We start from the raw sequence: 54,624 nt of genomic DNA on the forward strand, positions 1-54,624 counted from the left end.
GAACGCATTGTCACCACCTCAGAGGACAAGACTGCCCGGGTGTGGGACCGCCGTGGCCAGCTAATAGCCGAACTCACCGGCCATCAGGGTGGGGTGTACGACGCCAGTTTCAGCCCAGACGGGGAACGCATCCTAACGAGTTCAGAGGACAACATCCCTCGGATGTGGGACCGCCGTGGCCAGTTAATAGCCAAACTCACCGGCCATCAGGGTTGGAGCTACGCCAGTTTCAGCCCAGACGGGGAACGCATTGTCACCACCTCAGAGGACAAGACTGCCCGGGTGTGGGACCGCCGTGGCCAGCTAATAGCCGAACTCACAGGCCATCAGGGTGGGATCTACAGCGCCAGTTTCAGCCCGGACGGGGAACGCATCCTCACCACCTCAGAGGACAAGACTGCCCGGGTGTGGGACCGCCGTGGTCAGCTAATAGCCGAACTCACCGGCCATCAGGGTCCAGTCAACGACGCCAGTTTCAGCGCGGACGGGGAACGCATCCTCACCACCTCAGAGGACAAGACTGCCCGGGTGTGGGACCGCCGTGGTCAGCTAATAGCCGAACTCACAGGCCATCAGGGTAGGGTCATCAGCGCCAGTTTTAGCTCGGATGGGGAACACATCCTCACTGAATCAGAGGACAACACCCTCCGGGTCTGGGACCGCCGTGGCCAGCTAATTGCCGAACTCACAGGCCATCAAGGTAGGGTCATCAGCGCTAGTTTCAGCAAGGACGGGGAACGCATCCTCACAGCCGCTTTGGATAACACAGTCCAGGTGTGGCGTATAGGAAGTTTGGATGAGTTACTGGAGTGGGGGTGTGACTGGCTTGGGGATTATCTTGTTACCCATCCCAAGAAATTAGAACAGTTAAAGACTTGTCAAACGCCATCCAATTTGGCAGAAGCGGCAATCTATTTAGTCCGGGAAGGAAAGGAAGAAGCTAGAGCGGGTCAGGTCAATGCGGCAGTAACGACATTCCGCAAGGCATTGGGGTGGAATAATACAGCGTTAGATTTCGAGCCTGAAGCCAAAGCTCAACAATTAGCAAAAGCTTCAGAACGGGTGAAGAAGGGTGAGGAATTTGCAGAACAAGGGCAGGGTCAAGCCGCAGTCAGGGAATTTCAGGAAGCCTTGAACATTGATCCGAGTCTCAATTTTCAACCCCAAAACGAAGCCGCCTCCTTGTTGGTTTTTAGAGGCAACACGCTAGTTAGAGAAGGAAAAGTCAAGGAAGCCATCTCAGCTTATGCAGATGCCCAAACCCTTGATCCAAACTTCACAATTTCTGGGTATTTTTGGAATACCCTGTGTTGGCAAGGGAGCTTGCATGGCTCTCCCGAAGCGGTGATGTTTGCCTGTGAAAAAGCCGTGGAAATATCTCCTCACAATGGCAGGTATCGCGAGAGTCGGGGTCTAGCGCGGGCGCTAACGGGCAATTCCCAGGGAGCAATTGAAGATTTTCAGGCAGATATTGATGGGATTGATGATCCGGAGGAAAAGTCCCAGCGGCAAGGTTGGATTGACGCTTTAAAAGCGGGTAAAAATCCATTTACGGAGGAGGAAATTCAGCGGTTGCGACAGTTACCAAGATAGTAGTGGGGAGGTTGCGCTAGGCATTAAATATGAATGGGGTGGGTTTGGTTACTTTAGGGGGAGAATGAGTGAACGGGGGGCGCGGAACTTTCGCTGCTGTCGTAAAATAGGCACAACTCTCCAGACTCTAGAGAACGTAAAATTTCCATGACTCATTCCACTGATATTCTGACTTTGGCGCGTTGGATGGCGTCAGATTTTAGCAATTTTGACCAGGCGATCGAGAATCCGCCGTTTTTTGCCCATATTCGGGTCTGTATGCGGCCCCTGCCTTATGAGTTCCTGGATGGGGTCAGTCTCTATTTAGAGCAGGCTTATGATTATATGCTGGATCAGCCCTATCGGGTGCGGGTGTTGAAGTTGGTCCCGAAGGGCGATCGCATTGAAATCGAAAACTACAAGGTCCAGGATGAAGCCTCTTTCTACGGATCCGCCCGCGATCGCCAGCTTCTGCAATCCCTCACCCCAGACAAGCTAGAAAAAATTCCCGGGTCCAGTTTCATCACGGAATGGACTGGATCCAGTTTCAAGGGGGAGGTAGAACCGGGCAAAAATTGCATTGTGGTTCGCAAGGGTCGCACCACTTATCTGGATAGCACCTTTGAAATTGATGAAAATGTCTTTATCAGTCACGATCGCGGACTGGACCCCGAGACTGATGAGATGGTTTGGGGTTCGGTTGCGGGTCCTTTTGTGTTTAACAAGCGGCGGGCGAGTTTTGCGGATGAGGTGGTTGTGAATTGAGATTGGGGAGGGGAACCTCTTACAAGAGTAGCTTTTGTACGTTCAAAGGGAGTTAGCTCAAATTTAAGTACACCTCCGGTCCCCTCCCCTTGGCAAGGGGAGGGTTAGGGTGGGGTCCTCTTGAGGTGGCGATCGCGTTTCAAGATGAATGAGTAGGTGGTGAGTTCAAGCGCGATCGCCCGTAGTTAAAGACCTTTTCCCAGACTCCATACAGGCGCTTAAACCTTTAAGAGTGTGTGAGGTGGCGATCGCCCTAGAAGAACCCCACCCTAACCCTCCCCTTGCCAAGGGGAGGGGACCGGATGCGATGGGATTTTGTGGGGTGGCGATCGCCCACGAAGAACCCCACCCTAACCCTCCCCTTGCTAAGGGGAGGGGACCGGATGCGATGGGATTTTGTGGTGTGGCGATCGCCCTAGAAGAACCCCACCCTAACCCTCCCCTTGGTAAGGGGAGGGGACCGGATGCGATGGGATTTTGTGGTGTGGTATTCCTTAATGCAGATTTTTTGCGGAATTCTGTCAAGTCGCTGGGGTGAAATATCCCACAGGTGGCACAAACCTGGTAGAGTTACCGAGTATTGGCAAGCAAGATTCATCTACCTATGAGAGTCCTGGTTATTGGCGGTGACGGCTATTGCGGTTGGGCAACTGCGCTTTACCTATCCAATCACGGTTACGATGTCGCAATTTTAGATAGTTTGGTGCGTCGGCATTGGGATGCACAACTCTGCGTGGAAACCCTAACACCGATCGCCCCGATTCAGCAACGGTTGCAGCGTTGGCGCGATCTAACTGGCAAGTCTATTGATCTGTTCGTTGGGGATATCACTGATTACGCTTTCTTAAGTAAGGCACTCCATCAGTTTGAACCCGATACGATTGTTCACTTTGGTGAGCAGCGATCGGCCCCCTTCTCGATGATTGATCGTGACCATGCGGTTCTCACTCAAGTGAATAACGTCGTGGGAACTCTGAATCTGCTTTATGCCATGAAGGAAGATTTCCCTGACTGCCATCTGGTGAAGTTAGGCACAATGGGCGAATATGGCACGCCAAATATCGATATTGAAGAAGGCTATATCACCATTGAGCATAACGGGCGCAAAGATACCCTCCCCTATCCGAAGCAACCGGGAAGTTTCTATCACTTAAGCAAGGTTCACGATAGTCACAATATCCAGTTTGCTTGCAAAATTTGGGGTCTGCGTGCTACAGATTTGAACCAAGGGGTTGTTTATGGGGTCCTGACGGAAGAAACCGGCATGGATGAAATGCTAATCAACCGCCTCGATTATGATGGCGTGTTTGGAACAGCACTTAACCGCTTCTGCATTCAAGCAGCAGTGGGACATCCCCTGACGGTGTATGGCAAAGGCGGACAAACCCGAGGATTTTTGGATATTCGGGACACGGTACGCTGTATGGAACTGGCGATCGCCAATCCAGCAGAACCGGGACAATTCCGTGTCTTTAACCAATTTACCGAACTATTCAACATCGGTGAACTGGCAACGAAGGTGCAACAAGCAGGGATGGCAATGGGACTGAAAATTGAGATTGACCACCTGGAAAACCCCAGAGTTGAACTCGAAGAACATTATTTCAATGCCAAAAACACCAAACTGCTGGATTTAGGTTTACAACCCCATTATTTATCCGATTCCCTACTCGATTCTCTGCTGAATTTCGCCGTCAAATACCAGACCCGAATCGACAAAAACCAGATTCTACCCAAAGTATCTTGGCGACGTTAAACCTTGCTGTCTAGCAGCATTCGGTGAGACTAAAGGGTTTTATATCCTTTCTAACGTTCTGAAGGGAGTGCGAAATTCTAGCTCCCTAGTGACAAGAGCTAGAATCTCGCACTATCATTTATCAATTAAACCCGTTGAAGTTGCTCATAGGCTGACCTAAAACCCTTGCGTAACTAAAATTTGATATGAGAATTGCACTTTTTACCGAAACCTTTTATCCCAAAGTTGATGGCATTGTTACCCGACTTTGCCGCACCGTCGAACAACTGCAATGCGCTGGAGATCAGGTACTCATCTTTTCTCCCGACTACGGCATTACTGAATACAAAGGAGCCGAAGTTTACGGGGTTACTGGGTATCCTTTACCGCTGTATCCAGAACTGAAATTAGCCTTCCCCACCCCATCTATCCGGCGCAAACTCGAAGTCTTTAAACCCGATTTAATTCATGTTGTCAACCCCGCTGTGTTAGGAGTCGGGGGAATTTACTACGCTAAAAGTCTGAAAATTCCCTTAGTTGCTTCCTACCATACCCACCTTCCCAAATATTTGCACCATTATGGGTTAGGAGTGTTAGAACCCCTACTCTGGGAACTGCTCAAAGCGGCTCATAATCAAGCGGAATTGAACCTCTGTACTTCAATGGCAATGGTGCAAGAATTGCGAAATCATGACATTGAACGGGTGGATTTGTGGCAGCGTGGGGTCGATACGGAGTTATTTCAACCCCATTTAGCCAGTCGAGAAATGCGCGATCGCCTCAGTCAAGGGAATCCCGACAGTCCCCTGTTGCTATATGTGGGACGACTCGGTGCCGAGAAAGAAATCGATCGCATTAAACCCGTCCTAGAAGCCATTCCCCATGCCAGATTAGCCTTAGTCGGTGATGGACCCACGCGGCAACAACTCGAACAACACTTTGCCGGAACTCCCACCCATTTTGTCGGCTATTTACACGGAGAACAATTAGCCAGCGCCTTTGCCTCTGCCGATGCCTTCATTTTTCCTTCCCGAACCGAAACCCTGGGTTTAGTTTTGTTAGAAGCAATGGCAGCCGGTTGTCCCGTCGTTGCTGCCGCCAGAGGAGGGATTCTGGATATCGTCACCGATGGAGTCAATGGATACCTGTTTGATCCCGATGAGGAGAATGGTGCGATCGCCGCCACCCAACGTCTCCTAGCGAACCAAATCGAACGCCAATCCCTCCGCCAAAATGCGCGCAAAGAAGCCGAACAATGGGGATGGCAAGCGGCAACAGCGCAACTCCGGCGCTATTATCAAACGATCCTAAATTCGGGTAGTTTGCCTCTTGCCGCCTGATCGGGAAGATCGGGGAGTTGGTAGAGATTTACCTCAAGTCTAAAAGCACTTCCGGTCCCCTCCCCTTAGCAAGGGGAGGGTTAGGGTGGGGTCCTCGTGAGGTGCGATCGCACCTCAATAGGAATGGGTACATGAAGAGTTCTCGTAGAGATGCGATCGCCACCTTACGAAGAATGGGGTTTCTCTAGCCTCCATACAGGTGCTTAAACCTGTAAGAGTGGGTCAGGTGGCGATCGCCACCTCAGAAGAACCCCACCCTAACCCTCCCCTTGCCAAGGGGAGGGGACCGGAGGTGCTTTTAAACTTGAGGGAAATCTCCCCCATCCTCCCCATCCTCCCCATCCTCCCCATCCTCCCCATCCTCCCCATCTCCCCAATCCTCCCCATCTCCCCCACCTCCCCAATCTCCCCACATTTCCCAGGGTTGGCGTACCATAGAGATCAGGCAAATCTGAGCCGGTAAGCGTTGATAACACATGACATTTTCAGGCACTGGTAGCGTTCTAGCGGCTTTAACTCGGGTAGGTCGCATGGGGGAGTTGACCCGGCGAGTCAAGGATATGCAGGTTGGGGAATTTGTCTGCATCCTTGATTTTATTACGGCAGAATTTCAACAATGTCTGCTGGCAATTGATCTGATTAATAATGAAGCGCTAGAAATTCTTTTAGAACAACTCCTCGATGCCTTCACGCTCAAAATTAGTCAAATCCTACAAGCGGAACGCACGACTATTTTTTTAATTGACCAAGAAAAAGAGCAACTTTGGTCAAAAATTAGCCAAGATGAAACGGGGAAAAGTGCCGAAATCCGATTACCCATCCATATTGGCATTCTCGGTCATGTGGCTTGCAATGGCGAAAGTGTCAACATTGCCGATGTTCGCAATCATCCTTTATTTCAAGCGGAAGTAGACGAACCCCCGGGATGCGACCCGAGAAATCTACTCTGTGAACCGATTTTTAGCAGCAAAGACCCCGATCGCGTGGTGGCGGTGGTTCAGGTCCTGAATAAAATCGGCGAGGTTCCGTTCAACCGCGAGGATCAGCTTCAATTCGCGGGGTTTGCCTCTTCCATTGCCATTATTCTGGAAAGTTGTCAGTCTTTTTATGTGGCAGCCAGAAATCAGCGCGGGGTCAGTGCGTTACTGGAAGCAACGACGACTTTAGGTCAAAGTTTGGACCTAGAAACAACATTACGCGCTGTCATGGACCGCGCCAAGGATTTAATGCAGGCCGATCGCAGTACCTTATTTTTACTCAGCAAGGAAACGGACGAACTCTGGACGAAAGTTGCCAAGGCAGATGGCAAAACAATGGTAGAAATCCGGATTCCTGCAAATCGTGGTATTGCCGGTTATGTTGCCTCTACGGGTCAAACTCTGAATATTCATGATGCCTATCTTGACCCCCGCTTTGACCCGACGACGGACCGAAAAACCGGGTATCAAACCGCTACGATTCTTTGTATGCCTGTTTTTAATGCGTCGGGGGAGTTAATCGGGGTGACGCAACTGATTAATAAACATAAGGGGAGTTTTAATTCTTCCGATGAAGCGTTTTTGCGTGCGTTTAATGCACAGGCAGGAATTGCATTACAAAACGCGCAATTGTTTGAAAGTGTGTTACTAGAGAAGCAATATCAAAAAGATATTTTAGAAAGTCTTTCTGATGCGGTGATTTCCACCAATATGGAAGGGAAAATTGTCACAATTAACGAGGCGGCGTTAGAGTTGCTGGGATGTCCGATTCAGAAGGATGACCGCAAGGAGAGCGATCGCCAGTTTCAGATTCAGCGGGAAAATAAGCAAAAATTGCTGTTGTGGCAGCAAAAGTTACAAGGGCGCTATGTTTGGGAAGTGGTCCCGATTGACCATCTGAGATTTCGTTTACAAGATGCGTTACAAAATGCGGCAAGGCATTTTGTGCCGGAACAAAGTCTAACCATTGGGTTAGTCAAATTGGATGAAACGAATATGGAAAATGCGATTTTGGTGATAGGCGATCGCAATAATCCTGAATTTTATATCCCCTGGAATGAGACGGATGAAAATGCTATCCGCTACCCTAAAAGTCAAGTTAAAGAAATCGAACGCAGTCTTAACCTGACCGTGAATCCATTAACCAACCCAGAAGGGGGAGTCCGAGGTGGATTGGTGGTTTTAGAAGATATTAGTCGGGAAAAACGGATGAAAACCACCATGTATCGCTATATGACCCCTGGGGTAGCAGAACGAGTGATGGCATTAGGGGAAGATGCCTTAATGGTGGGGGAACGCAAAGAAGTCACTATTTTATTTTCAGATATTCGCGGTTATACAACCCTGACGGAAAACTTGGAAGCGGCAGAAGTTGTCTCGCTTTTGAATAACTATTTCGAGACAATGGTAGAAGCGGTTTTTAACTGCGATGGAACCTTGGATAAATTTATTGGCGATGCGTTAATGGCGGTATTTGGTGCACCGTTACCCCTTAAAGAACACGCTTGGAAGGCGGTGCAATCAGCCTTAGATATGCGTCGGCGTTTAGATGAATTTAATCGGCGGCAAAAAGAACATAATATTCGCATCGGAATTGGTATTAGTTCTGGGGAAGTGGTTTCCGGCAATATTGGCAGTCAAAAGCGGATGGACTATACAGTAATTGGGGATGGGGTGAATTTAAGTGCGCGGTTAGAAAGCGTGACAAAGGAATATAAATGTGATATTATTATTAGCGAATTTACTTATCAACTTTGTAGCGATCGCATCTGGGTTAGAGAGTTAGATAAGATTCGAGTCAAGGGGAAAAATCAGGCAGTAGGGATTTATGAATTAATCGGCGATCGTCAGACTCCCTTGGATGCGGAAAAACAGAAATTTTTAGACTTTTATAGCGCCGGACGTGCCGCCTATATCTCTAAAAATTTTACTCAATCCATTACCCTTTTTCAATCAGCAGGTGCAATTTATCCCGAAGACCAAGCGGTAAAAATTCACATTCAAAGAGCGCAAGATTATCTTCAAATACCACCACCAGAGGACTGGGATGGTGTGCATACCATGACCACAAAGTAAGATAATTCGGATAAAAAGGGTTGGTTAACTATCCCGTTTGATTGACCCTTCATGCCATTCCCCTAGCACCCAATCTGATATCTTTGATAACAAACTAAAAATTAGAATTCCCAGAATTGTGACCAGGAATAAAGCGGCAAACATTCTCGGAATTTGCAGATTGTACCCGGCAATCAGCATTTGATAGGCAATCCCAGAATCAGTCCCCCCAGTCCCGGCGACAAATTCTGCCACCACGGCACCAATTAACGATAATCCCCCGCTAATCCGCAATCCTGATAAAAAATAGGGTAAGGCACTGGGTAATCGCAAATACCAGAGGGTTTGCCAGCGTGAGGCTTTGTAGAGGATAAATAAATCTCGTAAATTCGGGTCGAGGCTGTTTAAACCAAAGGTGGTATTAGAAATAATCGGGAAAAAGGCGACAATCCAGGCACAAGTTACCAAAGCACCAAAGGTATAGTCTTTAAACCAAATAATAATTAACGGTGCGATCGCCACAATGGGAGTGGTCTGTAACACAATCGCATAAGGATACAGACTTTTTTCAACCCACTTACTTTGAGACATCAACACCGCAATCATTAACCCCGAAATTGCAGCCGTAATAAAAGCTACTACTGTAATTTTTAAGGTAATGATTAAGGCAGGAAACAGAATCGGCCAATCCTTAATTAAAGCCTGAGCAATGACCGAAGGTTTGGGCAATAAATAAACGGGGGTGTTGGTTACCTCTACCCCAATTTCCCAAGCGGAAAGAACTATAATTCCCACCAAAATTGGAGCAATAGTATCCAAAGACCATAACTTATTTTTCTTGAATTTTGCTAACATCAAAGCGATATCTTTTTTCATATTATGGGTTTCATTAATCAGTGCATTGCTTCTGTCCGCCCGGATTTAATCCCTACGGATTTGAAAGGATAGCTACCTCCATTGACCCAAAGGGCTTCCCTGAAAAATCCCTTAGAAACCGGGTTTTTGTCATAAATTTGGACAATTTATCATTTAGGGTGAAAACCCGGTTTCTTGTCCCTGGGAGAAACTATACCAGTCGCTTAGTTAGGTCGGACAGTATCAGTCTCTAAGTTCCCCGATAGGTCACATGATCATTGTCAGTTTCATACAACTGCATTTCATAGAGTAACCCCGGGGGTAGCTTAGGTTCTAGCATATTCCAAAAGACTACCACCATATTCTCAGCGGTGGGATTGATTCCTTTGAAAGCGGGAACATCTAAATTAATATGTTTGTGATCAACCTCTGCTAGAATTGCAGCATCAATGGCATCTTGAAGGTCAAAGAAATTGAATACAATCCCCGTTTCTGGATTCACTTCTCCCCGGACTGTCACTTTTAAGGCATAGTTATGACCATGACCATTGGGATTATTGCATTTGCCAAAAATTCGACGATTTTCTTCATCGGATAAGGCATCGCTATGGAGACGATGGGAGGCTGAAAATGTGACTCGACGGGTGATATAAATCATCGACATACTGAAAACTCCTAAGCATTACTAAAAATTTCTAGGTTAGCGCCGGTGAGACATTGCGCTTGATAGTCATCCGCTAAAAAAACGATGGTGCGGGCCACATCATCCGGGGTGGTTTTGGTTTTTAAAAAAGGCGCAGCTTGTTTCAGAAGTGCCGTATCCACTGCACCAGGAGAAACGCTATTGACGCGAATTCCGTGGGGTTTACCTTCCACTGCTAGAGAATCGGTGATGCCAACTACGCCGTATTTACTGGTAATGTAACTGGTGAATCCGGGGAATTTGTCGGGACCGCGAACACCGGATAGGGATGCGACATTGACGATCGCACCGCCATGAGATTGAGCGATCGCACGGCGAAAAAATTCCCGGCAATATAAGAATATCCCGGTGACATTCACCGCCATTACCCGTTCCCAATCCGCCAATTCAATTTGGGTAAAATCGGTCACTTGCACCATTCCGGCATTATTAATTAAGATATCCACCCGACCGAAGGTGGCGATCGCCTGGTCAAATACCTCCCGAGTCTGTGCCTCTGAACTAACATCCGCTGGATAAACCAACACTTGTTCCGGCAGACATTCAGAGGCGATCGCTCCTCTAACCTCCTCCAGTTGCTCCGCACTCCGACTGACGAGGACCACCGCAGCGCCTCTGTGTGCCAACTGTCGAGCAGTGGCGGCACCAATCCCACGACCTGCTCCCGTGACAATAGCAACTCGTCCTACTAAAGATTTCTCCAAATGATTCAGCTTCTCCTTCTCGTAGGGGCAAGATTCAATAGAAAACGGCGCTAGAACTCTGGTTGATTGACCCTACTTCAAGGAAACCGTAACTAAGAACCAGGGATTAATTATAGCAAAATTTTGACCCATTTTGCCCAAACTAATCTGAGCATCCTGCTCCTCAATTCAAATCCCTCTATCCTGCCAAACCTCCTGAAACCCAGGGAGATTCAGCCGGATAGAGCGGGAAAAATCACCAGGATTTATTGAAGCGCTCCCTCTGGGATAAAGCATCCTTCTTTATCCTAGAGATGCCTTGAATCATCCCGGTCTTTGATAGCAGAATTAGACCGAGAAAAATTGCCGGGGGGATTCCCGGGATGTAGGATCCATTGCTTCAGATAAAGCCGTATAAACTTGCTGACAATAGTTGAGATAACGCTCAGAAGTCCGAAATGCTTCGCTGCGGGGTAATGGTTCATCGATAGCAATCTCTGCGATCGCCCGTCCCGGATTAGCTGCCATCACGACAACACGCTTCGAGAGATAAACCGCTTCATAGATATTATGAGTCACAAACAGAATCGTTTGCCGTTGGTGATTCCATAACGAAAGTAACTCATCATTGAGGTTAGTGCGGGTAATATCATCCAAAGCCCCAAATGGTTCATCCATGAGTAAAATACGGGGTTCAGTGACGATCGCCCGAGCAATAGAAACCCGCATTTTCATCCCTCCAGAAAGCTGCCGGGGATAAGCGTTAGCAAATTTTTCCAGTCCAACTAATTCCAACGTCTTGGCAATTGAGATATCCGCCATTCTTTTTGAGATTCCCATCAGCTTTAGGGGTAAACGAATATTATTTTTTACCGTACTCCAAGGCATTAAGGCTGGTTCTTGGAAGACAAAAGCAATCTGTTCTTTCAAACTGCGATCGGCCCATTCAATGTTCCCTCCACTGCTTTCACTGAGTCCAGCAATAATTCTTAAAATCGTACTCTTTCCACATCCAGAAGGACCAACTAAACTAACAAAATCTTCCCGATATACCTTTAGATTTACATCGTTTAAAGCTACTACCCCATTATTAAAAACTTTACTTACATGGCTGATAGTAATAGCTGTCTCAGGGTTTATCATGTTTTCTTGTCACTCAACAAAACTCATTCCAAATTCAATTGTAAAAAATCAATTTTCTCTTGTAGCGTGCGGAGGCAGGCTTTGTTCGCTTTCCTCCCCACCCTTTAGAGTGCAGGTTTTTACGCCTGGTAATAATCTACCCCCTTATTAATAAACTCTAAGGTATAGGCATCTTTATAGCTAGGTTTGTCCTGTAAAACCCCAGCAGTTACCAACTGGTCAAACAAGGTTTTCCATCGTTCATCGGTCATCGCCCCAATCCCCAGGGTTTTAGCATCTCCTGACTTAATTAGATCATACTCGGCGACCTTACCCAGAGCAAAGGCAAGCAACTCATCAGACATTTCTGGATTATCTTGCTGAATTAACTCATTTCCTAGGGCGGGATTTTCCAGATAGCTATACCATCCTTTCATAGAAGCATCGACAAAGCGATGAACCAACTCCGGTTTAGATTCAATTAATTTACGAGTCGTTTCCAGGGTGAAATTATAAGGGTTTAATCCCGTTTCACTTAATAGTAAAACTACCGGCTTAAACCCTCCCTCTTTTTCAATCAAAAAAGGTTCGGACGTCAATAATCCCTGTTGAACCGAATTTTTGTCCAACAAAAAGGGGGTAACATTGAAATTATAGGGGTGTTGTTGGTCTTGAGTATAACCATACTGTTTTTCCAGAAAAGGCCAATAAATACTACTCAGTCCCGGCACAATAAATACCCGTTTTCCCTTGAGTTGTGCCAAAGAGTCATTACCAACACCGGGATGGGCTAAAAAGGCTTGAATTTCATTTTGAAAGATGGCAGCGACAGTCACTTTCGGAATACCTTGATCCGCTGCTTGTAGAGCATTCACCGCTTGTCCGATGCTAAAATCGACTAAATCCCCCATTAACAATTGAGTAACATTTCCTTGGGGAGGGAGGGGTCTAATTTCTACATCGAATCCATAGTCTCGATAAATCCCCGTCGCCAACGCTTGATAAAATCCACCATACTCGGCTTCAGCTTTCCAGCTTAACCCCACTTTAATTTTGTCAAGTTTTCCGCTGGATGTGGAGGTGGAAGGCTGCGACCCTCGATTCGTACAACTGGTCAAAATACTGGTTCCGATCGCCAACGAACTCATTTTCAGGAATTGGCGACGTTTGATATCCTTAAAATTAGTCATGGTCAATGATTTATTATTGTAAACAACAGATTTTTTGCAGGCATCAAAACCCGCTAAAAGATGAAATCATGATCAGAATTAACCGAGTTTTTCCTCAGTTCTAAACACTGATACCCGATTCACGTTTGCTTTAGCAATCACCCGGGTTGAGATAATGTTCCACCAGCACTCGCGTATAAGTATTCAAAGAATAGTTGAGTGCTTCTTGAGGCGGGACCCAAACCCATTCCTCAATTTCATCATTGGGAATCACCGTTTCTGTTGTCGAACGGGCATAATAGTTCATCATAATAAAGTGAGCGTCCCGACAAAATTGCGGGTCTAAGACCGCCTCTTGCAACAAGGCCCAGCGAATCTCTACCAAGTCCAGTCCCACCTCTTCCCGAAACTCCCGTAATAAGGCTGCTTCCAGAGTTTCCCCCCAATCCACCTTACCCCCGGGTACTCCCCACAACCCGCGCCATTTCGTGGTTTTCGCAATCAACACCCGACCACTAGGACCACAAACCAGCGCCCCTACGGTACTTAACGGAAAGGTTTGAACGATGGATCGGGGTGAAACCAATGATGGATCGTGCATGACTTATAACCCTTGGGGTAATCGACAAACAGACGGAGGGAGGGTTTTGATGATCTCCGATAGAGATTAGTGTAACAACCTCCGTCCGTCCAAGGCTATCCCGTTGATGATTCAGATGAGTTATACCCACTCCGCCAACTCGTCAGAACTGATCAGACTTTTGACTTGATTGTTTTGCCTTGCCTCGAAATACCGATCATCCGCTTCCACATCTTGCCTGAAATGTTGGGGATGAATCATGGGAAAATCGATCTCATATCTGGGCAAGTCCCCAAAACTACTGGGATTTATGGTGTGGGTTGCTTCTTGATGTCCAAACCCAATATTAGACACCAAGTTTTTATTGGGTAAAATGGAAGACTGTTGGTGATAAATACAGGCAAAGTTCCATTGATGATCCCAGGTATCGAGTTGGTTTTCATATACCAAGTCAAAAACTTGGGTTTTGACCGCTGCTTCTCGTTTATTTCCGATGATTTCTGCCAATTTCTGGGCCTGTTTGAGTTCGGGCCATAATTTCATATCGACATCGTAGTAAGCTTGCCATGCTCTGCGCCAAGTTGCCCAGCCCCAAATATGAGTCCGGCGAGAAAAATAGTAAGTTTCATTGAGATTCTGCCCGGGAATTCCTTCATTGCTTCCAGCAATGTGCATGACTCTGGAATCATTTCGATACTGAGTTAAAAGTTCTTGACAATACCGGAAGAAACTTTGATTGGGTAGACAGTCATCTTCCAGGATGATGGCTTCTTCTACGGTATCGAAGACCCAATCTATGCCACTGGAAACCCGCAATTTACATCCTAAATTAATGTCGGAATAATGCTTGAGGACTTGACAATCCCAGTCTACGCGGTCAATGATCTGCCGAGTTGCTGTACATTTGGCGGCTTCCCCGGGGCGATTGGCACGCGGCCCATCGGCAATGACTAACAACTGTGAGGGTTGCGCTTGACGAATTGACTCAAATACTTGTTCAGTAGTATCGGGTCGGTTAAAGATGAGCAAGGCAACCGGGGTTGTTAATTGCCAATCCTCCATGTTTTTCGTTCTCCTTAATGTTGTCAATAACTCTAAACTGAAAGCCACTCATTTTGAAGGGACAAGCATCAATGTTTTGCTTTCATTTTCTGATAGATCCCCCCAACCCCCCTTAATAAGGGGGGCTTTTGAATTTTCCCAAGGAAATAATTTGGATGTTTTTTTAACTCAAAAATGACGGGATACTCCCAGAAATAGGGGAGCGATCGCGACCAAACGAGTCTCAATTTAACCTTCAGAGGGGTTGAGCCTGATCATGAATGGCTCTGGTACTGTATCATTCTCTGAAACTCTACGCAATCCTTTCGGTTTCCAATTAAAGATTTAGCCGAGGTTTATGAATTAAAAAAATCCGAGAGAGACCGAGTGATTTCCACGGAAATTTTCCCTGAGAAATCAGGGATTGGAGCCGAAACCTTTGTCAAGCGAACTCTAATTTTTTGAGCTTGGTCGCATTCGAGAATGGAGCGAGCAATTTGGGTTGCCAAATGTTCCATTGTATTGACCTTAGCGGTTTCGATGTGATGGCGAACCCGGTCAACCAATTGCCGATAATCTAAAGTTTCTTCTAGGCGATCGCTGTTTCCCACGGCGACTAAATCCACCCACAGGGTTAAATCCACTTCAAACCATTGACCGAGCATTCGTTCCTCAGCCAAGTAGCCCGTGTAACCGTAATAGCGCAGTCCCGTAATTTCGATCGCGTCTCTTTGTTCTACAGATTTGTCCATGTTGTACCAAAAGTCAATCCCTGGTTTATGTCCCGATCTTGGACATCTTTCCCGATTGTCAGTCCCAAGGAAACCCAGGGCCAAACTATCCTACCCCAAACCGAGATAGCTCATCCCTCCCCTGACAAAATGTTGTTGTAAAACTTTACTAGGACCCCACCACTGGAGAACTTAGGGCCACCGCTGCCCATGAGGGCCTTGTAATTTTGAGTGGGGAGGCGATCTCCTCCGCAGGAACCCGCAATTATTCTCGCCACACAAGGATAAAATGATTGAGCGACCTCAAGTCGTCGAAAATTTGGCCCCTTTGGGGGGGTCATCTTCACTGAATCAGAAAGCAAAAACGGTTATGGCGGCGATGGAAAAACTCTATGAAGGCAAAGCGAAAATTTTATATAGCACCGACAACCCCGAGGTAGTGCTCTCCCAGTTTAAAGATGATGCCACCGCCTTTAATGCACTCAAACGGGGGACCATCGTCGGAAAAGGGCAGATTAACTGTGCGATCGGCACGGCCCTGTTTAACCTGCTCGAATCCAAAGGAATCCCCACCCATTTTATCGAGCAAACCAGTCCCAACGAAATGCGCGTCAAGCGAGTGCAGATTGTGCCCTTAGAGGTCGTCGTCCGAAATATTGCGGCAGGAAGTTTGTGCAAGCAAACCGGCATCCCCCAAGGAACCGTTCTCAAACAGCCCCTCGTAGAATTTTTCTATAAAAAAGACGAACTCGGGGACCCCTTGCTAACCCGCGATCGCCTGTTTTTATTAGAGCTTGCCACCCCAGAACAAGTAGAGCAACTGCGGACAATGGCATTGGAAATCAACCAAATTCTCTCAGAATTTTTCCATCAGTGTCAAATTATCCTCGTTGACTTTAAACTGGAGTTCGGATTTGATAGCCAGGGGAACCTAATTCTGGCCGATGAAATCAGTCCTGATACTTGCCGACTCTGGGACGAATCCCAGACTGATCCCACCGCCCGAATCCTGGATAAAGACCGATTCCGCCAGGATTTAGGAAACGTAGAAAATGCCTATCAGCAAGTCCTTGAACGGGTGCTTTCTCATCTATCCATTTAAGACTCCTAGGGATTAATTAGCCCTAACGCCTGAGTAAGAGAAGGGAGGAGAATTGACTTCCTTCAGGAATTGTAGTAACTCACGCTTGTATCCTTTCTTTTGGTTTCTCTGGACGTGCCAAATAACGACTAAACCCATGCGCTTATCTCCTGTCTTGTCAGCCGTTCTTGCTACTTGTGCCATTCTCAGTCTTGCCAATCCCAGTCGGGCACAGACCTCGGCCCTCTTGGTCCAATCCACAACTGATCCCTCGATGAAAGTAGAGGACCCCCCGACAACGGACCCTGCCGAGCGATCGCCCGATGGACCGGCAGAGGGGGCTAAATCTTCCATACTTGAGGGGATTAAAAGTATTGAGAGTATTGAGAATGGGGATGCAGCCAGTGTAGCTGTAACTCACAGACCCGGGAAAGAGATATCCCCGGATCCAGAGGTGGTGCTATCTGAATCAGAGGCTGAAGAACCGGGAGTAGAATTGAGCGAGGGGGATGTCACAGAAGAGACCCCTATCACTGCATCAGAACTCGCAGTTGAGGAAGACCCCTTAGTTTCAGCGATCGCCCCAGAAGAAGAAGTCATTACCGCCATTAGGTCCCAGAGCGATCAGCCCAGTCAATCTCCTGCCGAACTGTTGAGCACCCCACCCTTACAACAACCGGACCTAAACACTCAAGCAAGGGACTGGAACCGGGCGATCGTTCAAGACCCTGACCCAACCGAACCAGGCGAACCGGATGCTGTAGAAACTGAACCCTCCACTCGCCCAGTCACCCCCGAAGACACCTCAGAACCCACCGAAGAGAACTCTGAAGACACCTCAGAACCTACCCTTGAAGAGAGCCCCGAAGACACCTCAGAACCTACCCCAGAAGACACTCCTGAAGACACCCCAGAACCCACGCTGCAACCGACTCCCCAACCCACCCCACAACCCACAACACCGCCTCCACTGATTCCACCCCGGGCCCAACCAGCCCCCCAAGCAGAACCGCAAGTCTTGGTTGCCGAAGTCGTCGTCAGTGGCGTAGAAGGACAACTCCAAGACGAAGTGTATCGGGTGATTTCCCTGCGTCCAGGACAGACAACCACGCGATCGCAACTGCAACAGGACATCAACGCCATTTTTGCCACAGGCTTTTTTTCCAACGTCCGGGCCGAACCACAAGACACCCCCCTCGGTGTCCGAGTCACCTTTGTCGTTGAATCCAACCCCGTTTTAACCGGCGTAGAAGTCCGGGGAAATCAAGTCCTTCCCCAAGAAGTTATTGATGAAATTTTTGCCCAACAATATGGGGATATCCTCAACCTGCGCGACTTCCAGGAAGGGATCAAAAAATTAAACGAATGGTATCAACAAAACGGATACGTCTTAGCACAAGTCATTGACACCCCCCAAGTCGCCGCTGATGGCACCGTCATTCTGGAAGTGGCCGAAGGGGTAGTCGAGAACATTGAAATCCGCTTTATCAACGAAGAAGGGGAACTCGTCGATGCCGAAGGGCAACCGATTCGAGGACGGACTAAAGAATACATTGTCACCCGGGAACTGGAACTCGCACCCGGAGAAGTCTTTAACCGCCAAACCATCGAACGGGATTTACAGCGAGTCTTTGGACTGGGTATTTTTGAAGATGTCCAAATTTCCCTCAACCCCGGTCAAAATCCCCGTAACGTGGTGGTCGTCGTCAACGTCTTAGAGCGAAGTACCGGGTCGATCGCCGCTGGTGCCGGGATTAGTTCTGCCAGTGGTTTATTCGGAACCCTCAGCGTGCAAGAGCAAAACCTATTGGGGAGAAACCTCAAATTAGGGACTGAATTGCAAATTGGACAGCGTGAGGTGCTGTTTGATGTCAACTTTACCGACCCCTGGATTGCCGGTTGGGAAAGTCGAACCTCTTATACCGTCAATCTATTCCGACGGCGATCGATCTCCTTTATTTTTGATGGGGGTGATCCAGAAATCGAACTCCCAGACGAGGGGGGCCGTCCGCGAATTCTGCGTTTTGGCGGGGGAGTCACCTTTTCCCGTCCCTTGGATAATGGCTGGAGAGCTTCATTAGGGACCCAGTATCAACGAGTCAGCACCCGAGATGATGATGGGGATATCGCCCGAACTGACGAACGTGGAAACGATTTGAGCTTTAGTGGCGACGGTAAAGATGATTTGTTCACCTTCCAACTCAGTGGGACCCGAGATTTACGGAATAGTGCTTTGCAGCCAACCGCTGGGAGTGTCCTGCGTGTCAGTACCGAACAATCCGTTCCCATTGGCCTAGGCAGTATCTTCTTCAATCGTCTCCGGGCAAGTTACAACTACTACATCCCGCTCAATTTAATTCGCTTTTCTGAAGGACCTCAAACCTTTGCTTTAAGCGTTCAAGGGGGAACCGTCTTTGGCGATTTACCCCCCTACGAAGCGTTTTCCCTGGGAGGGACCACCACCGTGCGCGGTTACGATGAAGGGGGGGTCGGCACCGGGCGCAGTTTTGTGCAAGGGTCCGCCGAGTATCGCTTCCCGATTTATTCCGTGGTGGGTGGAGCTCTGTTCTTTGATGCGGCCACGGACCTGGGAACTGGCGGCAACGTTCCGGGACGACCCGCAGAGGCCCGCAACAAGCCGGGTAGCGGGTTTGGCTATGGGTTGGGGATCCGAGTCCAGTCTCCCCTGGGGCCGATTCGGGTGGATTTTGCCCTAAATGATGATGGAGACAGTCGGTTCCACTTTGGTCTCGGCGAACGATTCTAGGAGGCTAAATTTGTTGATGAATCCCTCGTCCCATCAGCTTTCTGTTCAATCCAGGTCTCCACAGGGTTTAGTGGGACCTGTGAAATGTGCTGGGGTGGGATTGCATACGGGTATCTTGACCCAAGTGAAAATACTGCCCGGTGTACCGGGGGAAGGACGCTGCTTTGTGCGGGTGGATCTTCCCGATCGCCCAGTAATTCCGGCGACGGTTGATGCAGTCCATCAAACGACTCTTTCCACAGAACTGGCGATCGCTGAGACATCGGTGCGAACCGTCGAGCATTTGTTAGCGGCGTTGATGGCAATGGGGGTGGAGGATGCGCGCATTGAAGTAGATGGACCGGAACTGCCCTTATTGGATGGGTCGGCACTGCCTTGGGTGGAGGCGATCGCCCAAGTTGGCCTAGTTCCCACAACCCCCAAAAACCAGCCAGAAATCTTTCCCCTCTCCTTACCGATTTCAGTTTATGAAGGGGATGCCTTTGTTTCGGCTATCCCTTCCCCGGAACTGCGATTTAGTTATGGGATTGATTTCCCTGAACCGGCGATCGGCAACCAGTGGTACAGTTGGTCTCCCAGTCAGTCCAGCTTTGCCACAGAAATTGCTCCCGCCCGCACCTTTGGTCTAGCCCGCCAAATCGAACAACTCCAGGCAGCCGGTTTAATTAAGGGCGGAACCTTGGAGAATGCCCTAGTTTGCGGGGAAACCGGGTGGATAAATCCCCCCCTACGATTTCCAAATGAACCAGCGCGTCATAAAATTTTAGACTTAGTAGGAGATCTGAGTTTACTCGGCCCTCTGCCCCTGGCTCATTTTATTGCTTACAAAGCGAGTCATAAGCTACATATCCAGCTTGTGCGCGCCCTGGCAGAACACGGGTCCAGATTTAACGAAGCGGGCGGGGCCTTTTGATAACTCTCTCCACTCTCGATCCAGACCCTATCGACCTAAGCGAGTCATGACCACTTCTATTGAAGTTAATTGCGTTCAATCAGCCGAGTCTACCCCGAGCAAGAGCGAAAGCAGCCCCCCAAATGGGACCGGGACTGCCTCAAAAACTACATTTACCCTCGAAGAAGTGCAGCAACTGCTGCCTCACCGTTATCCCTTAGCTTTAGTAGACCGGATTATCGACTATGTTCCTGGAGAACGGGCTGTTGGGATTAAAAATGTCACCTTTAACGAGCCTCATTTTCAAGGACACTTTCCCGGACGTCCGATCATGCCTGGGGTGTTAATCGTCGAAGCAATGGCGCAAGTCGGCGGTGTTGTGCTGACTCAGTTTCCAGGAATGGAAGGGAGTTTATTTTTATTCGCAGGGATTGATAAAGTCCGTTTCCGTCGTCAAGTCATCCCTGGGGACCAACTGGTGATGACCACAGAAGTGCTGCGGGTGTCACAGCGGCGGATTGCCAAGATGCAGGCTCGGGCTGAAGTGGCGGGTCAATTGGTGTGCGAAGGGGAACTCTTGTTCTCTCGGGTGGACTAACGGGAAATTTAAGTGAGGAGTGAGCGGGAAGAATTGAGAATTGAGAATTGAGAATTAAGCACTAGGGAACGGTGGACTGTTAACCGTTGCCGGTTGATTCTTGTTTCTTCCTTTTTCCTTCTTCAAGTAATTTTATGAAAACTCTGATTCATCCGACGGCAGTCATCCATCCGGATGCAGAACTGCACCCGACTGTTGAAGTCGGAGCTTATGCCGTGATTGGGCCCCAAGTAAAAGTAGGCCCAGATACGACAATCGGTCCTCATGTGGCGATCGAGGGTTGCACGGAAATCGGGGCGCGCAATCGAATTTTTCCAGGGGCAGCGATCGGGTTTGAGCCACAGGATCTCAAGTATTCTGGGGCTTCAAGTCTTACGAAAATTGGCGATGGGAACACCATTCGCGAGTATGTCACCATCAATCGAGCCACGGGAGAAGGAGAGGCGACGGTCATCGGCAATGATAATTTGTTGATGGCCTATGTGCATATTGCCCACAATTGTGAAATTGGCGATCGCGTGGTGATTACCAATACGGTGCAACTCGCCGGGCACGTTCGCATTGAAAATCACGCCCGAATTGGCGGCGTTTTGGGAATTCATCAGTTCGTGCATATTGGGGAACTGGCAATGGTGGGGGGGATGACGCGGATCGATCGCGATGTGCCGCCCTATATGTTGGTGGAGGGCAATCCTTCTCGGGTGCGATCGCTCAATCAGATCGGCCTCAAACGCGCCGGAATCTCCCCGGATGACCTGAGTCTGCTGAAAAAAGCCTTTCGCCTGATTTACCGTTCTGAAGAGTCGTTTAAACAGGCCCTGGAACACTTAACGGAACTGCCCCAGACCCCCTATCTCCTCCATCTGTCGGAGTTCCTGCGTCAGTCCATCACCGCCGATCGCCGGGGTCCGATTCCCGGACGGCAACGCGGTTCAAGTCACGAATAAGGGAAGGGGTCGCAAGTGGCAACAATTTTTATCAGCACCGGGGAGGTGTCTGGGGATATGCAAGGGGCAATGTTGGTAGAAGCCCTCTATCGTCAGGCTAAATCCGCCGGGATACCCCTGGAAATTATGGCCTTGGGTGGGGCAAAAATGGCCCAAGCCGGTGCAGTCATCCTCGGAGATACGACGGGGATTGGTTCCATCGGGATTCTCGAATCCTTGCCCTATATTTGGCCCACTGTGCAAATCCAGCGCTGTGCTAAAGCCTATCTGCGCAACTCCCCCCCAGATGTGATTATCCTGATTGACTATATCGGTCCAAATCTGGGGATTGGGAATTTTGCCAAAAGGCACTTACCCCAGGTGCCGCGAATTTATTATATTGCCCCCCAGGAGTGGGCTTGGTCTTTGGGCGATCGCACGACGACTCAGATTGTGGGACTCTGCGATCGCCTCCTCGCCATTTTTCCCATAGAAGCCCGTTATTACCAAGAACATGGCGCAGAAGTCGATTGGGTGGGGCATCCGTTTATTGATGTCCTGGAAAATGCCCCAACCCGAGAACAGGCGCGTCAAACTTTGGGAATTGACTCCGATGAACTGGCGATCGCCCTCCTCCCTGCCTCCCGACAACAAGAACTCCACTATCTCTTACCCGTGATGTTTGAGGCGGCACAGCAGATCCAAACACACTATCCCTCAGCCCAGTTTTATATCCCCTTATCCTGGGAAAAATATCGCCCCACCCTAGAAACTGAGATTCAGCGTTATGGATTGCGGGCTAAATTGGTGGACGCGAGTCAAAGTCGCATGGCGATCGCAGGCGCTGATTTAGCCATTACCAAATCTGGGACCGTCAACTTAGAAATTGCTTTGTTAAACATCCCCCAAGTCGTGATCTACCGGGTCAATCCCCTCACTGCCTGGATTGCACGGCATCTTCTTAAATTTTCCATCCCCTTCATGTCTGCCCCTAACCTCGTCTTAATGAAATCCATCGTTCCCGAATTGCTGCAAGAGTCAGCCACAGCGGCGAACATCGTTCAGGAAGCGTTGGAATTACTAGAAAATCCCGATCGCCGACAGCAAATGCAACAAGACTATCAGGAAATGCGAGAAGCATTGGGAGAACCAGGAGTTTGCGATCGGGCAGCACAGATTATTTTGGGGCTAATCAAGCCTTAGAGTTTCGGGTTGGATCATTATCTCAACTCCATCCTTGTATGAAACGTTATGTTAGCAGTCCTGTGAGCCTCCACGCTTCAGGGTGCGGGTCACCAGAAAAACACCCCCGACGGGGCTTGATTCCCCCTCAACCCTTTCAGATTGGGTAGATCCAGCCGTTTCTAAGACACCCAAGGTATGATGAAGCATAAAAAATCAAGACTTCCTAACAATTCCGGGAGAACCCAGAAGAAACGTGATGAAAAATACCCTGCTTTATTCAACCCTGTTGGGATTATCGACCCTGATTTTCTCTCCTAGTAGCGCCCAGGCGCAACTGTTACCGCAACCCTGGGTTTCCGTAGGCGTGCAAGAGAGTGAACCAACCTTTTCTGTAGGAGTCCGGGGATTGGGCTTAGGGTTAGAATTGGGGTTGACCGATGAGAGTGCGGTGGGGATTGACGTGATGAAATTTCTCAGCCCGCCATTGATTGGGGAGATTTCCGGCTATGTCGGGGTAGGACTTTACAACAACTCGAATTCCAGTGGACAAGAGTTTGCTTATTCTGCCGGGGTGCAAATTAGGCCCGATGGTAACTTTTTCTTTGGGGCGGGATACCACAACCTCCGAGGGATTAACGGTCAAATTGGGTTCAAACTGTATTAAAACTCTGGCAATCATTTGAAGCGATCGCCTGAAGCCCCCCTTACTTAGGGGGTTTTTTTAGAGTTTTGAACCCAGAAATGCCAGTGAAATATTCTCTCAAGGTTGTTTTTAGCTCTAAGACAACCCGTTAGAGCCTGCGTCATCGGACTCATCAACGTTATAATTCTTTACGGAAGCCTGCGTATAATAAGTTAGATGAGTAAACCTGTAGTCGATGCCTTTTTTGTAGGGAGAGCCTTATCCCAAGCGCTTTACCACGAGCTAGAAAAAACCCTAACCAATGCCCTGAGCGATTTGGGTAAATTTGATGCGGAACAAAGAGAGCGTCTGCGTTTATTCACCCAAGAGGTGATGGAACGAGCGACTCGCGAATCAGGTTTCGTGATGAACTCACCAGTAAACTCGGGGATGCCGAGTTCAATTGGCAGCCCTATTCCTGAACCGGGGGATCTGCAAGCAACTATTGATGAGTTGCGTGCAGAAATTGCCCAAGTTCGCGCTCAGTTACAGCTTTACCGTAGCCGTTCTTGAGTCAAGGGACTGACAGACCCGGCGGCGATCGCTGCGTTGTCTGCAACCTGAAGCCGGATTCCCGATCCTGAATCCGAACCAATCCTTGTCATCATTAATTATCGACCGATTAGATATAGCAGTCGCAAACTCGAGTGTCTGAACTCTTAAACGATCCTATCCCAAATCCTGAAACTCCAGAAGGTCCTAAATTAATGAGGCGATCGGGAGGTCCTCTCGCCCTGGGAGGGAAAGGGGGTACTGTACCCTATCGCCCCAAGGCATACCGCTGGAGTCGTCCCAATTACTCCCCCAACCGGCGGCGGATCGAAATTTGGAATTTTGTTTTACAGTTTTTAGCCAGTCTGTGGTCCCTGAATAAACCCTGGACCTATAAAGGGGGATTCACGGAAGCCAAACAAATTGCCAGACGGCGAAAACAAGCCAGTTGGATTCGTGAAACTTTATTAGAACTAGGCCCAACGTTTATTAAGTTGGGACAGTTATTTTCTACGAGATCCGACCTGTTTCCCGGTGAGTATGTAGAGGAGTTGGCTAAACTCCAAGATCGCGTTCCAGCTTTTAGCTATGAACAAGCTCAAGCCATTATTGAGGAAGATTTTGGTCGCAAAGTTGAGGAACTCTTCCGCAGTTTTGATCCGGTCCCGATCGCAGCGGCGAGTTTAGGTCAAGTCCACAAGGCTCAACTCCATTCCGGGGAAGAGATTGTAGTCAAGGTCCAGCGTCCCGGACTCAAACGCCTGTTCGGTATTGATTTAGCGATCGCCAAGACGATTGCCCACTATTTCCAAAATCACCCCCGTTGGGGTCGAGGTCGGGATTGGTTGGGAATCTATGACGAATGCTACAAAATCCTCTATGAAGAGGTTGATTATATTAATGAAGGTCGCAATGCGGATACCTTTCGCCGCAATTTTCGAGATAAAGAATGGGTGCGAGTGCCTCGGGTGTACTGGCGCTATTCTTCCCCTCGGGTACTGACTCTCGAATACCTTCCTGGGATTAAAATCAGCCATTACGAAGCCCTAGAAGCTGCCGGACTTGATCGCAAAATTCTGGCAAAACTCGGGGCGGAAGCGTATTTAAGACAACTGCTCAATCATGGGTTTTTCCATGCGGACCCCCATCCGGGGAATCTGGCGGTGAGTCCTGATGGGGCGTTAATTTTTTACGACTTTGGCATGATGGGGCGGATCCGCGCTGATGTACGGGTCAAACTGCTGGACCTGTTTTTTGGGATTGCCAAAAAGAATGCAGAGGACGTGGTAGAGTGCCTCATCGAGTTGGAGGCCCTGGCTCCAACGGACGATATGGGACCTGTGCGGCGATCGATCCAGTATATTCTGGATAATTTGATGGATCAGCCGTTTGAGGAGCAGTCGGTGGCGGCGATTAGTGATGATTTGTATGCGATCGCCTACGATCAACCCTTCCGCTTTCCCGCTACGTTTACCTTTGTGATGCGTGCCTTTTCAACCTTGGAAGGTGTGGGGAAGGGTCTGGATCCCGAGTTTAACTTTATGGAGGTTGCAAAACCTTTTGCAATGCAGATTATGACGAATGGTAACTCGCTCGATCGCAATACGTTCTTCAATGAAATCGGACGGCAAGCGGCGCAAGTCGGAAGCACCGCCTTGGGTTTACCGGGCCGAATTGAGGATACTATAGAGAAATTAGAACGTGGGGACATTCGCATCCGCGTCCGATCTATTGAAACTGATCGGGTGCTGCGACGCATTGGTAACGTTCAAATGGGGACCAACTTAGCCTTACTGGTGAGTGCATTTACCCTCTCGGCAACGATTTTATTGGTTAACGATAAAATCTGGCTGGCCCTAATTGTTGGGGCTGTGGCACTCTTGCTGGCGGGAAGTTTGATCCGGCTGATGATGCGGATCGAGCGGGCAGATAAAATGATGTAATCTTGTAACTTGGAACCCTTAGATTTGAAAGTGGGCGAGATCGCCTGCTCAATCTAAACCCAATTTTTGATTCCCCCTGTAAAAGTTGTCATAGTAAGCGTTGAGTTATGAAACGATCTTTCGCGGGTCTGACGGATACGGGACTCGTTCGTTCTGTGAATCAGGACGCCTTCTATATAGATGACCCGGAGGGGCGATTTTTTATCGTAGCCGATGGTATGGGAGGCCATGCGGGAGGCCAAGAGGCCAGTCGAATCGCTACGGAAACGATCGAAAAATATTTAGTGGAAGGGTGGAAGTCTTCTCAGAAGACTCCCGATCTGTTAAAAGAAGCTTTTTTGAAGGCCAATCAAGCCATTGTTGATGATCAATTAGACCATCCTGAGCGTTCAGACATGGGAACCACTGCGGTGGCGGTTGTATTTCGCGATCGCAATCATCCGTGGTGTGCTCATGTGGGCGATTCTCGGTTGTACCGACTGCGGGGAAAGGAACTGACTCAAATTACGGAAGATCATACCTGGGTAGGACGAGCACTCAAAGCTGGACACCTCACCGTGGAGGAAGCTCGTAAGCATCCCTGGCGGCACGTTCTGGCTCAATGTCTGGGACGCCAGGATCTACAACAGATTGATTTACAAGAATTTGAGGTCCAACCAGGCGATCGCCTGTTGCTCTGTAGTGATGGGTTGACGGAGGAACTTTCCGCTGAGGCGATCGGCCCTAATCTGCAATTGCAACTCTCCGGTGATGAAGCCGCTAAGAAACTGGTGAATGCGGCTAAAGAGAAAGGGGGACGAGATAACATTACGGTTGTGATTGTCACCCTCGACTAAGGCGATCGCAAATCCCTCCAAGTCAGGGATTCAAGACATAACCGTTTCCTCTCCCCAGCAACTCCTCCTAAACCTAGCCAGAAACAGGGTTTTGAAGACCAAACTGATTCTCCCTTCGGGTTTTTGATACCCATCCTCTTCTACCGTGCCGATGCTCCAGAACTAGGGTAATAGCCCAACCGAAAAGAGCACCTGTCGATCATCCATCGGATAGAGCCGCTTCTGAATGCGAGAAGCGGCTTTTTTATGTTTTTATGCCTTTTTTGCCAAAACTAATCGGTTCGAGGGCCAGAAAGCCTCCTGAAACGTATCTCAGGACAGAGGGCAACAGGCCATCATATCCGTCATAGTAGACATACAGTAAGAGCCACAGTCGGTCTGTCAACCCGAAGAAATACTTATTTGGTTCAAACTGAGCAATTTTCAAAGATTTGATTTGATACAACGACTTTAGGTCCAGGCTTCAACCCCTGAAACCTACTAAGTCATCATTTCTGGATATAGCCCAAGGGTAAGATTGTCATTTTGTCAAATCTTTGTTATATTTCTTAACAGGAGGCAACAAGGAAATCCTGACCGCCCCCAGCAAAGGCAGAAAGAGACAGCATATAAAGACGGGTTTACCCGCTTTACAACTCTCCTTCCAGCCCTTGTGACTATCAAACATAGGAGTTTTACAATGAGCCAACCTATCGAGCTATCTTTGGAACAACAATTTAACGTCCGCGCCTTTGAAACCCAGGTCGAGAAAATGAGCCTTGAACAGTCTCAGCACTTTCTCAAAGAACTGTACAAACAAATGATGGTGCGCGAAACGATGTATCAGCAATTCTTAAAACATGAGTGGGGTTTAGACCAAGGACCACGTTTTAGCAGTGAGTTTTAATCACCGTGCTAAATTTTACTCAAGTCCCACAGGGGGCGACCTCCGTCTCTTGCTTAGTTCCCAATGGGGAGAGGAGCTGGGGATGCTGGGGCGTCAACTTTATTTCCTTACCAAACAAAACACTAGAGACTATCTCTGAAGATATTCTCCTGCCCAAATTGATTAGATAAACCCTTAGTAAAGTTCGTTGATGAAATTTATCGTGTCTTGTCCGAAAATGGACAGCACAAACCCTTGCTGTAGTTCAAATCTTACTCAAAACTATTGTCCTTCTATTTGTGCCTGAGCAACTGCTCAGGCACAAGTTTTATGTGTATTAATTAGGTCAGTCATCTTCTTAACTTCGTAGTAACGACTGAGGTCGTTCTCCTCTCATGCTCGTCATCAGTTAAATCTTGCATCCCTCTAAGTCAGCTCTATGAAGCAGTGTGTCGTATTGCAAGTCCGAACATGGGATACCGACTTCAGCCGTTACTATAAACATGGAATAGCAGTAAACTGGAGTTACAGATTACTGGTTTAATACATCTTTTTTGTGTTGCGGGGCAGCAGCGACCGCCGCGACTTCTGCCAATAAGTCATCAGGAACCCCCATTTCTTTCAGGGTTTCCATGAGGTCTTCTGCCACCGCATCAAAATGTTCACTGCTTAGACCTTGTTCTTCTACTAAAGCTTTATGGGCTTCTCGCATATACCGCCCATCATAGTGATCGCTGCCCCCAAAGGCATAAGTCAGAAACGCTTTTTGGTGGGCGCGCTGTTGAGCCATATCGGTATTAGCAAAAAAATGCTTGATGCGATCGTCATTTAAAACGCGCTCATAAAACTTGTCTACCGCCAGATCAACTGCGTCCTTGCCGCCTAGTTTATCAAATAAAGTCGTCATCTTGTTCCTCTTTTTTCTCTTTTTCCTCTTCAAATTGACTCATGGAGTTAAGAAAGCGATCGCTTCAGAAAGTTAATTAACGGGGCGATCAAATTAATCCCAATGAAATTTATGGAACACCTGTTAGGGCTGATTTTGATTGACTTAGTTAGTGTAACATAAAGTGGAAACTCCTCATAAATCCCTGTTAAATACGCGCCCCAAATTGTCGCCTCAAAATTTCGGGTGGGGATTGTCCAGGATAATAGACTGCGGGCAAAATTCTCTCAAGCCGATGGGTATTTTTAAAGGGGGTGGGGGGATCTATCCAGGATGAAAGCCAGAGGTCTAATTTTCGCGGGTGCACAAATACCCTATGGCATGACCCCTGAAGTGGTGAAAGGGAATATCGGATGATCTCTGAAGTGGTGAGCGTGGACAGGGGGAGGCGAGAGTAATAGTAACTAATGGGGCGGCAAACTGCTAAAATTTGAGCATCAGAAAAATTGGGAGAGCGATCGCGCCGATGGCAAAGAGTCCAAAACCTAAGCCAGACGCAGAATTTCCCAGTTTTTGGGCGGTCAATGATACCCGAATAATTTGTTTAAATGTTTAAGCGTGTTTTAATTAGTACGGATTTGTCGGATGGCTTACTGCGCTTGGGAAAATTCTTACCGAGTTTAGCTGCCGGGGGGATAGAGCATATTGTATTTGTCCATAGCGTTCCCCTGTGGACGAAAGGGCAAATTCCTCGGGAAGATACGGAAAAAATCACGGTGGCACGCGATCGCCTCAATGGCATTTTGACTCAGGTCCCGGATGGGTTGCAAGTTGAGGTTGAGGTGCGATCGGGTAATCCGACTGAGAATATTCTCAAAGCGGCGGAACAGTACAAGAGCGAGGTGATTATTTTAGGAGCCTCCAACCGCAATTTACTGAGTGAACGCCTATTTGGGAGTACAACTCTCGATTTATCGGGACGAACTAATATTCCCCTGATGACTATTCCTACTGCACTGATCTCTCCCTTAACCTCTGAGGAGTTGGATCTGCGCTGTCGGCATCTGTTCCGCTACATTTTGCTTCCCTATGCCGATACCCCAGCATCGGGGGTATTAATCAAAGAGTTTAAGCGCTACGCTCAGAACCGTCCAGCTCATTCATTAGAACGCTGTATGTTAGCGTGGGTGATTGATGGCGGGGTTCTGCGAAATGTCCCGAAGGATTACAAACTCAAAGAAGCGCATGAAAAGTTAGCGCCGATCCAAGCCGAGTTAGAAGCGATCGGCTTGCAGGTGGATGTAGAAGTGCGCTTAGGTGAGCCAGTGCTGGATATTTTGGATTTAGCACAGATGTCTGATATCTGTGCCGTCGCACTGGCTTCTAATAGCTTAGGTAAAATTTTAGATTGGTTCCCCAGCTTTGCGGCAGAGGTCCTGCGGCGTAGTTGTGAACCTGTCATCTTTTTCCCCTCCCGGCGGTAATAGCCTTGAGTGACTCGGTTTAGTCCCCCAGGCGAGTCAGGGTGGCTTCCATTGCACTGGTTAAGTAATGGCCTGCTAAAATGCCGCTGGAATGATAGTAGGTATTGTGATTGAGGCGATGCAAGGTTTCAAACCCACTGCGTCGCTTTTTTTCATCCCCAAGGACCCAATAACGCTGAATAATTGTTTCCGGCGCGATCCATCCTTCTCCCTCCACTCGTCCAAGTTCGCTATGTTGGAGAACAAAAGTGTATTGGCGGTCCCCTACGTCAAAATGTCCCCGATATTGAAGGGTGATTTCTGGGCGATCGCTTCCGGGAAACACGAGCTTGGTCACCATGTTAAACCAATCTTCGCGAGTCCATGCCACTAAAATTTTCCCGCTGACGGGAATAGTGGGAACATGGCGTTCTAACCAAGTGCCTTCAAGGGTCCAGCGACCCGGTTGCAGTAAAAATATATGATTCACGGCACCATATCCTTGCTTGAATTGCAGTCTGCCCCTATAGAATTTATATGGTACCAGGTTTTATGGAGCGTAGTTTTTAGTAGGGAGAAAATTTTGGGTAATTTTTAGCATAAAACTAGAAGAAGACCGGATAAGCTGTTGCCTATGTTAATTGGAGATTGAAAAATTATGAACCCTTTGCAGTGCCGTACATCTTGCGCCATGCGGCCCGCTTTTACTTGAATTATAGGTTAAATCGGTACAGAATTTATGATTGATGTAAAATCGACATAATCTGCTGAGTAGGCGTCATAAATTTAGGCAGAGATGGTGATTGGCATAAAGCCTTTTGTACCCTATGGATACTCGATAATTTTTGCTTTAATAGTTCATGAAATCGGATAATGAATGTCTCCCAAAAGGGCGGGGACTTTAGCGCCTGTACATTCAGGGAGATTTCCGGGAATTCCTTGTTGACGCCAATAGGCTAAAACGGCAAAGGCGATCGCCTCTTTAAAATCTGCATTTACCCCCCGATCATCCGTCGTTAACACCGCTACAGATTGACCATAGATTTCCTGTAAGCGGGTTTGTAACCGTTGTTTTAAATAAAGGTTGCGACTGCCACCGCCACATAACAGGACCCGACTGGGGGGGACAGGTAAAAAGGAACGATAGTTGATGGCGATCGCCTCAACGGTGAGTTCCGTCAGGGTTGCCAGCAAATCCTCGGGACTGAGGGAATAGGATTCGGCATCAGAGAGACACTCTCGAAAATAGTCCCATCCAAATAATTCTCGTCCCGTAGACTTCGGGGGCGGTTCGTGGAAAAATGGATGTTGAAGCCAATGATCCAGTAAAGGTTGGCAAGGGACACCTGTGGCAGCCCAAGCCCCATCGCGATCGTAGGTGGCTTCCCCATTGGTAAGGTATTGAACAGCTAAATCAATCAGGCTATTTCCAGGACCCGTATCCCATCCCAGCATCTGAGAAGAATCAGAACCCTTAGAGGAGGAATTCTCATAAGGGGGAATAAATGCCACATTGCCGATGCCACCAATATTTTGAACACATTGATAATGGTGGCGATCGCCCAAGAGGTAGAGGTCCACTTTGGGAACTAGAGGCGCACCTTGTCCTCCGGCGGCGATATCTGCGGCGCGAAAGTTGGTAATAGTGGGAATTCCCGTGAGTTTGGCAATCACTGCACCTCGTCCTAATTGCAGACTGTACCCGAGTTGTTTTGTCTGAGGAGGACGATGGTAAACGGTTTGTCCATGAGAACCAATTAACTCTACCGAATTGTTTCCTTGCAGGGTTAAGGCAGCATCGGCAAAAGTTTGGGCGATCGCATCATCCAATTGGGCAAATTCCGCCATTGATATAGAATCCCCAGCACAAACCCCTAAAATTTTTTGTCGCAGGGGTTCAGGATAGGGATAGGTTGTGCCTGCTATCCAGTCCACCTGGAGATCAGATTCGCCTCCGGAGATATCCACCATAGCCGCATCAATGCCATCGACGGAAGTGCCACTAATTAAGCCAATTACTCGGGTCATGAGTTCGGTGAATTTGCCAATGGTGTTGATTCTACAACCAATGGGATCGTAAGGGAACTCCACAAAATAAAATCTTCTATAAAATAAAATCTTCTATCAGAGATCCCCCCAACCCCCCAAAAGAGAACGCCAATCGGCTTGAATAATTGGGCATTACTTCTAATGCAGAAGTTTTTTTATGGAAATCCCTAATGAGAGACATTCTGTGAGAAGGGCTTTGTGAAGCAGTAACACCGGGCAGGGATTTTACGCCCGGTGTTGCTTTGATTCGGGTTCGGAATGGGCTGTTATTTTAAGCCAAGAACCTTGATTTTATCCTTTTTACCTTGGAGGGCTTTTAACTTGCGACGGTGACGCGATTTGCCGTCTATGAGGTTTTTCAGGAAATTTTGGAATCCATCAATGTAGGTGAATAAAACAGGGATAACAATTAAGGTTAAGAGGGTAGAGGTGGAAAATCCACCAATGACGGCGATCGCCATTGGAGAACGGACTTCACCTCCAGCCCCAATTTCTAGGGCGATCGGCATCATTCCGGCGATCGTGGAAAGGGCAGTCATGAAAATGGGTCGTAATCGGGAAACTCCGGCTTCTATAATGGCTGGAACTTGTCGCATTCCTTGTTGTTGATTGGCGAGGGTACAATCGACTAACAAAATGGCATTTTTGGTGACTAATCCCATCAGCATGACAATTCCAATTAGGGCGAATAGTCCTAATTCTTTTTGGGTAACCATTAGTCCGAGAAGTGCGCCGCCAATGGAGAGGGGGAGGGCCGCCATAATCGTGACGGGATGCAAGAAATTGTTATACAACAGGACTAAAATGGCAAAAATTGAGAGGACCGCGAGTCCTAGTGCCCCCAAGAAACGCCCGAAAATTTCTTGCATAATTTTGGCATCTCCCGAGGATTGTTTTTCCACCCCTGGCGGGAGTGTCATCCCCGGTAGCGCTTCGACTTGTGCGAGGGCATCGCCTAGGGAAACTCCTTGTAAATTGGCTTCAATGGAGACTTGACGGGCGCGATCATAGCGATCGATTTGGGCGGGACCACTGCCAAGAACAATGTTAGCAACCGCAGATAAGGGGACTAAATCCCCAGATTGACTGGGAATTTCCAGATTACCGATCGCCTTGAGGTCATTGCGATAGCTTTCTGATAACCAGACTCGGATGGGAATTTGGCGATCGCTTAACTCAAATTTCGCTAAATTTGCCTCATTATCCCCGAGAGTTGCCAGGGATGCAGTCCGGGCGATCGCCTGGACAGATACGCCCAAATCCGCTGCCCGTTGGGGGTCGGGTTTAATCAAAATCTCGGGTTTAACTATAGAGGCACTAGATGACACTTCTACCAATCCTGGGAGTTCGCGCATCTGTCGTTCTAACGTATCTGCTGCCTCTTGCAAAGCCGTAGGATTCTCACTTTTTAGCACGATAGATAAAGCTTTGCTACTTCCCCCCGCCCCAGCCGACTGGAAACTAATTCTTGCACCGGGAATTTTGATAAACTCTTCTCGCATTTGTTGCTCAAAAACTTGTTGGGAAACCTCGCGCTCCTTTTTGGGCAACAAGTTGACATACAATGTAGCGGTGTTTAGTTCCCGAGATGCGCCGCCACTGCCCACCGTTGCCAGCACACTTCCCACCGCTGGATGTTGTTTTAGCAGGGCGATCGTGCGTTGGGCTGTGCGATCGGTCTCCACCAGAGTAGAACCGGGCGGAAGTTCCATATTTACCGTACTCAACCCCGTATCCCCACTATTAAACAAACCCGTAGGAATATAAGGCACTAACTGCAAACTAGCAATAAAGAAAGCAAACGCAATGACCAACGTCATCACCCGATGTTTTAGCGCCCAAGTGAGAGCGGTGCGATAGGGCGTAATTTTTCGACGGGGGGAGTTGGGCAATTCTTCAGTTGCCGTTCCCATTGGGTTCTTCTGACTTCTCCGTTTTTGGCTGGAAGAGTGCTTGTCTTTGAGCAAATAGGCGCTTAACATCGGCGTGATTGTCGTTGCCACCAAGGTAGAAAACATGGTAGAAACCGAAACCGTCACCCCAAAAGGTTGGAAAAACTGACCGGGAATTCCTCCCATAAATGCCACGGGCAAAAAGACCGCCACAATCGTTGCTGTCGTGGCTAACACGGCTAACCCAATTTCTTGGGCCGCATCGATCGCCGCCTGATAGGGTCTTTTGCCCATTTTTAAATGTTGGTCGATATTTTCAATCATACAGATTGCATCATCGACTAAATTTCCCACCGCCAGAGATAGAGCCAACAACGTCATCCCGTTCAAGGTATAATCCAGCATCCCCATGACCATAAAGGTGGGAATAATAGATAGGGGTAAGGCAGCCGCCGTAATTAACGTAGCCCGCCAATCCCATAAGAATAAACCCACTACGGCAACAGTTAGGACACAGCCCATGACTAAGGCATCAATTGAGGCTTGATAGGAGTCACGAATCTCATTGGCGCGGGTGAAAATCAGTTCAAACTCGATATCATCCGGGAGAGTTTTTTGCAGTTCCTGGATGCTTTCGCGGACTCCTTCCTCGACAGTAACCAAAGTGCTGCCGGTACTCCGCAATACGGAAAAGGCAACCACAGGGGTGGCAATTTCTCCCGGGTTGCTGGTTTGGGTTGGGGAATTGACACTCTCTTGAGTAGACCAGAATCGGGCGCTTTGTTGGGGTTCGGCGAATCCATCGATGACGTTAGCGACACTTTCTAGAGGAACCGCTTCCCCCGAAGGGAGGACGATGCGGTTCTGGCGCAACGCTTCGACGGTTTTCGCGGAACCAAGGGTGCGAATAGTGTTTTCACTGCCACCGACTTGGGAACGACCCCCAGGAAGGTTAATATTTAAGCTACGAATTTGGTCGTTGATTTGGGTGGCAGTAATTCCCAGGGCTTTGATGCGAACCGGGTCGAGTTCAATCAGGATTTCGCGGTCCACGCCCCCAATGCGATTGATTTGAGCTACTCCTGGAACCGCCAGGATAGCACGAGCAATCGGGCGATCGACTAAATCGCTCAATTCTTCCACACTACGCCGATCGGACCGCAGGGCGTAGGTGAGAATGGGTCCCCCGGCAAAGTCGAGGCGGCTAACAATGGGGTCGTTAATATCTTGGGGTAAGTCTTGGCGAATTTGCGCGATCGCATTGCGAACATCATTCGTGGCGCGATCGCTATCAGTTCCCAAGATAAAGTTAATGGTAGTCGTGGATATCCCATCGGTGACGGTGGAGATCAACTCGTCAATATTCCCCAACCCCGCAACAGCATCTTCAACTTTTCGGGTAACCTGGGTTTCGAGTTCCGTCGGTCCTGCACCCGTTTGGGTGACCGTAATACTCACAATGGGAATATCAATGTTGGGATTTTCATCAATACCCAACTGACCAAAGCTCATCCAGCCCACCACTGTCAAAATTAGAAACATGACTAAGGTGGGAACTGGGCTTTTGATAGACCAAGTGGAGATGTGAAAAGACATGAGCGGATGTAGGGGGTAGTTTGAGGATGGGGAGGGTGGGCGGGATGGGAGAGATGGGGAGGATGGGGGAGATGGGGAGGATGGGGGGGATGGGGAGGATAGGGAGGATATGACTTCAGTCCTGACGTTGAACGGGGTATAACATATTCAGTTAATCTACCGTCTCTCCCCCATCCTCCCCATCTCCCCCATCTCCCCCATCCCCCATCTCCTAAGCTAAAGCTCAACCTGGGGACTTGGAGTGAGTTCGTCAGCAATGCGAATCCGATCGCCATCTTTTAGATAAGCAGCCCCCTCGACTACCACGCGATCGCCTAGGGACAGTCCACTTTTAATTTCTACTCGGGTGCTACTGAGGTCCGTGGGGGAACCGGAAGCCACCTCACCCACTTCTACGGGCTGTGCCTGGACGATATCTTGTCCTACTAAGCGATAGACGATCGCTGAACCATCGGCTTGGGGTAATACGGCTTTCCCAGGAATCGTAATCGATTGAGCCGCACTGGTGGTAATTCCTGCCCTTAAAAACATCCCCGGTCTTAAAATTGAATCTGAGGGCAAACTAACTTTAACCGTTGCTTGACGGCTTTCTTCATCGACCAAGGGGGCAATTTCTCTGACGGTCCCAGCGACTTTAATCCGGCTATCTGCATCCGAGGTAACTTCAACAGGTGCGCCGATTTGGATCTGAGATAATTGAGTTTCGGGAATTTTGACTTGGAGTTCCAGTTGACCATTCGCAATAATCGAAAACAGTTGTTTTGTATTACTGGTCACATCCCCAACTCGGGCAACTCTTTCAGCCAGAATACCGGCTTTTGGTGCGCGGACCACGGTGCGTTCTTGTTGGGTTTCCACCTGTTGCGCCCGGGCTTGGGTACTGCGGAGGCTGGCGGCGGAACTGTTGGCATTGGCGCGGGCGCTGTCGAGTTGCGATCGCGCGATCCGGACATTGGCAATGGCGCTTTCCAGTCGGGCTTGAGCACTGCTGACGTTGGATTCAGCACTTTGCACCCGCGCTTTAGTAATCTCAATATTGGAGTTGGCGCTGACGACTCGGGACCTCATGCTCGCAATATTCGCCTCACTACTGGCAATCCGAGCTTCGGCACTTTTAATATTAGCCTGGGCGACGCGCACCCGTTCTCGGGCGTTTTCTGCGGCAGTGCTGCGGGTTTCCAGTTCTTGGGTGGAAACGGCCCCAGCTTCGGCTAATTGTTGATAGCGATCTCGTTCTCGTTCAGCTTGGGCGAGTTCGGCTTGGGCTTGGGCGAGACTGGCGCGGGTTTGTTCAAGTCCCGCTTCTGCTTCGGCTTTGGCGGCGACTGCTTGGGAAACCTCTGATGTGGCTTCGGAGAGGGCTGCGGCGACTTGTCCTGACCCAGCTTCTACTTCGGCTTTGGCGGCGATCGCTGTGGCAACAGCGGCTTCGGCTTCGGATTGGGTGGCGAGGGCTTGGGATACCGCAGCTTCGGCAATGGCGATCGCGGCTTGTTTGTCTGCTACCGTGGATCTCGCTGAGTCGATTTGAGCCTCGGCTTCCGTAATTTGCGATCGCTCTACGGCATCATCAAGGGTTGCCAAAACCTGCCCTGCTTCTACCAAATCTCCCTCATCCACTAAAACTTGCTTAATTTGCAAGCCGGAGGCTTGAGGCAGTACAGGCAATAGGTCATAAGCTTGAACCGTCCCCGTGGCGTCTAAGGACCTTTCTACTCGGGCATTTTCTGCGATCGCCACGGTGACGGTTTGATTAGCAACGGGTTGAGCATTCGGCACTTCTGCCGCCACTCCCGAAGAATTCCCCGCTGTTTCTCCCTGGGGTTTATTATTCAAGAGCTGCATTCCCCCGAGGGCGATCGCCACCCCAATTCCCACCCCTACCATGAGTTTTTTCCAGTCGCTCGCTCTTGAGGGGGCGGCAAGCCCAGTCCTGTCCTGGGCGGACTCCTCTGAATCCTCTACCGTCTCCAATTTAAGACCAGACTCGTGAGGCAGGCTCTCTGAGTCTTGAATCTCTGGGTTTTCCATTGTGTCCTCAGTCTCCGCTTGTGAGAAAGCCCCTTTCCTCATTTTCCCCCCAAGTCTTTAAGCGTTATAAATTTAAGCGGTGTTTGCAAAGAAACATTGCAATTTGTTTCATTTCTTAAATTTTAATAGAATTTGTTCGCTTTAGGGAAGTCAGTTTTATGACAAACCTTCATATTCTCAATCTTTTAATATTGCAAATTATCTATCAGCAATTTTACAGCAGTTAAAACTACCCAAATTGAGCATCGATTCCCACTAAAACTGCTGAAAGCATTCTAGGTTTTTAACGAAAATTAAACTACAATAGTAAGTTTGTCTTTCCAAATTTTGCCCTTCCCCTAATTGGGGTCAGGGGAAAAATCGGGTTACTTTCTCAAAATTCTGCTCAGGAAACAGAAGCAGAAGATAACCCTAAACCAGGGGATAGAATAGTCCAGGTTAAAACAATCGCAACCCACCGGAGAAAGGAGGGAAACTGCCGGAAGAGAAGCGGCACCGGAAGAAGCGAGGATCCAAAGCCTAGACTTTTCGGATCAGGACAAGAGGAATCAGACCCAGAGCAAACCGGGGTAACTTTTGATGCCAAGATAGATAAATAGATAAAGATGGGATAAATAAAAAGAAGAACCATCTGTAACTCCTGCAAACCCGGGAAAAAGAACTCTGCAAAGCGCGAGTACCAACTATGCTGAATACCACTGAAATACTAATCGACAACTTTGTGCAAAAGCTGAGGGAAGGCTACCGCCGAACCTACGGAGGATATAAACCGGACTACGAGGATATTATTGCCTGGGCGGGGAGCATGGCTTTGGAAAATATTGCCAACAGTGATGCCCTGTACCACAATGTCGAACATACCATCTTAGTGACCTTGGTGGGACAGGAGATCATGAGAGGCAAGCATATCCGGGAAGGGGGTGTCTCTTGTGAAGGATGGCTTCATTTCATTATTTCCCTGGTTTGTCATGATATTGGCTATGTCAAGGGTGTGTGCCGACAGGACAACAATGGATGGTATGCCACGGGACATAATGGCGAAATGATTCAGCTCAAACCGGGGTCCAGCGATGCGGGACTGACGCCGTATCACGTCGATCGCGCCAAACTGTTTATTGACGAACGGTTTGGGGGTCATAAACTGATTGATGCCGAAGAGATTAAGTACAATATCGAACTCACCCGCTTTCCCGTCCCGAAAGCGGAGGATCATCAAGATACGATTAACTATCCTGGGATGGTGCGGGCGGCAGATCTCATCGGACAACTGAGCGATCCGCGTTATTTGAAAAAAATTGGGGCGTTGTTCTATGAATTTGAAGAAACCGGCACCAATGCGGTACTCGGCTATAAACATCCTGGAGATTTACGGAAGAACTATCCCAAGTTTTATTGGAATGGGGTTTTCCCCTATGTGAAAGATGCTTTAGAATATCTAACCCTCACCCAACAAGGAAAACAGGTGGTTGCTAATCTCTACTCTAATGTTTTTGTCGTTGAACATGAGAGTACCTAAGAGTAATCAGCGCCAACGGTGAAACTCGCACAAAACAATCCATCTGACCAAAATGGGAAAGGTGGAGGGGTGATGCCTTTACAACAGTAGGTTTTTACTTCCGGTCCCCTCCCCTTGGCAAGGGGAGGGTTAGGGTGGGGTTCCTCGTGAGGTGCGATCGCACGTCACGATAGAAATAGGTCGGACTAGCCTCCATACAGGGGCGATCGCCTCCTGATGAGTGTGTGACGTGGCGATACGAGGAGACCCCACCCTAACCCTCCCCTTGCCAAGGGGAGGGGACAAGAGGCAGTTGATTGTAAGGTGAATCACCATAGGGGTGGTGCCTAGAGAAGGGGGCGATGGAGTCAAAGGTTTGGCCTCAGCCCCTTAAAATTAAGGAGGCAAAATGTCTATAAAGAAAGCCCCTTTTGATTCATGAAACAAGTTTTTTCACCGTTTCAACAGTTTTTACTCACTTGGCTGCTCTTGTTAGCGGTGGGTTGGGCGACTCTGAATGCCCTCAGTTATGTGGGGGAAGCGATCGGGATTCTGATTACGGCGGGGTTGATTGCTTTTTTGCTCAACTATGCGGTGAGTCGATTGCAAACGGTTCTACCCCGGGGTATTGCGGCGGTTGGGGTCTATTTGTTGGCGGGTTTGCTGGTGTTGGTGCTGGGATTGACGGTGGTGCCGCCAGTTTTTAATCAGGGTCGGCAATTAATTGACAACTTTCCTACCTTGCTCAAGTCGGCACAAGACCAATTAGCGGGATTTCAAGCGTGGAGTGAGCAACGTAATTTGCCCTTTGATGTGGGACTGGTGGCGCAACAGATAGGGGAACGGATGCAGGGTCAGGTGCAGGCGATCGCCTCCCGAGGGTTTGGGTTGGTCCTGGGAACGGTAAGCTGGTTCTTAGATGGGGTCCTGATTCTGGTGATTTCGTTTTATATGCTGGTGGATGGGGACCGTTTGTGGCGAACCATCACCTGGATTTTTGCCCCGATTATTCGGGACCAACTCACGGAGTCTTTGCAGCGAAATCTTCAAAAATTTGTCTCGGGACAATTGCTGCTGGGGTTATTTATGGCAGTAACCCTAACTCCGGCATTTTGGGCATTACGGGTGCCGTTTTTCCTATTGTTTGCGGTGTTTATCGGCATTATGGAAATTATTCCCTTTGTGGGGGCCACTCTGGGGATTGGTGCGGTATTCCTGATTGTGGCGTTTATTGATTGGTGGTTAGCCCTGCAAGTTTTAGCGGTGGCGATCGCCTTGCAACAGGTCAAGGATAATGTTATGGCTCCTCGAATTATGGGCAGTCTCACCGGATTATCCCCGGTGATTATTTTTACCTCCCTGCTGCTAGGCGCAAAAGTTGGGGGATTTTTAGGGATTATCTTGGCGATTCCCCTGACTGGGGTGATCAAAAGTATTGTAGAAATTGCGATTGACCCCACCCTACCCCCGCAAACTGGGAGTTTCTTTAACAATATCCTCAGTCCCCAACCCCCGCCAGCGTTACCGGCAGAACCCGGAATTCCCTCGGGCGATCGCCTCCCGGAAGGTCTATAATAACCCGCAGGCTCAAGCCTGGGGCTACACAAACAAAGCCCGCCTGCGCGGGCTAAACTAGAAAATCAACTTTTGACAACTGGATTTGGTATAACTTTGGTTACCGTTCCACACTCCGAGGGTCAAGGGCATCTCGCAACCCATCCCCCAGAAGATTAAACGCTAGTACGGTCAAAATAATTAACAAGGCTGGGGGCCAGACTAACCAAGGTTGCAATACCAAAATTGAGGCATTGGTAGACAGGGAGAGCATATTCCCCCAGGAAGGATCCGGCTGCTGAATTCCTAACCCAATCAGACTCAGCACGGATTCCGCCACAATAAACCCGGGGATAGAAAGGGTGGCGGCAATAATCGTATAAGTCGCCGTCTGGGGGATGACGTGGCGCAGAATAATATACAGGGGTTTGGCTCCCATTGCTTTAGCAGATTGGACAAATTCTCGCTCTTTAATGGACAAAACTTGCCCTCGGATCACCCGCGCTAGTCCGGACCAACTGACGAAGGAGGTAATGACTACGATTAAAATAAACCGTTCGGCGCTGCTGATTCCAGCGGGTAAAATTAGGGTGAGGGTGACCAAGAGATAGATACTGGGAATGGTCATTAAGACTTCGACTAAGCGCATTAAGATACTATCGATCGCGCCGCCAAAATACCCCGAAATTCCGCCGACAATGGTTCCTAGGGGAAAGGAAATCGAAATTCCGACTAATCCAATAAATAAGCTGATTCTCGCACCGAGGACCAGGCGGCTGAATTGATCCCGTGCTTGATCGTCGGTCCCTAGCAGGTTTAAGGGTGCAGGTCCCCTAGTGCCAAATAGATGAATGTCTCCGGGAATGAATCCAAAGAGTTTATAGGCGGGTCCTTTGACAAAAAGTCCGAGGCGGGACGGTTGCTCAAAATCTACCAGGAGTTCGCGATCGCCAGTTTCCAGATCGATCGCCCCTTGGGTAGTGGGATAAACATGAGGGCCGATAAAAGCCCCGGTGGTTTGATTTCGCCAGTAAATCTGCGTCGGTGGCAACAGCGCCCCATTGGGTTGGGGAACATAGGCATCATAAGGGGCGACAAATTCCGCCGCGATCGCCGCTAAGTAAAATACCAATAACAAAATAGCTCCTAACCGAGCCAAGGGATTCTTTTTTAACTTTTTCCACCAGTTCATAGTATTTCTTAGGGTCTTACGGTTTAAAGAGTTGAACATAAAAGACTGAAGGGAGGATCACAACCGGCGATCGGGTCCGAGATTGTATCCCTGTGATTCTCAACAGTGGGAAAATTTCTGGTCCCCTTCAATCCTCCACTGTCCATAAAATTAGCAGAAAAAGGACAAACAAACCCACCTGTAAAGGCAGGCGGATCGACCCTACCAAAAGGATTGGGATACTCACTAGCAAGGAAGTCAGCAACCAAGCCAGGTAACTGACGACTATCATGACAATTACAGACATAAGGACAATTTAAGGGAAATAATTGAGAGGGCTATCGGATTTGGGCATTGGTTAACATAGAAATCACCACTATCGATTTCCATCATTATTGGCACATTTTAAGACCTAGGGTGTCGTCCATACAGGAGGGGTTAGAAAGCTGGTTTTTAAACCCCAATGCTGATTATTAGCAACAAATTGGGACCAGAAACCCGGGTTTTTGTCCTGATGATTTAATCCGATAGGGATGCCCTAGGGGGTGAATACCCCAGGAATTCAAACCTGATTAATTCATCAAATCTCCACCCCTGAGTAACAAATCTGGTGCAAAAACCGGGGGTATTGTTCTCTTTCTCCTCCCTAACCAGAAGCCCTAGAGAACTGCAAGCTGAATTCTTCAATTATGCAAGAGGGGTGTAAAACTATGGTAACCAATGGCATCAATCCCTGGAAATGTACCGGCGCGATCGCCTTCACCTTGGCGTTCCATGTTATTCCCGCTTTCGCCAACTCTGCCAATTTTGAACCCCTTATTTTATCCCGGGGATTTCAACCCAGTCGTGGTGTTGTCTCGGGTTTTACCGGCGGTTCGATTTCCCTTCCTGCCGTCACCACCGTGCGCGATCGCCAGAACCAACTTTGTCTTGGATTTGGGGATCCAACTCCCGATCATATCCTAGAATTACGCGCTGACTTTCCCCAGTTAACCGTAGAAATCAACAGTCGAGGTGTGGATACCACTTTAATTATCCGAGGTCCTGATAATATCTTTCGCTGTGGCGATAATACCGAATTAACCCTGGATGCCCGAGTCACCGATACGGACTGGAAACAAGGGACCTATCAGATTTGGGTAGGCACTAAAGAAATGGGAGTTCGACGGCGCTATCGGCTTTCTGTTCGGGAGTAAAGCTTCGGTAGAGCCCCTGTAGGAAATATCCTGAATCAGTAACATTTTCCCCTTAAATCTCCGTCGGATCCAGGGGCGATCGGTCGGATTTGTCGAAGCACGGTACAATTAAGAAATGGTCTATTTGCCGAGAGTGCTAACGAAGCGTGCTAAATACCCTTGTAGCTGACTTCCAAATTATCTTTGAGCGTGACCCAGCGGCACGCAACTGGCTAGAAGTTTTGTTTTGCTATCCCGGTTTGCAAGCGCTGCTGTTTCACCGTGTCGCCCACTGGTTAAACCAAGTTGGCATTCCCTTCATTCCGCGCCTGATTTCTCATCTAGGTCGCTTTTTCACCGGGATTGAAATTCACCCAGGTGCAGCGATCGGGAGGGGAGTTTTTATCGATCATGGAATGGGAGTGGTCATTGGCGAAACGGCGATCGTGGGCGATTATAGCTTGATTTATCAAGGGGTCACCCTCGGCGGTACCGGAAAAGAATCCGGCAAGCGTCACCCCACCCTTGGGGAAAATGTTGTGGTTGGTGCCGGTGCCAAGGTGCTAGGCAATATCCAAATTGGCAATAATGTCCGCATTGGGGCCGGTTCTGTGGTCTTGCGGGATGTTCCTTCCGATTGTACAGTAGTCGGCGTTCCCGGTCGGATTCTCTATCGTTCCGGGGTTCGAGTCAACCCCTTGGAACATGGTCAATTGCCTGATTCAGAAGCCTCGGCGATTCGCAGTTTACTCGATCGCATTGAAGCTCTCGAACAGCAAGTTCAAGATATGAAACCCCAGAAACCTTCTTTTGTATTCGTCGGTGCTCGTTCTGAAGAGTTTTCTTTAGAACAACTCCCGCCGAATTGTAACCTTAATAATAAAGCGATTCAAGAGTTTCTGGATGGGTCAGGTATTTGACCCCCTGTAAATCCTTTCAAAACCGATTCAATACTACCCTATGACTCATCAATGCCCGCTTCGGCGGGCTATTTTTATGCCGCAAAACCCTATATCCTGAAGGCTACAGCTATACGGAGAAAGCCTCTCCTACACCGGCTAGAATACCTCAGTTTTAGGTTTTAAACGGGAAGCGGTTATAAAGGCAATAGTCCCGCCAATCAGTCCCCAAATCAGCCAGAAACCCCGAGGATATCCTTTCCGGGTGGCAACTCTGGCAGCGAGGATTCCCATGATACAATGCCCGATCGCTAAGACGTATAAAAGGGGTAAGTTTTCTTGAATGGTAGTGAACAAGGCGATCGCCCTCTCAGGGTTGACAACAAGTGGAATTTAGGGATAGCTTCGGATTTCATGCCCGTCCGGTTTGCACCGATCGCAACTCAATCCTTAAGCATCTGTGTCGTTTATCCTATCAACTTTCTCCCCTCCAGGCAATCGCCATTCCCCCATTTAAACCCGGGTTACCCGCAGAATTATAGAAGCGACTGCGGACCAGATTCCTTACAGTCGCCTCTATTGCCTCTACAGTTACTCAGCAGAGGTAGATTTGAGGACGCGATCAAGAATCGTCCGCGCTTCTTCCGCTTGTTCCCTCGCCGCTTGGTACCGCTGATTCGCTTGAGCAAAAGTTTTCAGGGTTTTAAACCCTTCTTTGAGATTAGCGATTTCCTCCTCCGTCACCGGACGGTCCTGAAAAAGAATATCGATTTGCTCACGCACTTTCAGCGCCTCTGCATGGGACTTATCTACTTTTTCCTTGAGGGTGACTAAACTACTGAGAATTTGCACCGCTTCTGTCAAAGCATCATCACTGCTTTCATCTAAGCTATCCGGTTCTTTCACTTCAATAAATTCATCAGGACTAAATCCCTCAGAGAGTTTGTTCGAGAGTTTGGTAGGCAATTTCCCCTCATCCATCATTTCAAGGAGTTGATCCATTGCTTTATCACGGGCTTTGGCTGAATCTTTGCCGGAAACGGTCAAGATAATTTCAGGAGATTGGGCGATCGTGTACTGAACCATAGTTTTAAGCAGAAACGGTTAGGGATGTTATGATGAAATATTCGTGATCGCAGACGGCAAAACTAGAAAGTCTCCGGTCCTAGTTAGAAGGCGATCGCGAAAAAAATAACCCATACAATCTAAGAAAAATCGGCTAAAATCAAACCTTAATTGGAACCGAAAATTCTTTTGAATTTACAAAATTTGTTGGGTTTTTCTATCTTTATTTTCTCATATTTACTGCCCATTTTTCCATTTTTGTTATTTTTTTTAAAATATCTCCCGGGTCTGAGACAGACGTGCCAGCATCCAGATTAGAAGGGTGACCCGGGCCAGGGTCTCGTTGCGCCGAATCGGATGAGGCTTGAGCCACTCCATTCATGAGCGCGATCAGTTATCCACAATTCGGTTGTTAAAGCTCTATAACTACAATTGAGGTGGTAACCGGATCCACTGTTATCGACTTCTGATTGAATAGGGCTTTTAGGCGATCGGCTATCCCAAAAAAGCCTTGTAAATAGAAGCTCAAACCCCTGGTAAAATTGCTACCCAGATGAAACGAGCCGATATTTTTATAATACTTGCAAAGTTCTCCCATTATTATTATAATGTTTCCAAAATGAAAAATATCCCTAGATTTATGACAACAAGTCTCAGAGAGTTACTTCAAGAAAACCGCGAGAAAATTCTGAACATTGCGACTCAGCATGGAGCGTATAATTTACGAATTTTTGGATCCGTAGCACGGGGAGAGGAACGTGAGGATAGTGACGTAGATTTTCTTGTAGATATGGAAAGCGATCGCAATCTTTTAGATCGGATTGGCTTAATGCAAGATTTACAAGACCTTTTAGGCAGAAAAGTAGATGTTGCTACGGTTAAAGTTTTGCGAGATTTTTGTCGAGAGAGTATTCTCAAAGATGCGGTGCCATTGTGAACGAGGATTTATTTTTTCTAAAAGATATCTGCGATCGCATCGGACAAATCGAGATTTATACTCAACCAGGAAAAGCAGAATTTATTGAGTCTCGACTAATTCAGGACGCGGTAATTCGTAACTTTGAATTAATCGGAGAAGGGGTTAAGCGGCTTTCTAGTTCGTTGAGACAGACTTATCCAGCAATTCCCTGGCGGAAAATTGCAGGGTTTAGAGATGTTCTGATTCATGACTATCTGCAAATCGATTTAGATGAAGTCTGGGATGTCATCGATCGCAACTTACCAGAACTCAAGCACAATATTTTACAAATTATCCAAAAATTAGAGGATGAAAGCTAATGGATGCAGTTATGATACCGTAAAAATTATTGGCTTGAGGGGTGGAAATTATACGGGCCTGCTTTCCGGGTATAACGATTTGCAGTTTCTCATATCCCCGCCAAGGCGATCGCATAGGCCAATCTGTTGTTAGTCTCAGACATTGTACCTCGAACGATTCTTTCCCTCCAAGTTTTACCTGTGGCTATCTTAACTGCTCGGAATGAGAATCGCTTTTTGTTTCTCAACTGAGTCTGTCCCCTCCCCGTTGCTGCAAGTGTAGTCAGAATCAGCAACAATAGAGTTATGTCCCATCTCTGACCCCTATCGCGATGACCCCAGAACTCTTTAACCTGCTCAAGTGGATTCTCAACACTATTTTATTGGTTGTTTTTGGCTTGTCCATCAATGCTTGCAGTGAACGGGCAACTCCCCGAAGGCAAAAACTGATCGTCCTCGGAATTGCACTGCTGGCGGGTCTCCTGGGGGCTTGGGTGAATGCTGTGGAGGTGAGTCAACTCCAACAACAACCCAATTCAGTTTATGTCAGTTTCGGCCTAAGCACAGGCTTTGGTCTGTCCGCGTTGGCGTACTTGTTGTGGCTTTATGGACAATCCAAACAACGGGAGGAGGAGTCACGATTGCGTCAAGGTCTACTGGAGCGGATTAGCAAGGACGTTGAAGACCGCCGCCAAGATTCCTTAGACCATTTGTACCATATCCCCGTTTCTGGACTTCCACAATCCCCAGGGTCTCATTGGTTATTTCGCCAGATTCAGGTGGTTGTCGGACAAAAGACTCGATTCCTTGATGTCTCTATCTCCAAACTCTTTTTTCAAGAGGATGTAGGGGGACAACTCTTGATTTTGGGAGAACCCGGAAGCGGTAAAACCACGGAACTGCTCGGTTTAGCGCAAACCCTTTGTAAACGGGCTCAGGAAAACCCTCAAGAAGAACCCATTCCGATTATCTTTGAATTGTCCGACTGGCGACCCTCTGGAAAACCGATTGAGGCGGCCACCCTGAATCGCTGGATGGTAGAGCAATTGCAGTTGAAATATGGGTTAGACCCTCAACTGAGCCAAGATTGGCTTCATCGTAACCGCCTGTTACCTCTATTGGATGGGTTGGATGAACTCAAGGATTTCATGGCAGAAGCAATTAGGGCTATCAATTCCATGCAGGAGGATAAGAAAGAACAACATCAAAAGTTGATCGTCTGTTCTCGGTCTCAAAATTATAAAGATTGTCCGGAAAAGTTGAGTCTGAGAACAGCAGTTGAGCTAAAGCCCCTCGAAAATAAAGCGATTCAAGACTATTTGGACCACCGGAATGCCAGTCATCTTTGGAAGGTCTTAGACGCGAGTCCCCAGGGATGGCTCAAGTTGGCGAAAACCCCCCTGTTATTGGATTTAATGCCCAGGGCTTATCCAGCGCCGATTGTGCCAGATTGCCCAAAACAAGTGGGGGAATCGGCTTGTCGTCGTCGGCTTTTTGAGGATTATAGTCATCGACAACTGACCCAGGAACACAACTCGGGGTATTCGGAGGAAGACAGTCGCCGCTATCTGCAACGGTTGGCTCAAATTCTCCGCCGTCAAGGACAGACGGAGTTCTTGATTGAGGAGATGCAGCCAGATTGGTTGGAAACTCCGAGACAAAAACGTTGGTTTAATTGGGGGTCTAGGCTGATTGAAGGGCTGATTTTCGGGCTGATTTTCGGGCTGATTTTCGGGCTGATTTTCGGGCTGATTTTCGGGGTGATTGGAGGGCTGATTGGAGGGCTGATTCAAGATGATAAAAATAATATAGAGTTAACAGAATACTTTGATTTATCTTGGTCGAATATCAAAGCTGCTATTCCATATTATTTGATTGGAGGGCTGATTGGAGGGCTGATTGGAGGGCTGATTTCAGGGCTGATTGGAGGGCTGATTTCAGGGCTGATTGTCGGGCTGATTGGAGGGCTGATTGGAGGGCTGATTGTCGGGCTGATTGGAGGGCTGATTTTCGGGCTAAAAGCGAAACTTAAGGTCAAATCGTATCCCAATCAAGGGATTTGGGAATCTCTTAAGAAATCGGCAATTATCTCTGTGCTAACTACTCCAATTTGGATGATGGGATTTCTATTGATAGATGACTTGTTACTCAGGGCTGGACAAGCGGCTCGGTTGGGAAATCCAGCCACAGTAGTCATCTCGGGAATAGGGATGGGATTAATAATGGGCGCGTTTGGTGGGGGACTCAACTCGGTGCTTCACCATGTTTTACTGCGCTGGATTCTTTTTCAAAATCAGGTGATTCCTTGGAACTATGCTCGCTTTTTAACCTATGCCAGTGAACGGGGTTTACTGAAACAATCGGGGGGACGATTTCGCTTCTATCATGACTTGCTGCGGGAAAATTTTGCTGGGGAAGACACTAAGAGCCCCCAACTGACCCTTGCTCCTCCTTCCCGCCTTTGGCTTAATTGGACTCTTGCTGTCATGCTGTTCTTGGGCGGGCTGTTATTGAATAGGAATGTTGTAACTGTGGGGATGAATACTGCTGTGATGATGTCTCCCACGTTAGAGGCTCAAGAACAGGTTTTAACCGATGACCTCACCTATCGCTATCGCACTCCTCAACGGGGAGATATCATTATCTTCAAAAGCGCTGACACCTTAGCCAATCGTGAGGAGCGCTTTTATGCCCGCCGCATTATTGCCCTACCTCACGAAACCCTAGAGATTCGTCAGGGACAGGCGTTGATTAACGATCGCCCCCTGGAAACCATCACCCTTCCCCCCCGCTATGAGCTAGACTCCCTCACCCTAGCTGCCGATGAATACTTCGTTGTGGGCGACAATGACGCCGTTGAGGAGTTCGAGGAGTTTGCTGAAATAGTTCCCCGACATCGCATCAATGCCCAAGTCTTGCTGAGAATCTCCCCCCTCTCCCGATGGGGCCGTCTTGATTAACTCCCCTGTTCTGTCATCTTCGGGAGGGGTGCTCTATCCTGTATCACTAACCTCTATTCTGGATGCGACGATTCCTGGATGGGGGCTTGTTTCCCACCGATCGCATCCCCGACTACTGCCAATCCCTCCCTCCCCCAAGCGATCGCGCCTTCTATTGGAGTTTCGCCCAACGGGGACTCGAATCCCTCACTGTAGCCCGCATTCTCCCGGTCATTCTAGCCTGGGTGACAAGGGCGATCGGCTTCCAACTCCTGCAAGGATAGCTATAGCAGTCTACATCCTGTTCTACTTCGGTACTCAGGTCGATTTCTGAAATGCGATCGCCGTTGGTGGCATAGGCGAAACAGATTGGAAGGCGATCGGCTTAGTCTTGCTGTACTCCTTGGGTGTAAAGGATGTCACCCTGTCTGGGTTCCATGACAGCCGGTTTCTGATGCCGATACTCTACCACATATCGGCCCCTTTAGGCTGGGCCCGTTTTCTGTGACCAATGCGGCGATCGGCGACAATCCTTGCGCGACCAATTCCGCTATCCGGTATAAGTCTCCACAGTGGGGCTTTGAGGGCGGGGTGAATCAGTTCGGCTGGGGTTTCGGCTTCGTTCATGGTTAGAGGTTGGATTTGCGTTTAAGCAATTTTATCTTCATTTTATAAGGATTTCAGGCTTGTAGGGCTGATTTTAGGGATTTGCGTTAAAGCAGTTTTAGGCCCAAAGAGATAGGGAGCATAGCGGGTCGAGGTAGATTCAGAGTCGTCTGTCTTTATCAACCCAGCCTCTTTGGTAGCCCCAATAACCAGAGAAACAGTTGCCGTCTTGGATTCGCTAAAGTAACCAGAGACCCCGATGATATCCTTTGTGTTTGGCAACCCAGGCATCAAGGATTCCCATGATACTATGCCCGATCGCCTACAAGATTTTCTCTCGCGTGACCAGTTTTTTTTGCTGTTGAACACCGCCTCTTGACAATTTAGCTAACTTGTGTAGCCAATCCCGAGGGTGTAGGTTAAAAGTTGCAGGGGTTCAGAAACCGGGTTTCTGCTTAAATCTCTGATGTTTTGCCTCAACTTTGGCTATAAACCTTCTTTCTCACTCTATGGAAAAGCCCGCTTAAGCGGGCTTTTTATCTAAGTGGCAGGTTATTCGATAGGTTCGAGGGTTACCTCTACCTCACTTTCCGTTGTGACGGGTTCTGGTGTGAGTTCTATCGGTTCTGTCTCACTCGGTTGTGATATCACTTCTGGCACAGGTTGCGGTTCTGGAACCACGGGGGTGGCGGGTTCCGGAGTGGGACGACGGAACCGATCGCGCAGTTTATCCATTCGCGATCGCCTTACAGGTTTTGTCGCTGGTTCCGGTTCCACAATCGCCGGTTCCGGTTGGATTTCCTCGGGCACCAGTTCCGCTGATTCTTCCGGAAGTGCTGGGGCCACAGTCTCCGGTATGGGCAGATATTGTTCTGGGAATACTTCGACTGGCATCTCTTCTGGTTCCGGTAAGGGCAGCAGAGACTCAGGTTCTGGAGTGGGTTCCGGAGTAGGTTCGGGTGTAGGTTCGGGTGCGGGTTCCGGTGCGGGTTCTGGGGTCGGTTCAGCGATAGGTTCTGGAGGTGGGTTATAGGTGGGGTCTACAATGACGATCGCCTTCGATGCTTTCAGGTCTCCCCGAACTAACCGCGATAGGGTGTCTTTGCCTTTCGGTTGATAATCGATCGCCTGAACAGTTGTATTAAACGCATTATTGACCGGATTGCCTTTTTCATCCAGGAATTCCACCTTGACCCAGTTTTTCCCTTTCTTAAATCCTTTCAGATAAATTGGGTCCCAGCGATCAAGCACAAAGCTTTCTCCATTAATAGTCACCCGAATCCGCCAATCCGCAATTTCATCCGTAGCGTTTTCTTGGGCAACCAGATGTAAGGGCGCATTGGTTAAATAAAAGTCCAGCATAATCGGTTCCGCACCATAACTGCCTTGAGGACGGCTGTAAGTGAGTAAGGGTTGGGTGGGATCCGGTTGGTTATCTTCGCTGGGGGCAAACAGATGAAACGTGGTTTGGGCGTAGGCCCCTTCATTTTTAAAACTTTCATGCCAGGGACGGGAGGCAAAGACTCGGAGGGTGTGGGTCCCTGGTTCTAGGTCTGTTAAGACGATAGGTTCCCGGACATCGTAAATGGCTTGATAGGGGTGATGGTCCAGAAATAGATGTAAATGGGGTCCCAAACCGAGGTCCTGATTTTTAAACAGAGGCAAATCCCGCACCTGGAGTTGAACAGCAACGGTACTATCCTCAAGGACTTCGCCGGGTTTGGGGCTTAAGATCTGGACTTGGGGTTCATAGGGTTCTAAGGCGAGTCTGAGTTTTTGAATTTCTTCCGGGGGAGACACTTCGGAGATTTGAGCCTCGCTGTCGATGAGGACCGCTTGGGAAGCTTCGACGTTGGGAGGGGCTTCGATGCGATCGCTACAGGACCCTAAGCCCAAAAGGACAATGACGACGGCGATCGCAGACAGTAACGATTTGACAATAGGCGATCGCGAATTTCTACCTAACACTTAGCAATTCTCCTATATGAGATCAACTATGAAAACTTGTTAAGTCTTTCCATAAATAAAACCAATCATGGGCCATTTGCCCAAGGGGAAGATGAAAGGCGATTGCAACAGTCAAAGCAGACAATCCGATTCCCGGTTTAAATGCCTTGGAAACCGCCCGAATCCCGACATCCCCTCATCTTGCAATTGTACGCCAGTTACATCGCCTACCAACTGATTACAGTCAAGTATTAAGTTATGTTAATTTATCCCCAACCCTCTTGACTTTTTAACGACCCTTTGAAACACAAAGCCAATCCCCGATTAAATTTTGGCTAATTTGAATTATTGTTAAGCAGTGCATTCAGATAACCGAGGTAGCCTTATAATGCACGAACAGAAGCCACTAAGGTTGTCTTGCTCGACAGACCAGCATTTTGCTGGATTTTGAGAGCGGTTACTACACAAAATCCCGAGTTTGGATTAAACTAACAAACTTAAGAACCCTTAAAAGGTTTTTTAAAAAGTTGTAAGTCACCCAACACTCACCTTTTGTAGTGAACCGTTGCATTACGAGCAACACCTAGGGTGAAATGTAAATTAGGTCCTTGTCTAGAGAGAGGAGAGTCTCGATGACGATTAGCCCTCCAGAGCGAGAGGCAAAAGTCAAGGTAACGGTAGATAAAGATCCCGTTCCCACCTCATTCGAGAAGTGGGCCAAACCGGGTCACTTTGACCGTACCTTGTCTCGCGGGCCCAAAACCACCACCTGGATTTGGAACCTGCACGCTAATGCTCATGATTTCGATAGTCACACCAGCGATTTAGAAGACGTATCGCGCAAAATTTTTAGCGCACACTTCGGCCACCTGGCTGTAATCTTCATCTGGTTAAGCGGTGCCTATTTCCACGGTGCCAAATTTTCCAACTATGAAGCATGGCTGACCGACCCGACTGGTATTAAACCCAGTGCCCAAGTGGTTTGGCCGATCTTCGGACAAGAAATTTTAAACGCCAACGTTGGGGGTGGATTCCACGGTATTCAGATCACTTCTGGTTTATTCCAGTTGTGGCGTGCCTCTGGAATCACCAATGAGTTTCAACTCTACTGCACCGCGATCGGTGCCTTGGTGATGGCAGCCTTGATGCTGTTCGCCGGTTGGTTCCATTATCACAAACGCGCTCCGAAACTGGAATGGTTCCAGAACGTGGAGTCGATGATGAACCATCACCTGGCTGGATTACTCGGTCTCGGCTCTTTGGGCTGGGCGGGTCACCAAATTCACGTCTCTTTGCCGATCAACAAGCTCTTGGATTCTGGGGTGAATGCGAAAGACATTCCCTTACCCCATGAGTTCATCTTGAACCCGAGCTTGATGACCCAGCTTTATCCGAGCGTGGATTGGGGATTCTTCAAAGGAGTAATTCCGTTCTTCACCCTCAACTGGGGCGTTTATAGTGACTTCCTCACCTTCAAAGGTGGCTTGAACCCCGTTACCGGCGGTTTGTGGTTGACTGACACGGCACACCATCACTTGGCGATCGCCGTTCTGTTCATCATCGCAGGCCATATGTACCGGACCAACTGGGGTATCGGTCACAGCATGAAGGAAATCCTGGAAGCCCATAAAGGTCCTTTCACTGGTGAAGGCCATAAAGGTCTCTACGAAATCCTGACCACCTCCTGGCACGCGCAACTCGCCATTAACCTGGCAATGATGGGTTCCTTGAGCATCATCGTGGCCCATCATATGTATTCGATGCCTCCGTATCCATACATTGCCACCGACTACCCAACTCAGTTGTCCCTGTTCACTCACCATATGTGGATTGGCGGCTTCTTGATTGTCGGTGCAGGTGCTCACGCCTCCATCTTCATGGTGCGCGACTACGATCCAGCTAAGAACGTCAACAACTTGCTCGATCGCGTCCTACGTCACCGTGATGCAATCATCTCTCACCTGAACTGGGTCTGTATGTTCCTGGGCTTCCATAGCTTCGGGTTGTACGTTCACAACGACACCATGAGAGCCTTTGGTCGTCCCCAAGATATGTTCTCGGACTCGGCCATTCAACTTCAGCCCATCTTTGCCCAATGGGTGCAACACCTGCACTTCTTGGCGCCCGGTAACACCGCTCCGAATGCTCTAGCCCCGGCTAGTTTCGCCTTCGGTGGAGATGTGGTCGCGGTGGGTGGAAAGGTTGCCATGATGCCGATTACCCTCGGTACCGCAGACTTCCTAATTCATCACATCCACGCTTTCACAATTCACGTTACCGTTTTAATCCTGCTCAAAGGGGTTCTGTTTGCCCGTAACTCTCGTCTGATTCCAGATAAGAGCGAACTCGGCTTCCGCTTCCCTTGCGACGGCCCCGGTCGTGGCGGCACCTGTCAAGTTTCCGGTTGGGACCATGTGTTCCTCGGACTCTTCTGGATGTACAACTCCCTCTCCATCGTAATTTTCCACTTTAGCTGGAAGATGCAGTCGGATGTGTGGGGTACCGTTTCTCCTGATGGCTCCGTAGCTCACATTACCGGCGGTAACTTTGCTCAAAGTGCGATCACCATTAATGGTTGGTTGCGTGACTTCCTGTGGGCGCAAGCTTCTCAGGTGATTCAATCCTACGGAACTGCCTTATCCGCTTACGGTCTGCTGTTCCTCGGCGCTCACTTTGTGTGGGCATTCAGCCTCATGTTCCTGTTCAGCGGTCGCGGCTACTGGCAAGAACTGATTGAATCAATCGTCTGGGCACATAACAAACTGAAAGTTGCCCCGGCAATTCAGCCTCGCGCTCTGAGTATCATTCAAGGACGTGCGGTTGGGGTTGCTCACTATCTCTTAGGAGGTATTGTGACGACCTGGGCATTCTTCCTGGCCCGCATTATTGCAGTCTCAGGATGATAGCGAGGAGGAGCTAAAAAAGACATGGCAACAAAATTCCCAAAATTTAGCCAAGACCTCGCGGCAGACCCGACAACACGTCGGATTTGGTACGGGATTGC

Annotated in this window: 49 protein-coding genes; 29 read left to right on the forward strand and 20 right to left on the reverse strand. The window is 48.6% G+C overall.

Features of this window, described 5'->3' with window-relative positions; translation table 11 throughout:
• The 6 genes from NG796_RS18035 to NG796_RS18060 form a co-directional block, all read left to right on the forward strand.
• Nucleotides 1-1,593, forward strand: a 1,593-nt coding sequence (locus NG796_RS18035) for a WD40 repeat domain-containing protein (RefSeq protein ID WP_411268818.1), incomplete at its 5' end; no start/stop codon positions are given.
• A 147-nt stretch (nucleotides 1,594-1,740) separates the two neighbouring features.
• Nucleotides 1,741-2,337, forward strand: coding sequence for a chromophore lyase CpcT/CpeT (locus NG796_RS18040; RefSeq protein WP_261208267.1), 597 nt, complete (start codon nucleotides 1,741-1,743; stop codon nucleotides 2,335-2,337).
• A 241-nt stretch (nucleotides 2,338-2,578) separates the two neighbouring features.
• Entirely contained in the window at nucleotides 2,579-2,875 is a 297-nt protein-coding gene (locus tag NG796_RS18045) for a hypothetical protein (RefSeq protein ID WP_261208268.1), read from the forward strand.
• Nucleotides 2,876-2,941: 66 nt separating this feature from the next.
• Nucleotides 2,942-4,093, forward strand: a complete 1,152-nt coding sequence (locus NG796_RS18050) for an NAD-dependent epimerase/dehydratase family protein (RefSeq protein WP_261197822.1) — start codon at nucleotides 2,942-2,944, stop codon at nucleotides 4,091-4,093.
• Between the two features lie 185 nt (nucleotides 4,094-4,278).
• Nucleotides 4,279-5,412 carry a glycosyltransferase gene (locus NG796_RS18055; RefSeq protein ID WP_261208269.1) on the forward strand — a complete coding sequence of 378 codons (1,134 nt, stop codon included), beginning with the start codon at nucleotides 4,279-4,281 and terminating at the stop codon, nucleotides 5,410-5,412.
• Between the two features lie 17 nt (nucleotides 5,413-5,429).
• Nucleotides 5,430-5,600 (forward strand): hypothetical protein, encoded by a 171-nt coding sequence (locus NG796_RS18060; protein ID WP_261208270.1) that lies wholly within the window; start codon nucleotides 5,430-5,432, stop codon nucleotides 5,598-5,600.
• Nucleotides 5,601-5,710: 110 nt separating this feature from the next.
• Here the strand turns inward: NG796_RS18060 and NG796_RS18065 are convergent, their stop codons facing one another.
• On the reverse strand, nucleotides 5,711-5,890 hold the full coding sequence (locus NG796_RS18065; RefSeq protein WP_261208272.1) for a hypothetical protein: 180 nt from the start codon (nucleotides 5,888-5,890) through the stop codon (nucleotides 5,711-5,713).
• Between NG796_RS18065 and NG796_RS18070 the strand changes: the two genes are divergently transcribed.
• Nucleotides 5,889-8,465, forward strand: coding sequence for an adenylate/guanylate cyclase domain-containing protein (locus NG796_RS18070; protein WP_261208273.1), 2,577 nt, complete (start codon nucleotides 5,889-5,891; stop codon nucleotides 8,463-8,465). The two genes, NG796_RS18065 and NG796_RS18070, sit on opposite strands and share 2 nt — an antisense overlap.
• Before the next feature lie 24 nt (nucleotides 8,466-8,489).
• Here NG796_RS18070 and NG796_RS18075 read toward each other — a convergent pair whose 3' ends face one another.
• From NG796_RS18075 to folB, 8 genes are all read right to left on the reverse strand, one after another.
• Nucleotides 8,490-9,320: an ABC transporter permease gene (locus tag NG796_RS18075; RefSeq protein ID WP_261208274.1), complete on the reverse strand. Its 831-nt coding sequence runs from the start codon at nucleotides 9,318-9,320 to the stop codon at nucleotides 8,490-8,492.
• A 229-nt stretch (nucleotides 9,321-9,549) separates the two neighbouring features.
• Complete coding sequence (locus NG796_RS18080) at nucleotides 9,550-9,963, reverse strand: 6-carboxytetrahydropterin synthase (RefSeq protein ID WP_261208275.1); 414 nt, start codon at nucleotides 9,961-9,963, stop codon at nucleotides 9,550-9,552.
• A gap of 11 nt (nucleotides 9,964-9,974) precedes the next feature.
• A complete protein-coding gene (locus tag NG796_RS18085; RefSeq protein ID WP_261208276.1) occupies nucleotides 9,975-10,706 on the reverse strand; it encodes an SDR family NAD(P)-dependent oxidoreductase in 732 nt (243 codons plus the stop codon).
• A gap of 327 nt (nucleotides 10,707-11,033) precedes the next feature.
• Nucleotides 11,034-11,828, reverse strand: coding sequence for an ABC transporter ATP-binding protein (locus tag NG796_RS18090; protein ID WP_261208277.1), 795 nt, complete (start codon nucleotides 11,826-11,828; stop codon nucleotides 11,034-11,036).
• Between the two features lie 119 nt (nucleotides 11,829-11,947).
• Entirely contained in the window at nucleotides 11,948-12,997 is a 1,050-nt protein-coding gene (locus NG796_RS18095) for an ABC transporter substrate-binding protein (RefSeq protein WP_261208278.1), read from the reverse strand.
• A 130-nt stretch (nucleotides 12,998-13,127) separates the two neighbouring features.
• Complete coding sequence (locus tag NG796_RS18100; RefSeq protein WP_261208279.1) at nucleotides 13,128-13,577, reverse strand: NUDIX domain-containing protein; 450 nt, start codon at nucleotides 13,575-13,577, stop codon at nucleotides 13,128-13,130.
• Between the two features lie 120 nt (nucleotides 13,578-13,697).
• Complete coding sequence (locus tag NG796_RS18105) at nucleotides 13,698-14,618, reverse strand: glycosyltransferase family 2 protein (protein WP_261208280.1); 921 nt, start codon at nucleotides 14,616-14,618, stop codon at nucleotides 13,698-13,700.
• A gap of 335 nt (nucleotides 14,619-14,953) precedes the next feature.
• Entirely contained in the window at nucleotides 14,954-15,349 is a 396-nt protein-coding gene (folB, locus tag NG796_RS18110) for a dihydroneopterin aldolase (RefSeq protein WP_261208281.1), read from the reverse strand.
• Between the two features lie 349 nt (nucleotides 15,350-15,698).
• Between folB and purC the strand changes: the two genes are divergently transcribed.
• From purC to NG796_RS18165, 11 genes are all read left to right on the forward strand, one after another.
• Nucleotides 15,699-16,430 carry a phosphoribosylaminoimidazolesuccinocarboxamide synthase gene (gene purC / locus NG796_RS18115; protein ID WP_261208318.1) on the forward strand — a complete coding sequence of 244 codons (732 nt, stop codon included), beginning with the start codon at nucleotides 15,699-15,701 and terminating at the stop codon, nucleotides 16,428-16,430.
• Between the two features lie 136 nt (nucleotides 16,431-16,566).
• A complete protein-coding gene (locus NG796_RS18120; RefSeq protein WP_261208282.1) occupies nucleotides 16,567-19,176 on the forward strand; it encodes a BamA/TamA family outer membrane protein in 2,610 nt (869 codons plus the stop codon).
• 16 nt (nucleotides 19,177-19,192) lie between these two features.
• A complete protein-coding gene (lpxC, locus tag NG796_RS18125; RefSeq protein ID WP_261208283.1) occupies nucleotides 19,193-20,089 on the forward strand; it encodes a UDP-3-O-acyl-N-acetylglucosamine deacetylase in 897 nt (298 codons plus the stop codon).
• A 46-nt stretch (nucleotides 20,090-20,135) separates the two neighbouring features.
• Nucleotides 20,136-20,666, forward strand: coding sequence for a 3-hydroxyacyl-ACP dehydratase FabZ (gene fabZ, locus NG796_RS18130; protein WP_261208284.1), 531 nt, complete (start codon nucleotides 20,136-20,138; stop codon nucleotides 20,664-20,666).
• A 134-nt stretch (nucleotides 20,667-20,800) separates the two neighbouring features.
• Nucleotides 20,801-21,613 (forward strand): acyl-ACP--UDP-N-acetylglucosamine O-acyltransferase, encoded by an 813-nt coding sequence (gene lpxA / locus NG796_RS18135; RefSeq protein ID WP_261208285.1) that lies wholly within the window; start codon nucleotides 20,801-20,803, stop codon nucleotides 21,611-21,613.
• 15 nt (nucleotides 21,614-21,628) lie between these two features.
• Nucleotides 21,629-22,795 carry a lipid-A-disaccharide synthase gene (gene lpxB / locus NG796_RS18140; protein WP_261208286.1) on the forward strand — a complete coding sequence of 389 codons (1,167 nt, stop codon included), beginning with the start codon at nucleotides 21,629-21,631 and terminating at the stop codon, nucleotides 22,793-22,795.
• Nucleotides 22,796-23,033: 238 nt separating this feature from the next.
• Nucleotides 23,034-23,441, forward strand: coding sequence for a hypothetical protein (locus NG796_RS18145; protein ID WP_261208287.1), 408 nt, complete (start codon nucleotides 23,034-23,036; stop codon nucleotides 23,439-23,441).
• 195 nt (nucleotides 23,442-23,636) lie between these two features.
• On the forward strand, nucleotides 23,637-23,972 hold the full coding sequence (locus NG796_RS18150; protein ID WP_261208288.1) for a DUF6825 family protein: 336 nt from the start codon (nucleotides 23,637-23,639) through the stop codon (nucleotides 23,970-23,972).
• Between the two features lie 194 nt (nucleotides 23,973-24,166).
• Nucleotides 24,167-25,894 carry an ABC1 kinase family protein gene (locus NG796_RS18155; RefSeq protein ID WP_261208319.1) on the forward strand — a complete coding sequence of 576 codons (1,728 nt, stop codon included), beginning with the start codon at nucleotides 24,167-24,169 and terminating at the stop codon, nucleotides 25,892-25,894.
• A gap of 107 nt (nucleotides 25,895-26,001) precedes the next feature.
• On the forward strand, nucleotides 26,002-26,730 hold the full coding sequence (locus NG796_RS18160) for a Stp1/IreP family PP2C-type Ser/Thr phosphatase (protein WP_261208289.1): 729 nt from the start codon (nucleotides 26,002-26,004) through the stop codon (nucleotides 26,728-26,730).
• A gap of 679 nt (nucleotides 26,731-27,409) precedes the next feature.
• The gene (locus NG796_RS18165) at nucleotides 27,410-27,616 is read left to right on the forward strand and encodes an NblA/ycf18 family protein (RefSeq protein ID WP_015152044.1); all 207 of its coding nucleotides are present in this window, start codon (nucleotides 27,410-27,412) and stop codon (nucleotides 27,614-27,616) included.
• Between the two features lie 511 nt (nucleotides 27,617-28,127).
• On the opposite strand, the gene NG796_RS18170 is transcribed toward NG796_RS18165, so the two are convergent.
• Complete coding sequence (locus tag NG796_RS18170) at nucleotides 28,128-28,502, reverse strand: group I truncated hemoglobin (protein ID WP_261208290.1); 375 nt, start codon at nucleotides 28,500-28,502, stop codon at nucleotides 28,128-28,130.
• Nucleotides 28,503-29,089: 587 nt separating this feature from the next.
• Here NG796_RS18170 and NG796_RS18175 point away from each other — a divergent pair.
• Complete coding sequence (locus NG796_RS18175; protein ID WP_261208292.1) at nucleotides 29,090-29,965, forward strand: universal stress protein; 876 nt, start codon at nucleotides 29,090-29,092, stop codon at nucleotides 29,963-29,965.
• A 19-nt stretch (nucleotides 29,966-29,984) separates the two neighbouring features.
• On the opposite strand, the gene NG796_RS18180 is transcribed toward NG796_RS18175, so the two are convergent.
• The 4 genes from NG796_RS18180 to NG796_RS18195 form a co-directional block, all read right to left on the reverse strand.
• Nucleotides 29,985-30,434, reverse strand: a complete 450-nt coding sequence (locus NG796_RS18180; protein ID WP_261208294.1) for a hypothetical protein — start codon at nucleotides 30,432-30,434, stop codon at nucleotides 29,985-29,987.
• A 368-nt stretch (nucleotides 30,435-30,802) separates the two neighbouring features.
• Complete coding sequence (locus NG796_RS18185; protein ID WP_261208320.1) at nucleotides 30,803-31,972, reverse strand: anhydro-N-acetylmuramic acid kinase; 1,170 nt, start codon at nucleotides 31,970-31,972, stop codon at nucleotides 30,803-30,805.
• Nucleotides 31,973-32,259: 287 nt separating this feature from the next.
• Nucleotides 32,260-35,481, reverse strand: a complete 3,222-nt coding sequence (locus NG796_RS18190; protein ID WP_261208295.1) for an efflux RND transporter permease subunit — start codon at nucleotides 35,479-35,481, stop codon at nucleotides 32,260-32,262.
• A 216-nt stretch (nucleotides 35,482-35,697) separates the two neighbouring features.
• Nucleotides 35,698-37,368: an efflux RND transporter periplasmic adaptor subunit gene (locus NG796_RS18195; RefSeq protein ID WP_261208297.1), complete on the reverse strand. Its 1,671-nt coding sequence runs from the start codon at nucleotides 37,366-37,368 to the stop codon at nucleotides 35,698-35,700.
• Between the two features lie 829 nt (nucleotides 37,369-38,197).
• Here NG796_RS18195 and NG796_RS18200 point away from each other — a divergent pair.
• Nucleotides 38,198-39,028: an Npun_R2479 family HD domain-containing metalloprotein gene (locus NG796_RS18200; protein WP_261208298.1), complete on the forward strand. Its 831-nt coding sequence runs from the start codon at nucleotides 38,198-38,200 to the stop codon at nucleotides 39,026-39,028.
• 129 nt (nucleotides 39,029-39,157) lie between these two features.
• Here NG796_RS18200 and NG796_RS18205 read toward each other — a convergent pair whose 3' ends face one another.
• Nucleotides 39,158-39,280, reverse strand: a complete 123-nt coding sequence (locus tag NG796_RS18205; RefSeq protein WP_261208299.1) for a hypothetical protein — start codon at nucleotides 39,278-39,280, stop codon at nucleotides 39,158-39,160.
• Between the two features lie 165 nt (nucleotides 39,281-39,445).
• Here NG796_RS18205 and NG796_RS18210 point away from each other — a divergent pair, with 165 nt between their 5' ends.
• The gene (locus tag NG796_RS18210; RefSeq protein WP_261208300.1) at nucleotides 39,446-40,582 is read left to right on the forward strand and encodes an AI-2E family transporter; all 1,137 of its coding nucleotides are present in this window, start codon (nucleotides 39,446-39,448) and stop codon (nucleotides 40,580-40,582) included.
• Nucleotides 40,583-40,682: 100 nt separating this feature from the next.
• On the opposite strand, the gene NG796_RS18215 is transcribed toward NG796_RS18210, so the two are convergent.
• Nucleotides 40,683-41,753 carry an ABC transporter permease gene (locus NG796_RS18215; RefSeq protein WP_261208301.1) on the reverse strand — a complete coding sequence of 357 codons (1,071 nt, stop codon included), beginning with the start codon at nucleotides 41,751-41,753 and terminating at the stop codon, nucleotides 40,683-40,685.
• Nucleotides 41,754-42,442: 689 nt separating this feature from the next.
• Between NG796_RS18215 and NG796_RS18220 the strand changes: the two genes are divergently transcribed.
• Together NG796_RS18220 and cysE are read left to right on the forward strand one after the other, a co-directional pair.
• A complete protein-coding gene (locus tag NG796_RS18220; RefSeq protein ID WP_261208302.1) occupies nucleotides 42,443-42,928 on the forward strand; it encodes a hypothetical protein in 486 nt (161 codons plus the stop codon).
• 146 nt (nucleotides 42,929-43,074) lie between these two features.
• Nucleotides 43,075-43,827 (forward strand): serine O-acetyltransferase, encoded by a 753-nt coding sequence (cysE, locus tag NG796_RS18225; protein WP_261208303.1) that lies wholly within the window; start codon nucleotides 43,075-43,077, stop codon nucleotides 43,825-43,827.
• Between the two features lie 138 nt (nucleotides 43,828-43,965).
• Here the strand turns inward: cysE and NG796_RS18230 are convergent, their stop codons facing one another.
• Nucleotides 43,966-44,163 carry a hypothetical protein gene (locus tag NG796_RS18230; protein ID WP_261208304.1) on the reverse strand — a complete coding sequence of 66 codons (198 nt, stop codon included), beginning with the start codon at nucleotides 44,161-44,163 and terminating at the stop codon, nucleotides 43,966-43,968.
• Between the two features lie 29 nt (nucleotides 44,164-44,192).
• On the opposite strand from NG796_RS18230, the gene NG796_RS18235 reads away from it, so the two are divergent.
• Nucleotides 44,193-44,348, forward strand: coding sequence for a hypothetical protein (locus tag NG796_RS18235; RefSeq protein ID WP_261208305.1), 156 nt, complete (start codon nucleotides 44,193-44,195; stop codon nucleotides 44,346-44,348).
• Nucleotides 44,349-44,397: 49 nt separating this feature from the next.
• Here the strand turns inward: NG796_RS18235 and NG796_RS18240 are convergent, their stop codons facing one another.
• On the reverse strand, nucleotides 44,398-44,892 hold the full coding sequence (locus NG796_RS18240; RefSeq protein WP_261208306.1) for a hypothetical protein: 495 nt from the start codon (nucleotides 44,890-44,892) through the stop codon (nucleotides 44,398-44,400).
• A gap of 619 nt (nucleotides 44,893-45,511) precedes the next feature.
• Here NG796_RS18240 and NG796_RS18245 point away from each other — a divergent pair.
• The 4 genes from NG796_RS18245 (at nucleotide 45,512) to NG796_RS18260 (ending at nucleotide 49,351) form a co-directional block, all read left to right on the forward strand.
• On the forward strand, nucleotides 45,512-45,808 hold the full coding sequence (locus tag NG796_RS18245; protein WP_261208307.1) for a nucleotidyltransferase family protein: 297 nt from the start codon (nucleotides 45,512-45,514) through the stop codon (nucleotides 45,806-45,808).
• The gene (locus NG796_RS18250; RefSeq protein WP_261208308.1) at nucleotides 45,805-46,149 is read left to right on the forward strand and encodes a DUF86 domain-containing protein; all 345 of its coding nucleotides are present in this window, start codon (nucleotides 45,805-45,807) and stop codon (nucleotides 46,147-46,149) included. Before NG796_RS18245 ends, NG796_RS18250 begins: the two co-directional genes overlap by 4 nt.
• Before the next feature lie 311 nt (nucleotides 46,150-46,460).
• Entirely contained in the window at nucleotides 46,461-49,088 is a 2,628-nt protein-coding gene (gene lepB / locus NG796_RS18255; protein ID WP_261208309.1) for a signal peptidase I, read from the forward strand.
• Between the two features lie 62 nt (nucleotides 49,089-49,150).
• Nucleotides 49,151-49,351, forward strand: coding sequence for a hypothetical protein (locus tag NG796_RS18260; RefSeq protein ID WP_261208310.1), 201 nt, complete (start codon nucleotides 49,151-49,153; stop codon nucleotides 49,349-49,351).
• A 181-nt stretch (nucleotides 49,352-49,532) separates the two neighbouring features.
• On the opposite strand, the gene NG796_RS18265 is transcribed toward NG796_RS18260, so the two are convergent.
• Both NG796_RS18265 and NG796_RS18270 read right to left on the reverse strand, forming a co-directional pair.
• A complete protein-coding gene (locus tag NG796_RS18265; RefSeq protein WP_261208312.1) occupies nucleotides 49,533-49,694 on the reverse strand; it encodes a hypothetical protein in 162 nt (53 codons plus the stop codon).
• Nucleotides 49,695-50,225: 531 nt separating this feature from the next.
• A complete protein-coding gene (locus NG796_RS18270; protein WP_261208313.1) occupies nucleotides 50,226-51,641 on the reverse strand; it encodes a hypothetical protein in 1,416 nt (471 codons plus the stop codon).
• A gap of 611 nt (nucleotides 51,642-52,252) precedes the next feature.
• Between NG796_RS18270 and psaA the strand changes: the two genes are divergently transcribed.
• Entirely contained in the window at nucleotides 52,253-54,523 is a 2,271-nt protein-coding gene (gene psaA, locus NG796_RS18275) for a photosystem I core protein PsaA (protein WP_261208314.1), read from the forward strand.
• The last annotated feature ends 101 nt before the right edge of the window (nucleotides 54,524-54,624 follow it).

Origin of the sequence: Laspinema sp. D2d, assembly GCF_025370755.1 — a bacterium.
Lineage (GTDB): Bacteria > Cyanobacteriota > Cyanobacteriia > Cyanobacteriales > Laspinemataceae > Laspinema.

What these genes read in the sequence shown, in the direction of transcription:
- NG796_RS18150 (WP_261208288.1), top strand. Translation starts at nt 23,637, where the DNA reads ATGAGTAAACCTGTAGTCGATGCCTTTTTTGTAGGGAGAGCCTTATCC.
- NG796_RS18145 (WP_261208287.1), top strand. Translation starts at nt 23,034, where the DNA reads ATGAAAAATACCCTGCTTTATTCAACCCTGTTGGGATTATCGACCCTG.
- NG796_RS18075 (WP_261208274.1), bottom strand. Translation starts at nt 9,320, where the DNA reads ATGAAAAAAGATATCGCTTTGATGTTAGCAAAATTCAAGAAAAATAAG.
- NG796_RS18215 (WP_261208301.1), bottom strand. Translation starts at nt 41,753, where the DNA reads ATGAACTGGTGGAAAAAGTTAAAAAAGAATCCCTTGGCTCGGTTAGGA.
- NG796_RS18050 (WP_261197822.1), top strand. Translation starts at nt 2,942, where the DNA reads ATGAGAGTCCTGGTTATTGGCGGTGACGGCTATTGCGGTTGGGCAACT.
- NG796_RS18190 (WP_261208295.1), bottom strand. Translation starts at nt 35,481, where the DNA reads ATGTCTTTTCACATCTCCACTTGGTCTATCAAAAGCCCAGTTCCCACC.
- NG796_RS18185 (WP_261208320.1), bottom strand. Translation starts at nt 31,972, where the DNA reads ATGACCCGAGTAATTGGCTTAATTAGTGGCACTTCCGTCGATGGCATT.
- NG796_RS18160 (WP_261208289.1), top strand. Translation starts at nt 26,002, where the DNA reads ATGAAACGATCTTTCGCGGGTCTGACGGATACGGGACTCGTTCGTTCT.
- NG796_RS18200 (WP_261208298.1), top strand. Translation starts at nt 38,198, where the DNA reads ATGCTGAATACCACTGAAATACTAATCGACAACTTTGTGCAAAAGCTG.
- fabZ (WP_261208284.1), top strand. Translation starts at nt 20,136, where the DNA reads ATGACCACTTCTATTGAAGTTAATTGCGTTCAATCAGCCGAGTCTACC.
- NG796_RS18105 (WP_261208280.1), bottom strand. Translation starts at nt 14,618, where the DNA reads ATGGAGGATTGGCAATTAACAACCCCGGTTGCCTTGCTCATCTTTAAC.
- lepB (WP_261208309.1), top strand. Translation starts at nt 46,461, where the DNA reads ATGACCCCAGAACTCTTTAACCTGCTCAAGTGGATTCTCAACACTATT.
- lpxC (WP_261208283.1), top strand. Translation starts at nt 19,193, where the DNA reads ATGAATCCCTCGTCCCATCAGCTTTCTGTTCAATCCAGGTCTCCACAG.
- NG796_RS18100 (WP_261208279.1), bottom strand. Translation starts at nt 13,577, where the DNA reads ATGCACGATCCATCATTGGTTTCACCCCGATCCATCGTTCAAACCTTT.
- psaA (WP_261208314.1), top strand. Translation starts at nt 52,253, where the DNA reads ATGACGATTAGCCCTCCAGAGCGAGAGGCAAAAGTCAAGGTAACGGTA.
- NG796_RS18220 (WP_261208302.1), top strand. Translation starts at nt 42,443, where the DNA reads ATGGTAACCAATGGCATCAATCCCTGGAAATGTACCGGCGCGATCGCC.
- folB (WP_261208281.1), bottom strand. Translation starts at nt 15,349, where the DNA reads ATGGACAAATCTGTAGAACAAAGAGACGCGATCGAAATTACGGGACTG.
- NG796_RS18240 (WP_261208306.1), bottom strand. Translation starts at nt 44,892, where the DNA reads ATGGTTCAGTACACGATCGCCCAATCTCCTGAAATTATCTTGACCGTT.
- NG796_RS18090 (WP_261208277.1), bottom strand. Translation starts at nt 11,828, where the DNA reads ATGATAAACCCTGAGACAGCTATTACTATCAGCCATGTAAGTAAAGTT.
- NG796_RS18070 (WP_261208273.1), top strand. Translation starts at nt 5,889, where the DNA reads ATGACATTTTCAGGCACTGGTAGCGTTCTAGCGGCTTTAACTCGGGTA.
- NG796_RS18080 (WP_261208275.1), bottom strand. Translation starts at nt 9,963, where the DNA reads ATGTCGATGATTTATATCACCCGTCGAGTCACATTTTCAGCCTCCCAT.
- purC (WP_261208318.1), top strand. Translation starts at nt 15,699, where the DNA reads ATGGCGGCGATGGAAAAACTCTATGAAGGCAAAGCGAAAATTTTATAT.
- NG796_RS18210 (WP_261208300.1), top strand. Translation starts at nt 39,446, where the DNA reads ATGAAACAAGTTTTTTCACCGTTTCAACAGTTTTTACTCACTTGGCTG.
- NG796_RS18175 (WP_261208292.1), top strand. Translation starts at nt 29,090, where the DNA reads ATGTTTAAGCGTGTTTTAATTAGTACGGATTTGTCGGATGGCTTACTG.
- NG796_RS18095 (WP_261208278.1), bottom strand. Translation starts at nt 12,997, where the DNA reads ATGACTAATTTTAAGGATATCAAACGTCGCCAATTCCTGAAAATGAGT.
- NG796_RS18260 (WP_261208310.1), top strand. Translation starts at nt 49,151, where the DNA reads ATGCGACGATTCCTGGATGGGGGCTTGTTTCCCACCGATCGCATCCCC.
- NG796_RS18165 (WP_015152044.1), top strand. Translation starts at nt 27,410, where the DNA reads ATGAGCCAACCTATCGAGCTATCTTTGGAACAACAATTTAACGTCCGC.
- NG796_RS18155 (WP_261208319.1), top strand. Translation starts at nt 24,167, where the DNA reads ATGAGGCGATCGGGAGGTCCTCTCGCCCTGGGAGGGAAAGGGGGTACT.
- NG796_RS18055 (WP_261208269.1), top strand. Translation starts at nt 4,279, where the DNA reads ATGAGAATTGCACTTTTTACCGAAACCTTTTATCCCAAAGTTGATGGC.
- NG796_RS18040 (WP_261208267.1), top strand. Translation starts at nt 1,741, where the DNA reads ATGACTCATTCCACTGATATTCTGACTTTGGCGCGTTGGATGGCGTCA.
- NG796_RS18170 (WP_261208290.1), bottom strand. Translation starts at nt 28,502, where the DNA reads ATGACGACTTTATTTGATAAACTAGGCGGCAAGGACGCAGTTGATCTG.
- NG796_RS18120 (WP_261208282.1), top strand. Translation starts at nt 16,567, where the DNA reads ATGCGCTTATCTCCTGTCTTGTCAGCCGTTCTTGCTACTTGTGCCATT.
- NG796_RS18195 (WP_261208297.1), bottom strand. Translation starts at nt 37,368, where the DNA reads ATGGTAGGGGTGGGAATTGGGGTGGCGATCGCCCTCGGGGGAATGCAG.
- lpxA (WP_261208285.1), top strand. Translation starts at nt 20,801, where the DNA reads ATGAAAACTCTGATTCATCCGACGGCAGTCATCCATCCGGATGCAGAA.
- NG796_RS18265 (WP_261208312.1), bottom strand. Translation starts at nt 49,694, where the DNA reads ATGAACGAAGCCGAAACCCCAGCCGAACTGATTCACCCCGCCCTCAAA.
- NG796_RS18065 (WP_261208272.1), bottom strand. Translation starts at nt 5,890, where the DNA reads ATGTGTTATCAACGCTTACCGGCTCAGATTTGCCTGATCTCTATGGTA.
- NG796_RS18245 (WP_261208307.1), top strand. Translation starts at nt 45,512, where the DNA reads ATGACAACAAGTCTCAGAGAGTTACTTCAAGAAAACCGCGAGAAAATT.